At 70.3% G+C, this 57,456-nt stretch carries 44 protein-coding genes, 3 tRNA genes and 3 pseudogenes; 26 read left to right on the forward strand and 24 right to left on the reverse strand.

Features of this window, described 5'->3' with window-relative positions; all coding sequences use genetic code 11:
* Positions 1 to 100: 100 nt before the first annotated feature.
* The gene (locus G3I19_RS01830; protein ID WP_164258710.1) at positions 101 to 688 is read right to left on the reverse strand and encodes a dihydrofolate reductase family protein; all 588 of its coding nucleotides are present in this window, start codon (positions 686 to 688) and stop codon (positions 101 to 103) included.
* 295 nt (positions 689 to 983) lie between these two features.
* Between G3I19_RS01830 and G3I19_RS01835 the strand changes: the two genes are divergently transcribed.
* The 4 genes and pseudogenes from G3I19_RS01835 to G3I19_RS01850 all read left to right on the forward strand — a co-directional run bounded on the left by G3I19_RS01835 (position 984) and on the right by G3I19_RS01850 (position 7,293).
* Entirely contained in the window at positions 984 to 2,303 is a 1,320-nt protein-coding gene (locus tag G3I19_RS01835; protein WP_164258712.1) for a deoxyguanosinetriphosphate triphosphohydrolase, read from the forward strand.
* A 199-nt stretch (positions 2,304 to 2,502) separates the two neighbouring features.
* Positions 2,503 to 3,765 (forward strand): FAD-dependent oxidoreductase, encoded by a 1,263-nt coding sequence (locus G3I19_RS01840; RefSeq protein WP_164258714.1) that lies wholly within the window; start codon positions 2,503 to 2,505, stop codon positions 3,763 to 3,765.
* 156 nt (positions 3,766 to 3,921) lie between these two features.
* On the forward strand, positions 3,922 to 5,826 hold the full coding sequence (gene dnaG, locus G3I19_RS01845; RefSeq protein WP_164258716.1) for a DNA primase: 1,905 nt from the start codon (positions 3,922 to 3,924) through the stop codon (positions 5,824 to 5,826).
* A 361-nt stretch (positions 5,827 to 6,187) separates the two neighbouring features.
* Positions 6,188 to 7,293 (forward strand): annotated as a pseudogene (locus G3I19_RS01850) (RNA polymerase sigma factor).
* A gap of 69 nt (positions 7,294 to 7,362) precedes the next feature.
* Here the strand turns inward: G3I19_RS01850 and G3I19_RS01855 are convergent.
* Positions 7,363 to 8,427: pseudogene (locus tag G3I19_RS01855) on the reverse strand (IS481 family transposase).
* A 146-nt stretch (positions 8,428 to 8,573) separates the two neighbouring features.
* Positions 8,574 to 9,506 carry a zinc-binding dehydrogenase gene (locus G3I19_RS01860; RefSeq protein WP_164258720.1) on the reverse strand — a complete coding sequence of 311 codons (933 nt, stop codon included), beginning with the start codon at positions 9,504 to 9,506 and terminating at the stop codon, positions 8,574 to 8,576.
* Between the two features lie 164 nt (positions 9,507 to 9,670).
* Between G3I19_RS01860 and G3I19_RS01865 the strand changes: the two genes are divergently transcribed.
* Positions 9,671 to 10,042: a MerR family transcriptional regulator gene (locus G3I19_RS01865; RefSeq protein ID WP_164258722.1), complete on the forward strand. Its 372-nt coding sequence runs from the start codon at positions 9,671 to 9,673 to the stop codon at positions 10,040 to 10,042.
* A gap of 261 nt (positions 10,043 to 10,303) precedes the next feature.
* Here the strand turns inward: G3I19_RS01865 and G3I19_RS01870 are convergent, their stop codons facing one another.
* The 4 genes from G3I19_RS01870 to G3I19_RS01885 all read right to left on the reverse strand — a co-directional run bounded on the left by G3I19_RS01870 (position 10,304) and on the right by G3I19_RS01885 (position 16,298).
* Positions 10,304 to 12,319 carry an ABC transporter ATP-binding protein gene (locus tag G3I19_RS01870; protein WP_164258724.1) on the reverse strand — a complete coding sequence of 672 codons (2,016 nt, stop codon included), beginning with the start codon at positions 12,317 to 12,319 and terminating at the stop codon, positions 10,304 to 10,306.
* The gene (locus G3I19_RS01875) at positions 12,319 to 14,052 is read right to left on the reverse strand and encodes an ABC transporter ATP-binding protein (protein WP_164258726.1); all 1,734 of its coding nucleotides are present in this window, start codon (positions 14,050 to 14,052) and stop codon (positions 12,319 to 12,321) included. Before G3I19_RS01875 ends, G3I19_RS01870 begins: the two co-directional genes overlap by 1 nt.
* Positions 14,053 to 14,464: 412 nt before the next feature.
* Positions 14,465 to 15,958, reverse strand: a complete 1,494-nt coding sequence (locus G3I19_RS01880; protein ID WP_164258728.1) for an FGGY family carbohydrate kinase — start codon at positions 15,956 to 15,958, stop codon at positions 14,465 to 14,467.
* Between the two features lie 40 nt (positions 15,959 to 15,998).
* Entirely contained in the window at positions 15,999 to 16,298 is a 300-nt protein-coding gene (locus G3I19_RS01885; RefSeq protein ID WP_164258730.1) for a YtxH domain-containing protein, read from the reverse strand.
* Positions 16,299 to 16,465: 167 nt separating this feature from the next.
* On the opposite strand from G3I19_RS01885, the gene G3I19_RS01890 reads away from it, so the two are divergent.
* From G3I19_RS01890 to G3I19_RS01900, 3 genes are all read left to right on the forward strand, one after another.
* A tRNA-Asn gene (locus tag G3I19_RS01890) sits at positions 16,466 to 16,538 on the forward strand.
* Positions 16,539 to 16,543: 5 nt separating this feature from the next.
* Positions 16,544 to 16,616, forward strand: a tRNA-Asn gene (locus G3I19_RS01895).
* Between the two features lie 180 nt (positions 16,617 to 16,796).
* Positions 16,797 to 16,870 (forward strand) — tRNA-Ile (locus G3I19_RS01900).
* A 1,661-nt stretch (positions 16,871 to 18,531) separates the two neighbouring features.
* Here the strand turns inward: G3I19_RS01900 and G3I19_RS01905 are convergent.
* Positions 18,532 to 19,593 carry a hypothetical protein gene (locus G3I19_RS01905; protein WP_164258732.1) on the reverse strand — a complete coding sequence of 354 codons (1,062 nt, stop codon included), beginning with the start codon at positions 19,591 to 19,593 and terminating at the stop codon, positions 18,532 to 18,534.
* Positions 19,594 to 21,691: 2,098 nt separating this feature from the next.
* Positions 21,692 to 21,955, reverse strand: a complete 264-nt coding sequence (locus G3I19_RS01910; RefSeq protein ID WP_164258734.1) for a hypothetical protein — start codon at positions 21,953 to 21,955, stop codon at positions 21,692 to 21,694.
* A gap of 281 nt (positions 21,956 to 22,236) precedes the next feature.
* Here G3I19_RS01910 and G3I19_RS01920 point away from each other — a divergent pair, with 281 nt between their 5' ends.
* Positions 22,237 to 22,551 (forward strand): hypothetical protein, encoded by a 315-nt coding sequence (locus G3I19_RS01920; RefSeq protein WP_164258736.1) that lies wholly within the window; start codon positions 22,237 to 22,239, stop codon positions 22,549 to 22,551.
* On the opposite strand, the gene G3I19_RS01925 is transcribed toward G3I19_RS01920, so the two are convergent.
* Positions 22,538 to 23,560, reverse strand: a complete 1,023-nt coding sequence (locus G3I19_RS01925; RefSeq protein WP_164258738.1) for an NADP-dependent oxidoreductase — start codon at positions 23,558 to 23,560, stop codon at positions 22,538 to 22,540. The genes G3I19_RS01920 and G3I19_RS01925 overlap by 14 nt on opposite strands.
* 196 nt (positions 23,561 to 23,756) lie before the next feature.
* Between G3I19_RS01925 and G3I19_RS01930 the strand changes: the two genes are divergently transcribed.
* The 3 genes and pseudogenes from G3I19_RS01930 (at position 23,757) to G3I19_RS01940 (ending at position 27,180) form a co-directional block, all read left to right on the forward strand.
* Positions 23,757 to 24,758, forward strand: coding sequence for a helix-turn-helix domain-containing protein (locus G3I19_RS01930; protein ID WP_164258796.1), 1,002 nt, complete (start codon positions 23,757 to 23,759; stop codon positions 24,756 to 24,758).
* 501 nt (positions 24,759 to 25,259) lie between these two features.
* A pseudogene (locus G3I19_RS01935) lies at positions 25,260 to 25,568 on the forward strand (LysR substrate-binding domain-containing protein); the annotation flags it as partial.
* Between the two features lie 250 nt (positions 25,569 to 25,818).
* Positions 25,819 to 27,180 carry a lipase family protein gene (locus G3I19_RS01940; protein ID WP_164258740.1) on the forward strand — a complete coding sequence of 454 codons (1,362 nt, stop codon included), beginning with the start codon at positions 25,819 to 25,821 and terminating at the stop codon, positions 27,178 to 27,180.
* A gap of 123 nt (positions 27,181 to 27,303) precedes the next feature.
* Here G3I19_RS01940 and G3I19_RS01945 read toward each other — a convergent pair whose 3' ends face one another.
* On the reverse strand, positions 27,304 to 28,146 hold the full coding sequence (locus tag G3I19_RS01945; RefSeq protein WP_164258742.1) for a helix-turn-helix transcriptional regulator: 843 nt from the start codon (positions 28,144 to 28,146) through the stop codon (positions 27,304 to 27,306).
* Between the two features lie 163 nt (positions 28,147 to 28,309).
* Here G3I19_RS01945 and G3I19_RS01950 point away from each other — a divergent pair, with 163 nt between their 5' ends.
* Entirely contained in the window at positions 28,310 to 29,170 is an 861-nt protein-coding gene (locus G3I19_RS01950) for an oxidoreductase (protein ID WP_164258744.1), read from the forward strand.
* A 46-nt stretch (positions 29,171 to 29,216) separates the two neighbouring features.
* Here G3I19_RS01950 and efeB read toward each other — a convergent pair whose 3' ends face one another.
* From efeB to G3I19_RS01985, 7 genes are all read right to left on the reverse strand, one after another.
* A complete protein-coding gene (gene efeB, locus G3I19_RS01955) occupies positions 29,217 to 30,449 on the reverse strand; it encodes an iron uptake transporter deferrochelatase/peroxidase subunit (RefSeq protein WP_164258746.1) in 1,233 nt (410 codons plus the stop codon).
* A 247-nt stretch (positions 30,450 to 30,696) separates the two neighbouring features.
* Positions 30,697 to 32,826: an iron uptake transporter permease EfeU gene (gene efeU, locus G3I19_RS01960; protein ID WP_164258748.1), complete on the reverse strand. Its 2,130-nt coding sequence runs from the start codon at positions 32,824 to 32,826 to the stop codon at positions 30,697 to 30,699.
* A gap of 137 nt (positions 32,827 to 32,963) precedes the next feature.
* Complete coding sequence (locus G3I19_RS01965; RefSeq protein WP_164258750.1) at positions 32,964 to 33,506, reverse strand: GNAT family N-acetyltransferase; 543 nt, start codon at positions 33,504 to 33,506, stop codon at positions 32,964 to 32,966.
* A gap of 42 nt (positions 33,507 to 33,548) precedes the next feature.
* Entirely contained in the window at positions 33,549 to 33,983 is a 435-nt protein-coding gene (locus G3I19_RS01970; protein WP_164258752.1) for a VOC family protein, read from the reverse strand.
* A 77-nt stretch (positions 33,984 to 34,060) separates the two neighbouring features.
* Positions 34,061 to 34,738, reverse strand: a complete 678-nt coding sequence (locus G3I19_RS01975) for a DUF1028 domain-containing protein (protein WP_164258754.1) — start codon at positions 34,736 to 34,738, stop codon at positions 34,061 to 34,063.
* 71 nt (positions 34,739 to 34,809) lie between these two features.
* The gene (locus G3I19_RS01980; protein ID WP_164258756.1) at positions 34,810 to 36,267 is read right to left on the reverse strand and encodes a 4-hydroxyphenylacetate 3-hydroxylase family protein; all 1,458 of its coding nucleotides are present in this window, start codon (positions 36,265 to 36,267) and stop codon (positions 34,810 to 34,812) included.
* On the reverse strand, positions 36,264 to 36,872 hold the full coding sequence (locus G3I19_RS01985; RefSeq protein WP_203599024.1) for a flavin reductase family protein: 609 nt from the start codon (positions 36,870 to 36,872) through the stop codon (positions 36,264 to 36,266). The genes G3I19_RS01980 and G3I19_RS01985 overlap by 4 nt, the downstream gene beginning before the upstream one ends.
* Positions 36,873 to 37,053: 181 nt before the next feature.
* Here G3I19_RS01985 and G3I19_RS01990 point away from each other — a divergent pair, with 181 nt between their 5' ends.
* From G3I19_RS01990 to G3I19_RS02035, 10 genes are all read left to right on the forward strand, one after another.
* Complete coding sequence (locus G3I19_RS01990) at positions 37,054 to 37,980, forward strand: LysR family transcriptional regulator (protein ID WP_164258757.1); 927 nt, start codon at positions 37,054 to 37,056, stop codon at positions 37,978 to 37,980.
* Between the two features lie 93 nt (positions 37,981 to 38,073).
* Entirely contained in the window at positions 38,074 to 39,219 is a 1,146-nt protein-coding gene (locus G3I19_RS01995) for a M20/M25/M40 family metallo-hydrolase (RefSeq protein ID WP_164258760.1), read from the forward strand.
* Between the two features lie 123 nt (positions 39,220 to 39,342).
* Positions 39,343 to 40,770, forward strand: coding sequence for an amino acid permease (locus G3I19_RS02000; RefSeq protein ID WP_203599025.1), 1,428 nt, complete (start codon positions 39,343 to 39,345; stop codon positions 40,768 to 40,770).
* A 39-nt stretch (positions 40,771 to 40,809) separates the two neighbouring features.
* Positions 40,810 to 41,958 carry a M20 family metallopeptidase gene (locus tag G3I19_RS02005; protein WP_164258762.1) on the forward strand — a complete coding sequence of 383 codons (1,149 nt, stop codon included), beginning with the start codon at positions 40,810 to 40,812 and terminating at the stop codon, positions 41,956 to 41,958.
* On the forward strand, positions 41,955 to 42,842 hold the full coding sequence (locus G3I19_RS02010; protein ID WP_164258764.1) for an FAD synthetase family protein: 888 nt from the start codon (positions 41,955 to 41,957) through the stop codon (positions 42,840 to 42,842). The genes G3I19_RS02005 and G3I19_RS02010 overlap by 4 nt, the downstream gene beginning before the upstream one ends.
* Positions 42,843 to 42,946: 104 nt before the next feature.
* The gene (locus tag G3I19_RS02015) at positions 42,947 to 43,921 is read left to right on the forward strand and encodes a nucleoside hydrolase (RefSeq protein WP_164258766.1); all 975 of its coding nucleotides are present in this window, start codon (positions 42,947 to 42,949) and stop codon (positions 43,919 to 43,921) included.
* A gap of 32 nt (positions 43,922 to 43,953) precedes the next feature.
* On the forward strand, positions 43,954 to 44,616 hold the full coding sequence (locus tag G3I19_RS02020) for an ECF transporter S component (RefSeq protein ID WP_203599026.1): 663 nt from the start codon (positions 43,954 to 43,956) through the stop codon (positions 44,614 to 44,616).
* A 28-nt stretch (positions 44,617 to 44,644) separates the two neighbouring features.
* Entirely contained in the window at positions 44,645 to 45,412 is a 768-nt protein-coding gene (locus G3I19_RS02025; protein WP_164258768.1) for an energy-coupling factor transporter transmembrane component T, read from the forward strand.
* Positions 45,409 to 47,280 (forward strand): ABC transporter ATP-binding protein, encoded by a 1,872-nt coding sequence (locus G3I19_RS02030; protein ID WP_164258770.1) that lies wholly within the window; start codon positions 45,409 to 45,411, stop codon positions 47,278 to 47,280. The genes G3I19_RS02025 and G3I19_RS02030 overlap by 4 nt, the downstream gene beginning before the upstream one ends.
* Positions 47,281 to 47,599: 319 nt before the next feature.
* Complete coding sequence (locus G3I19_RS02035) at positions 47,600 to 48,370, forward strand: 3-beta hydroxysteroid dehydrogenase (protein ID WP_164258773.1); 771 nt, start codon at positions 47,600 to 47,602, stop codon at positions 48,368 to 48,370.
* Between the two features lie 414 nt (positions 48,371 to 48,784).
* Here the strand turns inward: G3I19_RS02035 and G3I19_RS02040 are convergent, their stop codons facing one another.
* Positions 48,785 to 49,639 carry a LysR substrate-binding domain-containing protein gene (locus G3I19_RS02040; protein ID WP_343234954.1) on the reverse strand — a complete coding sequence of 285 codons (855 nt, stop codon included), beginning with the start codon at positions 49,637 to 49,639 and terminating at the stop codon, positions 48,785 to 48,787.
* Positions 49,640 to 49,976: 337 nt separating this feature from the next.
* Here G3I19_RS02040 and G3I19_RS02045 point away from each other — a divergent pair, with 337 nt between their 5' ends.
* A complete protein-coding gene (locus G3I19_RS02045; protein WP_164258774.1) occupies positions 49,977 to 50,336 on the forward strand; it encodes a DoxX family protein in 360 nt (119 codons plus the stop codon).
* A gap of 103 nt (positions 50,337 to 50,439) precedes the next feature.
* A complete protein-coding gene (locus G3I19_RS02050; RefSeq protein WP_164258777.1) occupies positions 50,440 to 51,390 on the forward strand; it encodes an NADP-dependent oxidoreductase in 951 nt (316 codons plus the stop codon).
* Positions 51,391 to 51,469: 79 nt separating this feature from the next.
* Here the strand turns inward: G3I19_RS02050 and G3I19_RS02055 are convergent, their stop codons facing one another.
* The 4 genes from G3I19_RS02055 to G3I19_RS02070 form a co-directional block, all read right to left on the reverse strand.
* Positions 51,470 to 52,618: a permease gene (locus tag G3I19_RS02055; protein ID WP_164258778.1), complete on the reverse strand. Its 1,149-nt coding sequence runs from the start codon at positions 52,616 to 52,618 to the stop codon at positions 51,470 to 51,472.
* Positions 52,619 to 52,815: 197 nt separating this feature from the next.
* Positions 52,816 to 54,105, reverse strand: a complete 1,290-nt coding sequence (locus G3I19_RS02060; protein WP_164258780.1) for an FAD-dependent monooxygenase — start codon at positions 54,103 to 54,105, stop codon at positions 52,816 to 52,818.
* A 390-nt stretch (positions 54,106 to 54,495) separates the two neighbouring features.
* Positions 54,496 to 55,341 carry a class I SAM-dependent methyltransferase gene (locus tag G3I19_RS02065; protein ID WP_164258782.1) on the reverse strand — a complete coding sequence of 282 codons (846 nt, stop codon included), beginning with the start codon at positions 55,339 to 55,341 and terminating at the stop codon, positions 54,496 to 54,498.
* Positions 55,342 to 55,387: 46 nt separating this feature from the next.
* Entirely contained in the window at positions 55,388 to 55,831 is a 444-nt protein-coding gene (locus G3I19_RS02070) for a hypothetical protein (RefSeq protein ID WP_164258783.1), read from the reverse strand.
* Positions 55,832 to 56,092: 261 nt separating this feature from the next.
* Here G3I19_RS02070 and G3I19_RS02075 point away from each other — a divergent pair, with 261 nt between their 5' ends.
* Entirely contained in the window at positions 56,093 to 56,488 is a 396-nt protein-coding gene (locus G3I19_RS02075; RefSeq protein WP_164258785.1) for a TOBE domain-containing protein, read from the forward strand.
* Positions 56,489 to 56,675: 187 nt separating this feature from the next.
* On the opposite strand, the gene G3I19_RS02080 is transcribed toward G3I19_RS02075, so the two are convergent.
* The coding region (locus tag G3I19_RS02080; RefSeq protein WP_164258787.1) for a helix-turn-helix domain-containing protein at positions 56,676 to 57,456 on the reverse strand (781 nt) is incomplete at its 5' end.

Here is a 57,456-nt window from a genome sequence, read left to right on the forward strand (position 1 = left end):
GGTCTGTGCATGGAGGGGCCTCCCGACGCCGAGTGCGGCCGAGTCTGGCCGGATGTGTCTGTCGGAAGGTCGGACGCACAAAAGGAGACGTCCGGTTCGCTCACCGCAGCGTGTACGTCAGATGCGTCACGCCGTCCCCCTCGGTCACCGTGGGCCCCTCCAGCGCGCGCGGCACGCTCTGCAGGTTGTCGAGGAAGCGCACACCAGCGCCGAGCAGCAGCGGCACCAGGTCGATCTGCAGCTCGTCCAGCAGCCCGGCGTTGATGCACTGCTGGGTCAGCTCCGCGCTGCCGATGGTGACCGTCTTCCCGCCCGCGGTCGCCCTGGCCTGCGCGATGGCGCTCTCCAGGCCGTCGGTGACGAAGGTCAGCGGGGTGTCCGCGCGGGGCCAGCCGTCCGGGATGCTGTGGCTGACGACGATCACCGGCTTGCCCATGGGATGGCCGCCGATCCAGCCACCCGAGTCCTCGAACGTACGCCGTCCATAGACCAGCACCCCGATCTCCTCCATGGCGCGGTTCAGCCGCTGCGCGCTGGCCTCCGACACCTGGAAGGTCATGTCGGGGTCGGCGGTCCTGACCGTGACGTCCCCGCCGCCGTACCAGCGGAACAGCTGGTCGATCCCGTCGGAGGGATGGGAGACGAACCCGTCCAGAGACATGGACATGTTGGCGGTCACCTTGGCCATCGGTTCTCTCCGCTCTGCTCGGCCGTCCTGGCTCCACATCGTTCCCACGCGTCCTGAGTCCTGCGCCCTGCGTTCTGCATTCTGCGTCCCGTGTCCCGTGTCTCTCGTCCTGCGCCCTGGGCCCCGCGCATCTCTCGTCCCCCGTCCCTCGTTCCACGGTCCTCCGATACCGGCCGTCCGGCGACCCGGAGCCTCCGCACGTACCTCCGCACGTACCCCCTGACCGGCCGCCTCCTGAACCGCCGCCTGGCGGGCCCGGCCGCGTCCGGGGCCCGTGACTCAGTACTGTCGGAGCATGGAAGGCACCACGTACACCCCGACCGACTGCGAGCGCTGGGACACCGAGCCGGACAAGAGGCCGGGCCGTACTGCCTTCCAGCGCGATCGCGCACGCGTGCTGCACTCCGGTGCGCTGCGCCGGCTCGCGGGCAAGACCCAGGTGGTCACCCCCGGCTCGTTCCCGCAAGCGGGCGGCGGCGTCCGGGCGGGGGAGACCGCGTTCCAGATCTGGGACTCGAGCCCGCGCACCCGGCTCACACACTCCCTGGAATGCGCCCAGGTCGGAAGGGAACTCGGCGCCGCGCTCGGCTGCGACCCCGATCTCGTCGAGACCGCCTGCCTCGCCCACGACCTGGGCCACCCGCCGTTCGGACACAACGGCGAACTGGCCCTCAACGACTTCGCCGCGGACTGCGGCGGCTTCGAGGGCAACGCCCAGTCGCTGCGCCTGCTCACCCGTATCGAACCCAAACGGTTCGTCCGGTCGCCGGAGACCGGCGAGCAGGTCAGCGTCGGACTGAACCTCACCCGCGCCGCCCTCGACGCGGCCACCAAGTACCCGTGGCCGCGCGGTGCCCACCCCACCGAGCCGGGCTCGGTGAAATTCGGGGTGTACGAGGACGACCTGCCCGTCTTCGACTGGGCCAGGAGCGGCGCCCCGGCCCACCGCAAGTGCTTCGAGGCCCAGGTCATGGACTGGTCCGACGACGTCGCGTACTCCGTGCACGACGTCGAGGACGGGCTGCACGCCGGACACATCGACCCCCGCTGTCTGACCTCGGGGCCCGAGCGGGACGCCATCATGGCGGTGGCAATCGGACGTTACGTACCGGCCGACACCGATCCCGCCGAGCTCACCGGCGCACTCGACGGCCTCCTCGCCCAGGAGTGGTGGCCGCACGGCTACGACGGGAGCGCCGTCGCGCAGGCCCGGCTGAAGGACGCCACCAGCCAGCTCATCGGCCGTTTCTGTCTGGCGGCCGAGAGCGCCACCCGCGCCTCGTACGGCGCGGGACCGCTCACCAGATACGCGGCGGAACTCGTCGTGCCACGCCGGGCGCGGCTGGAGTGCGCCGTCCTCAAGGCCGTCGCCGACCGCTATGTGATGCAGCGCGAGGAGCAGGAGCGGCTCCGCATCGACCAGCGTGTCGTGCTCGCCGAACTGGCCGGTGCGCTCACGGCCCGTGCACCCGAAGGGCTCGACCCGCAGTTCCGGGCCCTGTTCGAAGCGGCATCCGGCGAACGCGGACGCAAACGTGTGATCGTCGACCAGATCGCCTCACTCACGGACACCGCCGCGCGTTCGCTGCACGCGCGGCTGACCATCCGTCACTGAGGATGACCGCACGCAGTACGCCCGCACCGCCCCCGCGGTACGCCCTGCCGCCCGCCGCACGGGCACCGGTCCCGCGGGGCATGCCATCATGACCGGCCATTCCTGACCGTGCGTGAGCCTCAACACCTCACACCTCTTCCCCCATCACACTCCGTGCGGGACGCTCGCAAGTGGCGCCAGCACTACAAGGAGGCATCAAGTGGTCGACGCACATCTGACGTTCGTCATCATCGGCGGCGGGCTCGCGGGGGCGAAGGCCGCCGAAACCCTCCGGACCGAAGGGTTCGCGGGCCGCGTGATTCTCATCGGCGACGAACGCGACCACCCCTACGAACGCCCGCCCCTGTCCAAGGGCTTCCTGTCCGGCAAGGAAGAGCGCGACAGCGTCTACGTCCACGAGACGGCCTGGTACGCGCAGGCGGACATCGAGCTCCACCTGGGCCAGACCGTCGTCTCCATCGACCGCGAGGTCAAGGTCGTACGCCTCGGCGACGACACCGCCATCCACTACGACAAGCTGCTCCTCGCGACCGGCGCCGAGCCGCACCGCCTGGACATCCCCGGCACCGACCTCGCGGGCGTACACCACCTGCGCCGTCTCGCCCACGCGGACCGGCTGCGGAACGTCCTGGCCTCACTCGGCCGGGACAACGGCCATCTGGTGATCGCCGGAGCCGGCTGGATCGGGCTCGAGGTCGCCGCCGCGGCGCGCGGTTACGGGGCCGAGGTCACCGTCGTCGAAGCCCAGCAGACCCCGCTGCACTCGGTCATCGGTCCCGAACTCGGCCAGATCTTCACCGATCTGCACGCCGAGCACGGCGTCCGCTTCCACTTCGGCGCCCGCCTCACCGAGATCACCGGCCAGGACGGCATGGTCCTGGCCGTCCAGACCGACGACGGCGAGGAGCACCCGGCGCACGACGTCCTCGCGGCGATCGGCGCCGCGCCCCGCGTCTCGCTCGCCGAGGCCGCGGGTCTCGAACTGGTCGACCGGGCGGCCGGCGGCGGTATCGCCGTCGACTCATCGCTGCGCACCTCCGACCCCGACATCTACGCGGCGGGCGACGTCGCGGCCGCCCGGCACCCGCTGCTGGGCAGCCGGCTGCGCGTCGAGCACTGGGCGAACGCGCTCAACGGCGGCCCGGCGGCGGCCCGCGCGATGCTCGGCCAGGGCGTGGCGTACGACCGGATCCCGTACTTCTTCTCCGACCAGTACGACCTGGGCCTGGAGTACTCGGGCTGGGCGCCGCCCGGCTCGTACGACCAGGTGCTCATCAGGGGCGACGCGGGGAAGCGGCAGTTCATCGCCTTCTGGATGAAGGACGGCCGGCTGCTGGCCGGGATGAACGTCAATGTGTGGGACGTCACCGAGCAGCTCCAGCGGCTGATCCGCTCCGGCGCGACGCTGGACCCCGAGGCGCTCTCGGACCCGTCGGTCGACCTGGCCACGCTGGGCACCTGAGGTCCCGCCGTCGCGATCGGGCCGGGCGGGTCCGCCCCCGGGACAGCCCGGGACAGCCCGGGACAGCCCCGGGCCGGACCGCCCGGGGGCCTGCCCGGCGAGTGTCCCGTCGGCTGTCCCGTACGGAGTGTCCGAGCAGGACCGTAGACTTCACCCGTGGCAGGCAGGATCAACGATGACGACGTGAAGGCGGTCCGGGACGCGGTCCCGATCGACGCCGTCGTGTCCGAGTACCTCCAGCTGCGGAACGCGGGCGGCGGGAATCTGAAGGGGCTCTGCCCCTTCCACGACGAGAAGTCCCCCTCCTTCCAGGTGAGCCCGGGCAAGGGCCTCTTCCACTGCTTCGGCTGCCAGGAGGGCGGGGACACCCTCGCCTTCATCATGAAGATCGACCATCTCTCCTTCACCGAGGCGGTCGAGCGGCTCGCGGGCACCGCGGGCATCACCCTCCGGTACGAGGAGGGCGGCTACACCCCCAACAGCCAGCGCGGCGAGCGCATCCGGCTGGTCGAGGCGCACAAGGCGGCCGCCCAGTTCTACATCGAGCAGCTCGACAGCGCCGAGGCCGAGATCGGCCGGAAGTTCCTCGCCGAGCGAGGTTTCGACCAGGCCGCCGCCACCCACTTCAGCGTCGGCTACAGCCCGGCGGGCTGGGACCATCTGACCCGCTACCTGCGCGGCAAGGGCTTCACCGACAAGGAGCTCATCACCTCCGGGCTCTCCCAGGAGGCCCGCGGCGGCAAGCCCATCGACCGCTTCCGCGGCCGGCTGATGTGGCCGATCCGGGACATCAGCGGCGAGGTCGTCGGCTTCGGCGCGCGCAAGCTCCGCGACGACGACAACGGGCCGAAGTACCTCAACACCCCCGAGACGTCGATCTACAAGAAGTCCCAGGTGCTCTACGGCATCGACCTGGCCAAGAAGGAGATCGCCAAGTCCAGCAGAGCCGTCGTCGTCGAGGGGTACACCGACGTCATGGCCTGCCACCTGGCCGGGGTGACCACCGCCGTCGCCACCTGCGGCACAGCCTTCGGCACCGACCACATCAAGATCCTCCGCCGGCTGCTGATGGACAACGGCAGCGCCCGCGTGATCTTCACCTTCGACGGCGACGCGGCCGGCCAGAAGGCCGCGCTGCGGGCCTTCGAGGACGACCAGAAATTCGCGGCCGAGACCTATATCGCCATCGCCCCCGACGGGATGGACCCCTGCGACCTGCGGCTCGCCCAGGGCGACGAATCGGTGCGCGGCCTGGTCGAACCGCGCACCCCGCTCTTCGAGTTCGCGCTCCGCCAGATCATCTCGCGCTACGACCTGGAGACCCCGGCGGGCCGGGCGACGGCACTCGACGAAGCGGCGCCCGTGGTGGCCCGGATCAAGAACAGCGCCTCGCAGCACGAAGTGGCCGTCCAGCTGGCCGGCATGGTCGGCATCCTCGACACCCAGTTCGTGGTCAAGCGCATCAGCCAGCTCGCCCAGTGGGCCCGCGGCCGGGGCAACGCACCGGCGCCCTCGCGCGGCGGCCGCCCCCCGCAGCAGCAGGCCGAGGCCCCACGCCCCCCGTCGAGCGGCCCGGCGCTCCACCTCCGCAGCCCCGCCCACCGCACCGAACGCGAACTGCTGAAGCTGGCTCTGCAACGCCCCGAGCTGGTCTCCCCGGCCTTCGACGCCTACGGGGCCGACGAGTTCACCGCCCCGCCGTACGCCGCCGTACGCGAGGCGATCATGGAGGCGGGCGGCGCCGACGAGGGCATCACCGACTCCTTCGAGTACCTCACCCGGGTCCGCGCCGCCGCGCCGAACGACACGGTCAGAGCCGTGGTCACCGAGCTGGCCGTGGAGCCGATCATGCGCCGTACGGTCGACGAGCTGTACGCGGGCGAGCAACTGGTCCACGTCAGGCTGCGCGCCGTCGACCGGCGGATCGCGGACGTCCAGGGCACGCTGGCGCGGGCCTCCACACAGGGCGACGCGGAGCAGTACGCGGCAGTGCAGAGCGAGTTGTGGACCCTCCAGCAGTACGGCCAGTCCCTGCGCAACCACGGCGCGGCCGCGCTCTGAGCCGCCCAGGGCGCCGCACTGGTCAGAGGCCGTCGGCGCTGGGCTCAGCCGATCACCGGTGGCGGGCGGAGCCGGCAGCCGGCGCGGCTCCGAGCAGAGGCTGTCGGTGCTCCCGGTCGCCCGCCGGTGGCGTTCCCGTAACCGCCGGGTCACGGACCGGACTCAGAAAGTCACCGCACACCCCTCGTGGGCGGGCTGTGTCGTGCCCCACACTGGACTGCGGTGCACTGGACCGCGGTGCCTCGGAACTGCGGTGTCGCGGACCGACCGGCAACACCGGGGGCGGCGTCGCGGGTCCGGTGCGCGTATCTGTGGCGTTGCCGTCACCGACCGGCCGTGGGCCCCCGATCCGGCAGTCACTCTGGAGGCCGTCCCGTGCAGACCCGGACCCTGACCGAAACCGATGTGGCCCCGGCCGTCCCCCAGCAGGGCCTGCCCCCCGGCCACCCCGAGACCGTCCCCGGCCCGGGACCGGCCGTACCCAGGGCCGTCGTCGAGTACCCGGACGAGGAGCCCCCACCCGCCGCGCGCACCCGAGCGGGGGCGGACACCGCAGGACCGTCGTCCGACCTCTTCCGCCAGTACTTACGGGAGATCGGCCGTATCCCGCTGCTCACGGCGGCCGACGAGGTGGAGCTCGCACGCCGCGTCGAGGCCGGCCTCTTCGCCGAGGAACGGCTGGGGAGTTCACCCGACCCGGACTCCGGCCTCGCCGTGGACCTGGACCGTCTGGTGGTGCTCGGCCGGATGGCCAAACGCCGGCTGATCGAGTCCAACCTGCGTCTGGTGGTGTCCGTCGCCAAGCGGTACGTGGGCCGCGGGCTGACCATGCTCGACCTGGTCCAGGAGGGAAACCTCGGCCTGATCCGGGCGGTCGAGAAGTTCGACTACACCCGGGGCTACAAGTTCTCCACGTACGCGACCTGGTGGATCCGCCAGGCGATGTCCCGGGCCCTGGCCGACCAGGCCCGGACGATACGGGTGCCGGTCCATGTGGTCGAGCTGATCAACCGGGTGGTACGGGTCCAGCGCCGGATGCTCCAGGAACACGGCTGCGAACCGACCCCGGAAGAGGTCGCCGCCCAGCTCGAACTCACCCCGGAACGCGTGGGGGAGGTGCTGCGGCTGGCCCAGGAACCGGTGTCCCTGCACGCCCCGGTGGGCGAGGAGGACGAGGTGGCGCTGGGCGACCTGATCGAGGACGGCGACGCGGCGTCCCCGGTGGAGTCGGCCGCGTTCCTGCTGCTGCGCCAGCACCTGGAGGCGGTGCTCTCCACACTGGGCGAACGCGAACGCAAGGTCGTCCAGCTCCGCTACGGCCTGGCGGACGGCAGACCCCGCACACTGGAGGAGATAGGACGGATATTCGGGGTGACACGGGAACGGATCCGCCAGATCGAATCCAAAACCCTGAACAAACTCCGCGACCACGCCTGCGCGGACCAACTGCGCGGCTACTTGGACTGATGCGGCTGCATACCCAGCCTCTCCTGGGGGGCACCTCCCAGCGTCAGCTGTCGTGTCTCACCAGGTTGGTTACCCGAGGTCCCCGAAGGTGAGCTGTTGGGGGATGTCCGCGATCGGTTCTGGCGCCTGGTCGAAGACGAGGCGGTAGTCGCTCCCGGCAGTGCGGCTGATGTGTGGCCGGCCGCCGAGCGCGGCGTGTGGTCTCTCGTGGTTGTAGTAGTTCACGAACTCGGCGAGCGTGCGGCGGCGTTCGTCCTCGGAGCCGTAGCTGCGGACATATGCCCACTCGCGGGCGAGCGTCCCTTGGTACCGCTCCACCTTCCCGTTGGTGCGCGGGGTGTACGGCCTGGTGCGCTTGTGCTTCGTGCCTGTTGCGGCGAGCGCGTCAGCCCAGGTCGTGGAGCGGTAGCAGGCGCCGTTGTCGGTGAGACAGCGCCGGATTGGGGTGATGTCGTGGGCGGCGAAGAGGCGACGGCGCGGTGCCAGAACGCGACTGCGGTGACGGCCTTCTCGTCCTCCAGGGCCTCGGCGTACGCCAGGCGGGGGTAGTCGTCGAGCGCCGAATGCAGATAGGCCGACCTTGCCCGTGCCCGGACCGGTGCGCTTGGAGGCGCGGGCCGCGTCGGTGCCCAGGCCGTGCATGCGCCGGCCGCCGCCCTCGGGGATGCGTCCGAGCTTCTTGACGTCAACGTGGATCAGGTCGCAGACGTGCTCGTGCTCACAGCGGATCACCTCACGCAGCTGCTCACTGCTCGGCGGATCCAGGTCCCGCAGCCGGTTGATTCCTCGCCGCACGAGGACGCGGTGCACGGTGGCCGGGGAGATGGTAATGGCGTGCGGGCGTTCGAGGTCGGCAGCGAGGCGGACGGGGCCGTACTTGGTCTGCCGTCGCAGCGCCTCCACCAAGTCCGCGACTTCCTCGGCGGTGCGGGGTGGGCTGGCCTCCGGCCGGGAGAAGTGGTCGAGCAAATCCGTTGTCGCCATGCGCTGTCCAGCGGGCATGCCACTTGCCCGGGCAGCGCCGTGAAACCCCGGCCTCGGCCGCGACAGCGCGATCGGGCGTCCGGTATCCACTCGCTCGCAGAGCCGGCGGCGGCCTTCCGGCGTCAGCGATGCGTTGGGATGGCCCGCCATGTCAGGACGCGGAGTTCATGCACATCCGGACGACCTCAGTCTCCAAGCGGCCGGGCCGCCTGGACGGCTTCCCTCGGGGATGCCTTGCCAGGCGGCTGTCTGCGGCTGTCCTGTCGGTGTGCGTTGAGAAGTCGGCGTCGCCGTTGCTACGAGACCAGCACGATCTTCCGCCCGGCAAGGTCCCCGCGCTCCAGGCGTTCGTGGGCCTCGCGTGCCTGATCGAGCGGGAGCGTCTCGATGCGGATCCGGTCGAGGAGCGCCGTGGTGAGCAGGGAGGTCAGGCGACTCGGGTCGGCCTGTACTACGACCTTCTCGACGGCGATGCCGCGCTCCGGCTCGTTCTTGTCGGCGACGTGAATGGAGACGAAGGTGCCGCCGTCCTTCACCGCGCGGATCAGTCCGGGGCCCGCAACTGCGGCGTTGAAGACCGCGTCCATGCCACCCGGTACCGCCTCGCGGGCCGCTACGGCCATCTCCTCCGGCGTGCCACGAGAGATCACTCCGGCATAGCCGTGAGTGGCAAGCGCATCGTCTGCCATCGAGCCGGTGACGTAGACGTGCGCCCCCGCAGCTGCGGCCGCGGTGGCGGCACTCATGCCCACCGGGCCGCCGGCGCCGACGATCAGGATGTTCGCTCCCTCCAGGGGCCCCATTCGATCGGTGGCCTGCGCGCCGGTCAGGGCGTTCATCGCGAAGACGGCGGCACGCGCCGGATCGAGGTCCGGCGGCAGCGCGGCCACCCACTGCGGCTTGATGCTGATCACCTCCGCATAGGTTCCACGGCCCACCTCCGATCCGAGCCACGGGACGAAACCCGCCACAGCGGAGCCGGCGGGGAGCGTCGGGGTCGGATCGAGGAGAATGCCGACGAAGTCCCAGCCCAGTACAGCGGGGAAGGCAAGGCCGAGTTCCTTCAGCCGCTGCGGGGTGTCGCCCCGTCGGAGCTCCACATCGCTGACGTTGGCGGTGCGGGCCCGGACCTGTACACGGACGCGGTCTTCGGCCGGCAGCGGTTCCGGCCGCTCCCGCACTTCCAGGACCTCGGGCGGGCCGAAACGGTCGAACTCGACGCTCAGCATGATGACTCCTCCTGTGCTGTCAGGGCCTTCGGGACGGCGAAGCCGCCATGGCCACCGCCACGCGGCAAAGGCGACATTTGCCGCGCCTCCCTCCTGGGCGTTAACGTAGACCTTGACATCCGTGTCAAGGTCAAGCGGGCACCGCGCCTAAAGGGAGCGTCTTCGTGAAGATCGGTGAGCTGGCGCAGATCTCCGGCTCCTCGCCCAGGCAGATCCGCCACTACGAAGCAGCCGGCCTACTGTGTTCGATTCGCCTACCCAACGGATACCGCGAGTTCCAGGACAGCGACGCCCGCCGGGTGCGCAACATCAGGACCCTGCTCGACTACGGCCTGACCCTCGACGAGATCACCTCTACCGTGCGAGCGGTCTGCGATGCGGAGACATACGAGGCACTGAACGAGAGCGAATACACCCAGGCCGTCGGAGCCCTAGACGGCCGTATCGCCCTGCTCCAAGAACTTCACGACCGCACCGCACGGCAACTGGAGGCGCTGCGAGCCCTGCGCGACGGATTCGACGAAGCCGGAGAGTGAGAGCAAGGGGCGCTGCTGCGTAACCAACCTCATGCGACAGCACAGTTACTGGGGGAGTTCGAGGAGCGGGGTCCGGGGCGGAGCCCCGGTTACGGGAAGTGGGGGTCCCCCCGGCCGAAGGCTGGGGGAGGGGAGGGGAACAGGCCCGCCGCAGGCGCCACCCACCCGCACCCGCACCTCACCCGCCCCCCCCCAAGCCACCCCCCCCCCGGGGACCGAGCCCCCCCCGGGGACCGAGCCCCCCCCGGGACCGGCCCCGGCCTAGTCCACCTCCACCACAGCCTGCGCGAACTGCGCCGCATAGAGCCGCGCATAAGCCCCGTCCGCAGCGAGCAACTCCTCGTGCGACCCCTGCTCCACGATCGCCCCGCTCTCCATCACCAGGATCACATCCGCGTCCCGGATCGTGGAGAGCCGGTGTGCGATGACGAAGCTGGTGCGGCCGTGCGCCAGCCGGGCCATCGCCTTCTGGATCAGCACCTCGGTACGGGTGTCGACGGAGCTGGTCGCCTCGTCGAGCACCAGGATCACCGGATCGGAGAGGAAGGCCCGCGCGATCGTGATCAGCTGCTTCTCGCCCGCGCTCACCCCCGTACCCTCGTCGTCGATGACCGTGTCGTAGCCCTCGGGAAGCGTGCGGATGAACCGGTCGGCGTGGGCCGCCCTGGCCGCCTCCTCGACCTCCTCGCGGCTGACGGCGCGCGAGGAGCCGTACGCGATGTTCTCCGCGATCGTGCCTCCGAAGAGCCAGGTGTCCTGGAGCACCATGCCGATCCCGGAGCGCAGCTCCTCACGCGTCATCCTGGCGATGTCGGTCCCGTCGAGCGTGATCCGCCCGCCGGTCACCTCGTAGAACCGCATGAGCAGATTGACCAGCGTCGTCTTGCCCGCGCCGGTCGGTCCGACGATCGCGACGGTGTGCCCCGGTTCGACCGCGAGCGACAGATCGTCGATGAGCGGCTTGTCGGCCTCGTACCGGAAGGACACCTTCTCCAGCGAGATGCTGCCGCGCGCGGCCACCGGACGGTCGGCGAGAACGGCTTCGGAGCCCGCACCGGATCCCACACCCGCACCGACACCCGCACCGGATCCCACGCCCGCACCCGCACCGGACCCCGCCCCGGCGACCTCACCGTCCGGAGTCTGCTCCTCCGCGTCGAGCAGCTGGAAGATCCGCTCGGCGGACGCCACACCCGACTGCACCAGGTTCGCCATCGATGCGACCTGGGTCAGCGGCTGTGAGAACTGCCGCGAGTACTGGATGAACGCCTGCACATCACCGATCGACAGCGTCCCCGAAGCGACCCGCAGCCCGCCGATGACCGCCACCAGCACATAGTTGAGGTTGGAGACGAACATCATCAGCGGCTGCATGATGCCGCTGTTGAACTGGGCCTTGAACCCGGCCTCGTACAGCGCGTCGTTCTGCTCGCGGAACGCCTCGGCCGACTCCTCCTGCCGCCCGAAGATCTTGACCAGGGCGTGCCCGGTGTACATCTCCTCGATATGGGCGTTGAGCTTGCCCGTGACCTTCCACTGCTGTACGAACTGCGGCTGCGACCGTTTGCCGACGCGCGTGGCCACCAGCACCGAGAGCGGTACGGTCACCAGCGCGACCAGTGCGAGGATCCAGGAGATCCAGAACATCATCGCCAGCACACCGATGATGGTGAGCAGCGAGTTCATCAGCTGACCCATGGTCTGCTGCATCGTCTGGCCGATGTTGTCGACGTCGTTGGTCGTCCGGCTGAGCACCTCGCCGCGCTTCGCCTTGTCGAAGTACGACAGCGGCAGCCGCGAGAGCTTCGCCTGGATCTCCTCACGCATCCGGTACATGGCCTGGTTGATGATCCGGGCCGCGAGCCGGGTGGTGACGAGCATCAGCAGCCCCGCGCAGGCGAAGGCCGCCAGCGCGAGCAGCAGGATCTCGCCGACCTGCGAGAAGTCGATGCCCTTGCCCGGGGTGAAGTCCACACCGGAGAGCATGTCGGCCATCGCGCCCTGGCCCTTGGCGTGCAGGCCCTTCAGCGCCTGCGCCTTGGTCGTGCCTGCGGGCAGCTGTCTCCCGATGATCCCGGCGAAGATCAGGTCGGTCGCCCGGCCCAGGATCTTCGGTCCGACAACCGAGAGCGCGACGCTGCCGATGACGGCCACCAGCATCGTGAACAGCGCGGCACGGTCCTGCGCCAGCTGCCGCAGCAGCCGCTTGCCCGATCCCTTGAAGTCCATGGACTTCTGGGTCGGTCCTGCCATCATGCGTCCACCAGGACCGGCCATCAGGCTGCCTCCGCCTCGGTCAGCTGGGAGAGCACGATCTCCCGGTATGTCTCATTTCCGTCCATCAGCTCGTGGTGCCGGCCGGTGCCGACGACCCGGCCCTCGTCCATCACGACGATCCGGTCGGCATCGCGGATGGTCGAGACGCGCTGCGCGACGATCACCACGGTCGCCCGGGAGGTCTCGCGCCGCAGCGCGGTCCGCAGCGCCGCGTCGGTGGCGTAGTCCAGCGCCGAGAACGAGTCGTCGAAGAGGTAGATCTCCGGCTGCTGCACCAGCGTCCTGGCGATCGCCAGCCGCTGCCTCTGCCCGCCGGAGACATTGGTGCCGCCCTGGGCGATCGGCGCGTTGAGCCCGCCTTCGAGCTTCTCCACGAACCCCTTGGCCTGCGCCACCTCCAGCGCGTGCCACAGCTCATCGTCGGTCGCGTCCGGGTTCCCGTACCGCAGATTCGTCGCGACGGTCCCGGAGAACAGATACGGCTTCTGCGGCACCAGGGACACGGTCTTCGCCAGCAGTACGGGGTCGAGGTCCCGCACATCGCTGCCGTCCACCAGCACCTCGCCGTCCGTGGCGTCGAACAGCCGGGGTACGAGCCCGAGCAGCGTCGACTTCCCGCTGCCGGTCGACCCGATCACCGCGGTGGTCTCACCGGGCAGCGCCTCCAGGGCGACCTCGCGCAGTACGGACGCCTCGGCGCCCGGGTACCTGAAACCGGCCCCGCGGATTTCCAGATGGCCGTGCCTGGCCAGTTCGGTGACGGGCTGCAACGGCGGCACCACGCTGGAGTCGGTGCCCAGCACCTCCTGGATGCGCTCGGCGCAGACCTCGGCGCGCGGCACCATCATGAACATGAAGGTGGCCATCATCACGGACATCACGATCTGCATCAGATAGGAGAGGAACGCGGTGAGCGCCCCGATCTGCATCGCGCCGCTGTCGATCCGGTGGGCGCCGAACCAGACCACCGCGATCGACGACACGTTCACCACGGTCATCACCGTCGGGAACATCAGGGCCATCAGCCGCGCGGTCCCCAGGGACACGTCGGTCAGCTCGGTGTTGGCGCCCTTGAAGCGCTCCTTCTCGTACGCGTCCTTCACGAAGGCGCGGATGACGCGGTTGCCGGTGATCTGCTCGCGCAGCACCCGGTTCACCGTGTCGAGCCGGACCTGCATCTTCCGGAAGAGCGGCCGCATCCGCCGGACGATCAGGGAGACCAGCACGAGCATGACCGGGACGACGGCGATCAGTACGAGCGAGAGCGGCACGTCCTGGCCGAGCGCCAGCACGATGGCGCCCACGCACATGATCGGCGCCGAGGCCATCAGGGTGAACGACATCAGGACCAGCATCTGGATCTGCTGGACGTCATTCGTCGTCCGCGTGATGAGCGAGGGAGCGCCGAAGTGCCCGACCTCGCGGGCGGAGAAGGACTGCACCCGGTCGAACACACCGGCCCGGATGTCCCGGCCGAGCGCGGAGGCGGTCCTGGCGCCGAAGTAGACGGCGCCCATGTTGCAGATCACCTGAACGACGCTGATGGCGATCATGAGCCCGCCGAAGCTCAGGATGTAACCCGAGTCGCCCTTCACGACACCGTTGTCGATGATGTCCGCGTTGAGCGTCGGCAGATAGAGGGTGGCGCAGGTCTGGAACAGCTGAAGCAGTGCCAGCAGAGCCATGGGTTTCTTGTACGGGCGCAAATAGGTCCGCAGGAGTGATATGAGCACGTGCAGTCTCTCGGTTCGGCGGTCCGGCGGGGCTTCCGGCAGGGCAGGGCAGGACGAGGCGGGGACGGTGTCCGGCCGTCCCAGTTTCCGGTACCGCGCAACCTGATACGAACGGTTTTCCTCAAACCGAGGTCAAGAAGGCAGCAGCCAGGACGGCACACGCCCAGCCCACCCCGGAACGGCGCACTCCGGGACTACGTACTCAGGGAAGGGGCGCACCCAGGGACGGCGCACGAATGGTGTCACCCAGTCCGGCGCACCGGGGAACGCCGCACACCGCGAAGCGAAACGGCGCACTGTACGGAACGATGCCCCACGACCGACGCCCCAGGACCGACGCCCCACGACCCCCGCCCCAGGACCGACGCCCCACGACCCCCGCCCCCGTCCCACAAGACGGGCGCCCCATGGCTCAGGACGGCGGCGTGCCGAAGGCTCCCGGGTGGATCTGGTCACGGGTGGCCGCGTACTGCTGGCGTACGGCCTGCCCCACCGCGAGGTCGTCGCCCGGTTCGAGTATCCGCGCGGCCGCACCCTGCCAGGCGGGCGGGGTCTGCGGATCCAGCGTGCCCTCGGACACCCCGAGCGCCCAGGCCGCCTGCCGGGCCGCACCGACCGCCGCGTAGTCGGCGGGCTGCGGGACGACCACCTGCGCCCCGAAGATGCCGGGGGCGGCCGCCTGGACGGCGGGCAGTTCGGCGGCGGCGCCCAGCAGGAACACCCGGCGCACCTCCACTCCGCGGTCCCGCAGTACGTCCATCGCGTCCGCCAGCGAGCAGAGCATGCCCTCGAAGGCCGCCCGCGCCACATGCTCGCGCTTCATCGACTCGCGCCGCAGCCCGGACAGCGAGCCCGCGGTGTGCGGCAGCTGCGGAGTGCGCTCGCCCTCCAGATACGGCAGGAGCACAACGCCGGACGCACCGGGCGTGGAGGTCAGCGCGAGCGCCGACAGGGACTCCAGATCCTCGGCGCCCAGCAGTTCGGCGGTGCCGCGCAGCGCCCGTACGGCATTGAGCGTGTGCACCACCGGCAGATGCATCCCGGTGGCGTCGGCGAACGAGGTGATCATCCCGGACGGGTCGGACAGCGCCTCGTGGTGCACGGCCATCACCGAACCCGAAGCGCCGAGCGACACGACCACATCGCCGACGGAGACCCCGAGCCCGAAGGCCGCGGCCATCGTCTCGCCGGTGCCGGCCGAGATCAGCAGCCCCTCGGGTGTGGTCCCCGCGGAGTCGGACGGGCCGAGCACCTCGGGCAGCGCCGCCGCGTGCCCGAGAGCCAGCTCGACCAGGTCGGGGCGGTAGGCGCCGGTCGCGGCCGACCAGTAGCCGGTGCCCGAAGCGGCGCCGCGGTCGGTGATCCGCCGGGCGGGCCGCCCGAGCAGCTGCCACACGAGCCAGTCGTGCGGCTGGAGCAGCGCGGCGATCTTCGCGGCGGCCTCGGGTTCCTGCCGTACCAGCCAGCGCAGCTTCGACACCGGCTGCGCGGCCTGCGGTACGGAGCCCACGGCCTCGGCCCACGCGGACCGGCCGCCGAGCGAGTCGATCAGATCCGCTGCGGCGACCTGTGCCCGCCTGTCATTGCCGATCAGCGCGGGCCGTACGAGATTGCCCTGCCGGTCCAGCGGCACCAGGCCGTGCTGCTGGGCGGACACGCCAATGGCCTGCACGCCCTCCAGCAGCCCGCCGGACGCCGCCTCGCCGAGTGAGAGCAGCCAGCTCTGCGGATCGACTTCGTACTTGTTGGCCTCACCGGCCTGACGGGCGTCCTCACCCGGCTCACCCGCCGCGCTCGTCGGCGGATGGGGCGCATACCCCTGGCGCAGCACGGCACCTGTGTCCGTGTCGCACACGACGATGCGCGTGAAGGCGGCTGAGCTGTCAAGACCGGCGACTATCCCCATACGGCCCGATTGTGCCGTACGGGTGCCGCCGGTGGTGACGTCAGGTGTTGGTGGTGCCCCAGTCGTCCTCGACCGCACCGTTCCGGTCCCGCAGCGAGCGGACCCGGTGGGCCATCGCGTCGGGCATCCTGTCGCCCATCTTCTCGCTCACGGTGTGGAGCGCCTTGCCCGCGACATCCCGCCCGTTCTGCGCGGCGGCCTCGGCCGCGTTGCGCACGGCCGGATTCTCCGCGACCTGACGGGCGGACTTCTTCAACTGCTCGTAACGCTCCCGACCGGCACGTGTGCCGATCACATAACCGAGAGCGAGTCCCACGACGAACGTCAGCTTGTACCGCATGGCTGCCTTCCCTTGTGCCGGTGCTTCCCGCCTACCCGGCCGGCGCGTGATCACCCGGGGCGGAACCGATTGGCGGAGCACCCCCCTGCTTGCGCTAATGTATGTGTCGCAGCGAGCACACGCCCCCCGGGAAGGCTTCGGTGGGTACGTTCGGTGCACAGCAGCAATCCCCTGTAGCTCAATTGGCAGAGCAGCCGGCTGTTAACCGGCAGGTTACTGGTTCGAGTCCAGTCGGGGGAGCGCGGTCCCCTGTAGCTCAATTGGCAGAGCATTCGGCTGTTAACCGGAGGGTTACTGGTTCGAGTCCAGTCGGGGGAGCACATGACGGAAGAGGGCCCTCAGGGGCCCTTTTTCGTGCTGTTTTCCGCCGGGGTGGAACCGTCCTGACCTTGGCGCAGTCCTCATGGTCGAGCGATGCCGACCATCCGAGGCAGGAGATCGTATGAGCGGCTATGCTGCGGCAGACGGCGCGTACACGTGTACGCGCCACGCCGTAATGGGGCGGTAGCTCAGCCGGTTAGAGCAGCGGACTCATAATCCGTCGGCCGTGGGTTCGAGTCCCACCCGCCCCACTTGAAGCCCAGGTAGAAGAACCGTTTCTACCTGCGGAAACGTGTGAAGGGGGCCCGCCACACCAGTGTGGCGGGCCCCCTTCACACGTCCGGAGCAAGATCCAGTGGACACGTAGTGGACGCGGGGACGATCCAGTGGACCGGAGCGCCCTTACGACGCCTTGCGACGCCCGTTCGGAGCCCTGCGGGTGGTGCGGGATGTTGCCGGAGGCAGGCCGGTCGGCAGCGCTCAGCCGTCCGCGCTCGGCGACTTGGATCGGGCGATCGTGAAGCGCGTGAGTGAGAAGTCGGCTCGCTGTTCCTCCGCGTAGCGGTCGTTGAAGTTCTCCACCCGGACCAGCTCCAGTTCGTTCGCCGCGCAGTGGTCCCGTATTCACTTCACCGCTGCGTTGGCGGCGTCGTCCTGGCCCCGGCCGGACAGGGTGATCATGCCGGGGAGATCGGTGCCCGACTGCTGCCGTGAGCGTATGCGCGGAAGGGGCCGTGCTCGATGACTCTCTCGTACAGCGCCGACGTTCGAGAGAGCGACACGGCTGCGGGGAGCGAGCCCAGGTGGAAGCAGATAGCCGAGAGCAGTGAAGCTGCTTGGCCTGCCGCGAGGTATCCACGTGTGCGTTGGCGGGGTGCCTGCGTTTTCTCAAGCAAGGACTGCGCAATCTCCAGCAGTTCCTTCGACCGGCGGTATACCTCCAAGGGAGGGGGCGGTTGTACGCGCGGGCCAGGTTCAAGGCGTCGTCGTCCAGTTGGTCGAGCGTCATGTCCGGCAGGTTGAGGGAAGCGGCATCACCGGCGTGTGCGGCGGCATCCCGAGCAGCCTGCTCGTACGCGCGTCCATGGCGGGTGGTCCTTCCAGCCGAACCCGAACAAGGTCAGGGCATCGCAGCCGACGACGATTCCCCTCAGCCCACTATTGCCCAACTTGGCACAGACGTAGCGATCTTGAGTGAAGTGGGGTCCAGGTGACATGTCGGTGATACCTGCATCATTCGCTGGCAGTCGAGGTGGTACCTGTCGCGACATGGTGATCGCTATCCAGTAGCGGAAGCCTTGATCTCCCCTTTGACGGCCTGCATTCGAGGTCTCGCCGGGACGGCGCAAGTCGGCGCATTGGGGACTCAATGTAGGGATCTTGGAGGAGCGTCGTGGCCGTCATGGCAGAGGCAGGCACGCAGGACTACCAGCAAGAGCTCGTCGCAGATCCGCAGTACTCGGGCGCATTCGCCGGATCACCACCGCGCTCGTGCAGTACTGGGCTGGCCCGAATTAAGCGTATGCGTTGATGAGGGATAGCCGAGCCCAGCTGCTGAGGCGGGATGGATCGATGAAGGTATCCGCTTTGCGTGGCTGCTCGACCCGGCAACTAGCCTGCTGGCCGTGCGCCTTCGTGCTCAAGAAGGCGTCTGCATATCCTGTGAGGCGGCCTGGAGAACGGCCCGAGTGACCCACCATCCCGACGATATGGTCTACCGGTGCCAAGAACATCTCGCTGAGGACACACCCGACGCATTTCAGTAGAGATCCTCGCCAACGGAGCACGGTCATGACGAGATCCGCCTGTTCAAAGCTGCCACCGTCACCCACGGCCTCGATTTCCCCACACCATCCCCTGGAAGCCTGGACCGCTCAAGTCGGGCAGAGTCATGGAACGACGTCGCCCTGGGTCAAAGGGTGGTGTCGATACGAGAGTTGCATGCCTGGGCCAGCAGTTGGAGTTCCGTGCGAGCCTGCGAGACGAACTGATTCCCCTGCGGTGTGTCGACGATCGCCATATTCACCATGCCTTGGAGGCGTTTCCTGTTCGAGACGGGGAGTAGGGCGGTCCCGTGTAGCGGTAGTCCGGTCTCAATACGATTCTGCAGCACCTGTTCCAGTTTCTGCCATTCCTCTCGCGCCTTTTCCATGTGGATGGTCGCTTCGGCGGATGCGGCCGATGCCAGGGAGTCCAGCGCCCGGATGAGTGATCGCGCTTGGCCGTTGATCTGGGTGCAGAGCTTCCTTGCGCGAGAGTGGACCTTCAAGCAGGCGGCGCCGGCGGCAAGGTATGTGCCCATCGTGAAGTTGAAGTTGGCGTTCTGCTGACTCGGATCTGACCGGGCCATGGCCAGGAACTGACTGAGGGCCACAGTGCCTGCGACGATGGCGATGATGCGGAAGGCAACCCTGCCGATGATACGGGTAGGCAGCTGGGCCAGGCGGATTGGCTCTTGGTGGCCGCCTTCTCCGGCGAAGAAGTAGTTCGCGATCGCCACAAGGATGAGCAGCATTATCCCCGCTGTGCGGTCCACCATCAGCATGCAGATGGCGAGGGCAGCCAGCATGAGGTACCCGGCCGCCCGGGTGACTCTGCGAAGTGTGAATAGGAGGTTTCTCGCATTCGGTTCGAGATGAGCGGTTACTCCGTTTCCCAAGATCACGAAGGTGGCCAAGGAGAGTAGCGAGATCATCAGGAGGCTCGACTTCCATAGTGGAGGCATCGCGAGCCTGATGGTCATCCCGCTAAGGAAGTAGGTGATCCCGGCTGTCCCCGCAGCCCAGAGTCGGCGTTTGGCAGGGATTCTCCCCACCCGGGTCTGGAGCTGTTCGAACATCCTCATGGGATGAGAAACGAGCAAATAAAGAGGTTCGGTTCCATCGTGCTCGTAGGCCTGCGCGATACGTGATCGACGTCTGGTCGTGATTTCTACGACAAGCCGGTGATGGCCGGTGCCGATCGCCCCGACCATCGGGCGTTCCCTGAGCTGGCGGTGACGCGGCTGCCGCATGTTGAGCTGAGAAGGCCTGCGGCGTACAAGGGGCTGGCGGTGTGCGGCAACAACCAGGCCGGAAGGCTCGCACGGCGGAAGGGGGTAAGTCGGACCTGGAGCGGTGGGAGTTGGGTGACGCTGTGAATCCGGCAGGCATGGCGCTCGACTACTCACGGGACCGGAGCACAGGATCACTGTGGAGGGTGCGGAGTACGCCGGTGAGGAGGCTCCGAAACCGGGGTCGTCGAAGGCGGTTCAGGAGTGGCTTGTAAGGCAGCTGACAAGGAGTTGCCGACCCTTCGCGTCCAGCAGGCGGAGCAGCCGGCGTTTTCGTTGTTGGCGTGGAATCCGGAGAAGCCGTGGCTGAAGCCGCATACCGTCCGGGCTGGTGGAGGTCGAATGGGATGCGGGATGGCTGGTGGAGGACTCCTGGCCGACAAGGCGTACTCATCCCGCGGCATTCGTTCGTACCTGCGCCAGCGCGGGAGCCGGGCAGTGATCTCTCTCCCCCGGGCCCCCGCCCCGCCTTCCTGCCAACTCGCCCTGAGCCCACCGGTGGTGCCCGGGTAGCGATCAAGCATGCGCGCTTCCTGCGATCACGACGGCCCCTGGTCACACCGCCCCCCCCGCGGTCACAACGGCCCGAGGCGACGCCGGCCGAGAGCGCTGAAGGGGTGTCGGGGACGTATAGGTGACTGGCCGACTGCCGTCCGGCCTTCCGCGAGCCGTCTCCCAGCAGCGTTCTGGCCGACGGGAGTTCTGTCATGTCCTGTGGTCTGAAGGTGTGCGCCTAGGCGGGGCGGGCATCAGGAGGGGATCGACAGGACGGGAGCCGCTCGCACTCCGTCGGACCCGGCCACCGCCGCCCGCCCTTACCCGTTCCCCGGCCGGGGCAGTCGGCCTGTCTACGTCCCGTTCCCGGCCGAGGCGGCCCGCCTGCCTGCGCCCCCGCCAGGGGATCACCGGGATCACCGGGCGCATCTCAGATCGTGGACTGGGTCGAAAGCGCTGTCGCCGGAATTCGGCTGAAACCGCTTCGCGAATCGGTCGCAACCGGGCAAGCTCATTGGCCGCGCTGGGACATGGCCGGATGAGGCCTCCGGTACCCCTTCGCCTGGCCGAAAACGACTGCAAGCATTCACATGCGCCGAGCCGGGCAGCGGTTTGAACAGCGAACAGCCGGGCTCGCAACTTCCATTCTTTTCGTGATTCGTACAGGGGATAAACGGAATGAGCAGCTTTCGCACGGCTCTGAAACCTGTTGTCGCGCTTCTTCTGGTGACGGCACCTGCGGCTTCAGTCGGGTTCTCTGTTCAGGCGCATGAAGACGCTGCGTCGAGCACGCACGCGGTTGTCCGCCAGGTCGCGGGTGGGCAGCCGGACGACCTCATCTGGGGGTGACCTCAAGCGTCCCAACCGACCGAAGACGGCGGAATTCGCTGACGGTATAGGGTTAAAGGTTGAATTCTGTGAAGACGTTTCTGCTGGACGGCATGGAGAAACGGGAAGCCGACCGCGACGGAACTCACGAGGCTTCGTCGGCCGAGGCTTTCTGGGGCCGCATGACACTCACAGCGCCCGGGGGCGCCGCCCCCGAGCGGCAGGCCGCACCTCCAGGCATAGATGCGGCGCTGCGGCTGCTCGACGCCGCTTGGTGCGGCGCTCGCGAAGGTGCTCCCGCGGCGCCGTCCGCCGGTGCCCTCCACCCGTACGAATGCCTGGTGGCCGTCGGGGAGGAGGAAAGTCGGCAGCTCCGAGATTTCGGTGATCACAAAGGAATGCGCTCTCGAACTGATCCTGACGGACGCCGATTTGGACCGGCTGGACGGTGAGGCGATCCGCGTGGGGAGCGTCGAGCATCTGCAGGTTCACCGCCTGATACGTACTACTCCCCGGCCGGAACTCCTCGACAGCACCGCGATGTGCCGGTTCACGTCCGGGTCCACCGGGCGGCCCACCTGCATCGAGTTTTCGGCGACCGCGATGGAGAACGCGGCTCGTAACTGGACAGAGGGAACAGGTCTGGTTGCCGACGACGGGATCGCCTGCTTCGCCGCGCTGTCCAATGGCCTGGCCTTCAACACCTCACTGCTTGCCGCTTTTCTCGTTCGCGTCCGTCGGTTTCGGTCTGGCCTTCGCGGCCGTCACGGTGTGGCTGCGGCCCGACCCCCTCCTCCTGGCGCGCGCCCAGGTCAACGATTCCGGTTCCGGCGAACGGGAGAAGTCCCCGCCACTGCGCGACATGCTGCGCGCTGGGCGACAACGGCCCGGCCAAGCCGGCGATCCTCTCCATCGTGTCGGCCCACATCGTGATGATCGCCTTGATGACGATGACCGGCATCCACGTGCATCACTCCGGCACGGGCCTCGACATCATCGGCATGGTCCTGAGCCTCCACTTCGTCGGCATGTTCGGCTTCTCCATTGCCTTCGGCTGGGCCGTCGACCGGTTCGGTACGCGCAGACTGCTGCTCGGCGGCATGGGAACCATGCTGCTTTCCCTGTGGATATCCGGAACCGCCGGCGGCCGCGGCACCGTACAACTCGCTTTGGTTCTGGCCCTGTTGGGGCTCGGCTGGTCGGCGGTCCTGGTCGCCGCCTCGGTGCTGCTGTCGGAGAGCGTTGCCGTCGACGAACGCCCCCGCCGCCCAGGGCCTCTCGGGCATGGCCATGAACTTCGCCGCCGCCGGGGGCGCCGCGCTCTCCGGCGTCATCCTGGACCACCTGGGATTCGGGGCGCTGGCGGCGATAGCGGCAGCGATGCTGCCGCTGCCGGCACTGCCCGCGGTGCGCGGGCAGTGCCTCCCGTTCCTCGGCGGACCGCGCCTCCTGGCCAACCGTGCTCCTTCGGCCTGTGTGCTGCGGCCCCGGGCAGTCCCGGGCGGCCCCGGGCGCCCCACCTGGCGAGCCCGGCCATTTCGCCTCAGCGCACGGTGATGACCAGCTTGCCCGTGGTGCGGCCCGTCTCTCCCTGGGCGTGGGCCCTGGCGCCTTCGGCGAGGGGGAAGGTGCCGGAGACATGGGCGCGGAGCTTGCCGCGGTCGACCAGTTCGGCGATGGCACGCATCCCGGCCTGGTCGTGCTCGACCAGCAGGGAGACGGCGCGGACCTGCGCCTTCTCCGCCGCGGCCTGTGTGTCATCGGCGCCCGCCAGCAGGGAGACGAGGACGCCGCCGGGGCGGAGGACGCTCACGGAGCGGGTGGCGGTCTCCCCGCCGAGGGCGTCGAGGACGACGTCGTAGCGCTCCTCGGTGTCGGTGAAGTCCTCGGCATTGTGGTCGACGCAGACGTCCGCGCCGAGCTCGCGGAGGAAGCCGTGCTTGGGTGCGCTCGCCGTCCCGGTGACGTGTGCGCCGCGCTCCTTGGCGATCTGTACGGCGAGATGACCGACACCGCCGGCCGCGGCGTGGATCAGCACCCGCTGCCCGGCCCGGAGGTCTGCGGTATCGACGAGGGCCTGCCACGCCGTGAGCGCCGCCAGGGGCAGAGCGGCTGCCTCGACGTGGTCGATCCCGGCGGGCTTGGCGGCGAAGGCGCGGGTGGGGCCGGTCACGTACTCGGCGTGGGAGCCGGCCCCGTACGGGTAGGGCAGCATGCCGAACACCTCGTCACCCGGCTGGAAAAGGGTGACACCGAAGCCGGTCTCCACCACGGTGCCGGAGACGTCCCAGCCGAGAGTCAGCGGCGGGGGCGGCAGGAAGATACTCAGGGCGCGGTGCTTGAAGTCCGTGGGGTTGAGTCCGGCCGCGTGCACGGCGACGAGGATCTCCCCGAGGCCGGGCCTGGGGCGCGGAAGCTCCGTGAGCCGCAGGACATCGGGGCCGCCGAGGGCCGTCTGGTGCAGGGCGAGCATCACGGGGGCGCCGTCTCGGGCGCTGTCCTGGGCGCCGTCCGGGGCTGCGGGGTTCGGGGAGGCGGGGTTCTCAGGGGTGTCCGTCGAAGTCATGACTCGATCCTGGCCGTACGGGGAGGCTCGGGGCGATGGCAAGAAGGTCATCTTCCGATACATTCTGGCCATGTCCGTCTACCCCGCCGCCCGCGGCGTTCCCGGTGCCTCCGGCACTCCGGCTGCTCGCACCGCGTCCGCCGCGCCCTCCCGGGCCCGCGTCCTCGCCGACCGCGCGGCCGGACCTGACCGCTGGATGCGCCCGGACCCGCGGCCCGGCGCCCACAAGGTCGTCGTCCTCGCCCTCGACGGCGTCTACCCCTTCGAACTCGGCATCCCGCACCGGGTCCTGGGATCCGCCGACGGCCGCTACGAGGTGCTGTCCGCGAGTGTGGACGGGCGGCCCGTGCGTACCGACTCGGACCTGACCGTCACCCCCGGGCACGGCCCGGAGGTGCTGGCCGATGCGGACACCGTGGTCATCCCTCCGTACGCGGTCTCCCGGGCCGCGGCCCCGGACCCACAGGCCCTCGCCGCCCTTGCCCGTGTCCGCCCCGGCACCCGTCTGGTGTCCATCTGCACCGGTGCCTTCCTGCTGGCCGCCGCCGGGCTCCTGGACGGGCGCCGGGCCACCACCCACTGGGCGCTCACCGACCACTTCCAGGAGCTGTTCCCTCGGGTCGAGTTCGACGCCGGTGTGCTCTTCGTCGACCACGGTGACGTGCTGACCTCCGCGGGGGCGGCGAGCGGCGTCGACGTCTGCCTCCATCTGGTGCGTCAGGACCACGGCAGCGAGGTGGCCAACCGTGTCGCCCGCTGCTGCGTCGTGCCGCCGTACCGGGACGGCGGGCAGGCACAGTACATCGAGCGGCCTCTGCCGCCGGCCGACGGGACCGGCACCGGGCCGACCCGCGACTGGGCCCTGCAGCGGCTGGAACTGCCCCTGCCGCTGGACGAGCTGGCCGCGCACGCGGCGATGAGCACCCGTACGTTCGCCCGGCGCTTCCGGGAGGAGACCGGTCTGAGCCCCGGCCGCTGGCTGACCCAGCAGCGGCTGCGCCAGGCGCGGCACCTGCTGGAGTCCAGCGACCTGCCGGTGGAACGGGTCGCCCACGAGGTCGGCTTCGCCACCGCCACCTCGCTGCGGCGGCACCTCGCGGCGCAGGCGGGCGTCGCCCCGTCGGCGTACCGGCGTACGTTCCGGGCATCGGGCCCGGCCGTGGGCGGCGCCGACGGGGGATCAGCACCTGGGGACTGAAGGGACCGGGTTCGCTCGACGGTCTGCCGCTGCCCCGGCTGCTGCTGCCATCGCCGCTGCCGCTGCCGCTGCCGCCTCCGCCCGACCGGTTCGTTCAGAGTTCGCCGGGAACGGCGAACCGGTAGAACACGCCGGGGTACCGCGACCAGGACCGCGTCCGCGTCCGATGCGTCCCCGCCGTTACGGCCGAGTTCTCCGACCTCGTGGCCGGCGGAGGACTGGCGGAGGACTGGCCCGCCACAGGCCGGGCAGTCCTCCGCCGATCATCCCTCGTCCGATCGTGACGATCTTCATGTGGTGCCCGCTCCCAAGTGAACGCTGACATATGCCTGTTGAGGAACGGGGGATGACGTTTTATGCGCGTGACTCGCGCGACGCGCCTGGTGCGCGGCCGACGGCCACGGAGTTCCGGACAGCGTCCAGACCGGCGGCGTGTGAGACAACGGGCGCGTATCCGAGCTCGGCCACGGCCTTGTCCGCCTCAGTGTCTGGCTCGACCAGTCCTTCGCCCGCGCCGGAGTCCACCCGGAGACGGTGATGAGGACATCGGTGACCGCGGCGGTACCACAGCTCGCGGCTGCCGGTCCGGGAATCGCCGTGTGCCCGGTGAGCGCGGTCAGCCACGGCTTTCCGGGAGCGGTGCGGTCGTTCTCGCCGCGCTGGGTCAGGCAGTTGGCAGCGGTGACGTCCGCGGAACCGGATCCGCTCGTCGCACGGTTCATCGGCGACCTGCGCCGTCACGGGGTGCGGGTGCCGCGCGGTGTGCGGACGCAGCTCGCACCGGACGGCCCTCAGGCCGGGATGCCTTGACTGGGCTGTGAGGATGGCCGGACCGCGCGGAGCGATCCCCTCGGCCCGGGCCCGCCTCCGCGCCGCCTCGCCTCCGCGCCGCCTCGCCTCCTCGTGACGTACGGCCCCGCGACCGTCCGCGCCCGCGAGGCCGGCGGACCGTGCCGCGACTCTGTTCAAGCTTCTTACCTGCTGGTAATTTGCGCGCTGTTACCGCTAGGTAACACGCGTCTGTCATCCCTGTGATCCATGAAACGAATCCGAGGGAACCATGCACCGCATCGCCATCGGGAAGCTGGCAACCGCAGTCGTCGCCGCTCTGACCGTCACCGCCGTTCCAGCCGCCACGGCTGTGGCCGCCCCTTCCGCCACGCCCGCCACGTCCGCCTCGTCGGCGGCCGCGGCGGGAGATTCGTTCTACACCTACGACGGCAGCGAGCCCCTGTCGTCGTACGCACCGGGCGCCGTGCTCAAGACGCGGACCCTGCAGTACCACATCGTCGGCATCCCGACGCCGGTCACAGCGGTCCAGCTGCTGTTCCGCACCGTCGATGCCCAGGGGCGCCCGTCCGCCGGGGTGACCTCGGTCGTACGCAGCCCCAACGGCGATGGCAGCAAGGCCGTGTCGTACCAGTCGTTCTACGACTCCCTCAACCCCGCGGACTCACCGTCCCGCGCGATCGCGGGCGATGTCTCCCTCGGTGGCCTGATCGCGAACGGTGAGTCCCTCCTCATGGTGCCGCTGCTGCTGGCGGGCTACAACGTCGTCATACCCGACAGCGAGGGCCAGACCGCCGACTTCGCGGCCGGACCGGAGTACGGAACGAACACGCTGGACTCGATCCGGGCCGCGAGCCGGTCCCCGGAGACCGGTCTGAACGCCCGCACCCGGGTCGGTCTGGCCGGTTACTCGGGCGGAGCCATCGCCACCCACTGGGCGGCCGCGCTCGCGCCGAGCTACGCGCCGGACGTCGACAAGCGTCTTGTGGGCTTCGCCGAAGGCGGGCTGCTCGTCGACCCGGCGCACAACCTCAAGTACATCAGCGGCAGTTCACTCTGGGCCGGTGTCGCGCCCATGGCCGTCATCGGCGCCGCACGCTCCTACGACATCGACTTCGCGCCCTATCTGAACGACTACGGCACGCAGGTGTTCAAGAAGCTGGAGCACGTGTCGATCATCAACGCCCTGGGCCAGTACCCGGGACTGACGTGGCAGAAGATGGTGAAGCCGCAGTACGCGGACCCGAATTCGGTGCCCCCCTTCGTCGAGGCGGTGAACAAGCTCAACCTCGGCTCTGCCCCCACCCCCGACGCCCCCGGCCTCATCGCGCAGGGCAGCGGGGGCGTCCTGGAGGGCACCACAAGCAACCTCCCGGGCATCGGCAGGGGCGACGGGGTCATGGTCGCGGGAGACGTACGCGCGCTGGCCCGGCAGTACTGCGACAAGGGCAACACTTCGATCAAGTACCAGCAGTACGACCTGCTCAGCCACGTCGGCGCCGCCGTACCGTGGGCGCCGGCCGCGCTGGGCTGGCTCAACGACAGGTTCGCCGGCAAGACGGCTCCGTCGGACTGCGGCCGGATCCCCGCGGGCAACTCGCTCGCGCCCGAGGTGCCGACCACGGGGAACTGACACCCGGTGCGCCCCGCGGACCGGGTCCCGGGGCGCACGGACCATCGGGTCCCGGGGCGCACAGATCGTCGAGTGCCCGGGGCGCGCAGTCCATCGAGTGCCCGGAGCGGGGACGTACCGGCACTACCGTTCCCGGGCTGACTGCCGGCGGCGGGTGGCGTGCAGGCTTCCGAGCAGGGCGAGCGCCCGGGCATCGGCGCTGCCCGGCTCCGCGTGGTAGATCACCAGCAGCTGTCCCGGCGCTCCGCGGACGTCGAAGGACTGGTAGGTGAGCGAGAGGGGCCCGACATCGGGATGGGCGAGTTCCTTGGCGTCCTGGGTCTTTCCGTAGACGGTGTGTGAGGCCCAGAGCGCCGCGAAGTCCTCGCTCGCCCCGGTCAGGAAGTCGATCAGCTCGTACAGACGCGGGTAGTGGGGGCCCGGTCCCGTGGCGTGGCGGAGACCGGCGACGACCGCCTCGGCCGAACTGTCCCACCGGGTGAAGAATCCCCGTGCCGCCGGGTCCAGGAACGTCATACGGGCGAGGTTGTCCACCGCATCGAACGGGGAGAACAGCGCTTCGGCCAGGGCGTTGGCCGCCAGAAAGTCCTTCGCCGGGTTCAGGACGAACGCCGGGGCGTTCGTGTAGCCGTCGAGGAGCTGCTTCAGGGGTGTACCGACCGTTTCCCTCGGCAGGTCCTGGCTGTCGTCCCGTACCGCGCCGGCCAGCCGGTACAGATGCTCCCGTGCGGCGTCGTCCATGCGCAGGGCGGAGCTGATCGCGTCGAGGATCTGCGGGGACGGGCCGCGCTCGCGGCCCTGTTCAAGCCGGGCGTAGTAGTCGCTGTTCATCCCGGCCAGGACGGCGACCTCCTCCCGCCGCAGCCCCGCCACCCGGCGCGCGCCGTAGGAGGCGAGGCCGACGTCGTCCGGCTGCAGGCGTGCACGGTGGGCGCGCAGGAAATCTCCGAGCTCGTTGCTGGTCACCCAGCCAAGGCTAAGCCGCTTCCTGGTGGTGTGCCTGGGTGCGCCGTACCCCGGCAGAGCCTGTCCTGGCTCCCGCTTCCGGCGCGGCACAGGCTGGCCCGAGGACACCCGCGACGGGGTGCTCCCTTCACGGGCATCTCGTCCTGCACAAGGAGGACCAGGCATGACACACACAGCCAAGACCCTGCTGATCACCGGCGTCAGCGGCGGCCTCGGGCGGGCCTTCGCCGGCGCCGCCCTGGAGGCCGGCCACACCGTCGTGGGGACCGTCCGCAACGGCGCCGACGCGGCTGCCTTCACCGCCCTCCATCCTGAACGCGCCCACGCCCGCGTCCTCGACGTGACCGATGACGCAGCCGTGTTCGCCGTGACCGGCGAGGTGGAGGAAGCCGTCGGCCCCATCGACGTGCTGATCGCGAACGCCGGCTACGGCCTGGAAGGGACCTTCGAGGAGACCTCCCTGGCCGACCTGCGCGCCCAGTTCGACGTCAATGTCTTCGGCGCCGCTGCCACCATCCAGGCCGTCCTGCCCTTCATGCGCCAACGACGCCGCGGGCACATCCTTGCCGTCACCTCCATGGGCGGCCTGGTCGGCTTCCCCGGCGTCTCCGCCTACTGCGGCAGCAAATACGCACTCGAAGGCATCCTCGAAGCCATCGGCAAGGAGGTCGCCGCCTTCGGCATCCATGTCACCGCCGTCGAGCCGGGCTCCTTCCGTACCGACTGGGCCGGACGCTCGATGATCCGCGCACCGCGCACCATCCCCGATTACGACGACGTCTTCGAACCCATCCGCGCAGCCCGCCGGATGGCCGACGGGCGGCAGCCCGGCAACCCGGCCCGCGCGGCCGCCGCACTCCTGCGCGTGCTCGGCACACCCGGCCCGCCCGCCCATCTGGTCCTCGGCTCCGACGCCCTGCGCCTGGTACGCGCCGGACGCGAAGCTGTCGACCGCGACCTCGGCACCTGGGAAGAGGTCACTCTCTCCACCGACTTCCCGCAGCCCCGCGGGACAGCCTCGTGATACGCGAAGCACGGGAGACCCCCGAGCCCAGCGGATGAGAGCCCGGTCAGCTGAGGATCCGGCGCCCGAACCAGTCCCTGGAGTCGGTGACTCCGGGGAGGGCGAAGAAGTAGCCGCCGCCGAACGGCTGGACGTAGTCCACGAGGGGTTCGTCGATCAGGCGCTGCTGGACCTTCTCGAACTGGCGGTGCAGGTCCTGCTGGTAGCAGGCGAAGATGTGCCCGCACTGCAGGTTGCCGTTCTCGTCCATGCCGAGGTCGTAGTTGTACGAGCGGCGCAGGAGGCGCTGGTTGCCGGTGGCGTGGGTACGCGGGTTGGCCAGGCGGATGTGCGAGTCCAGCGGGATGACCTTGCCCTCGGGGTCCTTCGCGTAGTCGGGGGTGTCGGTCTCCGCGTTGCCGTCCAGCGGAGCGCCGCTGTCCCGGCGGCGGCCGAACATCATCTCCTGCTCGTTGATGGACACCCGGTCCCAGAACTCCACGAGCATGCGGATCAGCCGGACCACCTGGTAGGTGCCGCCGTGTGTCCAGGCCGGCTCGGCCGGGTCGTCCACCCACACCAGGTCCTGAGCCGTCCTGTGGGTGGGGTTCGCGGTGCCGTCCTTGAACCCGAGCAGATTGCGCGGGGTGCCCGAGGGGCGCGGGGGCGAACCGTACCCCTCCATCTTCCAGCGCAGCTGCATGCCCCCGCGGGTGTGCTTGGCCAGGTCGCGGATGGCGTGGTGGAGGGTGTCGGGGTGGTTCGCGCACAGCTGTACGAGCAGGTCGCCGTGGCTCCAGCGGGCCTCGGGCGCGTCGTTGGGGAAGGTCCGCATCGGTGTCAGGTGCAGCGGCTTCAGATGCGACAGCCCGTACCGGTCGTCGAAGAGGCTTGACCCTACGGCCAGGGTGAGGGTGAGGCCGTCGGCGGGGATGTCGGGGCCCAGCACGTCGCTGTCCGACGGCGGCTGGCTGACGCCCAGGTCGGGCGGGGTGCCGCCGGAGGCGAGGAAGCGGCCCCGTTCGGTCAGGGTGTGCATGAGGTCGGCCAGATCGGCCCGCTTGGCCGCCGTCACGTCGAACGCGGCGAAGGCGGAGAACCGCTGCTGGTGCGGCGGGCCTGGGGTGAGAATGCCCGACTGGTGGGTCCCGTGGAAGGGGTAGGACGACGCCTCGTGGGTGGTGTCGCCGCCGCTGCTCGCGTCGGCTCGGGCCCCCGCGGCGAGGAGCCCGCCGGTCAGGGCGGTGCCGGCGGCGCCCGCGGCACCGCCCTGTATGAACGCGCGTCGGCTGACGCCCATGGCAGATCTCCTTGGTAATCGGGTCGGTCGGATCGGGGCGGCCAGGTCTGGTCTGGTCTGGTCTGGCCAGATCGGGTTGGTCAGGTCTGGTCAGATCGGGTTGGTCAGGTCTGGTCTGGGTGGTCAGGCGGGGTCTGGTCTGGTCGGGTCGGTCGGATCGGGCGGCCGGGTCTGGTTGGTCGGGCCGGGCGGGGCGGGGCGCGGCGTGAGCCCGGTGCGGACGACGTGTCCGTACCGGGCGTCGCCGTCAGCGGGAGAGTGGCACCTCAAGCAGGTCGGGTACCGAGGCCAGGGTCTCCAGGACGCTGCCGATACGGGCGTCCACCTGCTGGCGCTGGGTCAGCGGGACGTCCTTGAAGGGCTCCCAGCCGCCGTGTTTCCGGGTCGCCCGCAGTGCCGTGTCCAGGGAGTCGAGCTGGCTGGCCGCCGTGGGCAGCAGCTTGGGCGAGCGTGCGCGGATGAGGGGCGCCAGTTCGTCGAGTACCACCCGGGTCCCCGCCACATCGGCCTCGGTCTCCGCGTACATGGCGCCGGAACCCTGGTCGGCCGCGCCGGTCAGCCGGTCCCGCAGGGCGTCCTCCAGGATCTCGTGGGAACGCAGCGGAAGGTCGGTGGGGTCGACCGTCACCTGCGGCAGCTTGTGGCGCAGGGTCGCGACGTCGGTCCGCAGCCGGTCGGCCACGGGCAGCAGGTCGCCGGTGCCCGCTCCGTGCCACAGGCCGTACTCCAGGCGGTGCAGACCGGTGAAGTCCTTGTCGTGTACGCCGCCGGGCAGGCCCTGCGGCAGTCCGTCGATGGCGTCCCCGAGGTCCCCGAAGCTGCCGTAGGCGGCGCCGACCTTGTCCCAGGTGAGCTGGGCGGACAGCCAGTCCTTGCGGGCGGTGTCCAGGTGGTGATGGGCGATGTCGCCCCGGAGGGCGGTGACCGTACGGCCGAGGGTGGCGAGTTGGGGCGCCACGTAGGCCCGGTACTGGGCCGTCGCCGGCTTGAGGTCGGCCACGGACACGCGCTTGACGGCGACCGGGGCCTTGGCCCCCGAGCCGGACCCCGAAGCGGCGCTGATGGTGACGGTCTTGGAGCTCGTGGTGCCGCGGCCGGATATCAGGCACTTGAAGGTGTACTCACCCGCGCCGAGCGTGGCGGCCATCGTCCCGGTGGTCGCCGGGCCCAGCGTCTCTATCTCGGCGACTATGGCGCCCGATGCGTTGTCCAGGTTGATCTCGCCGGCCCGCCCCGACTTGTTGACCACCTGGAAGGTCTGCGCGCCCGCGTGCCCGGACGTCCACCCGGTCGCGCACCCGGACGCGGTGACGTCGACCTGCGTGCCGGCCGTCGTACTGCCGCCGGAGGGCAGGAACACGACCACCGCCGTGGCCACGAGAGCCGGTACGACCACGATGACAGCGCCGACCGTCCAGGGACTGCGTCCGGCCAGGATGCCCGGCCGGGTGTCCCGCGCCGCGGAACCGGCAGCGCTGCTTCCGGCTGCCTCTGCCCCTGCCCCTGCCCCTGCCTCTGCCGCAGGCTGAGGTGCCGAGGCAGGCGCAGGCGCAGGCGTACGGGCGGCGCGGACGAACAGGATGACGGTCACGCCCAGGTACACCGCCCACGCCACGACTTGGAGCACGGTCATCCGTGTGGTCAGCTCGGTCACACCGGTGATGAGCGTCGCCCACCAGGAGCTGGTCGGAACGGTCCCGCTGACGTCGAACGCGAGCCAGGTGTGTCCGGGCAGCAGGCCGGCGTTCTGGAGTTCGCCGAGTCCGTACGCCAGTACTCCCGCGGTGATCACCAGGAGGGCCAGAGCCGTACGCGAGAAGAAGACGCCCAGGTTGATGCGGATCGCCCGGCGGAACAGCAGCCAGCACGCCAGGGAGGCGAGGGCCAGCCCCAGCCCGGCGCCGATCAGCGGGGACACCGTCTCGCCGGAGGCTTTGGCCGCCGTCCACAGGAACAGGGTGGTTTCGAGCCCTTCGCGGCCCACCGCGAGGAACGCCGTGGCGGCGAGGGCGCCGGCGCCCAGCTGGGTGGCGGCCGCCACCTTGGAGCGCAGTTCCCCGGACAGACTCGCCGCGGTCTTCCGCATCCAGAAGACCATGCCGGTGACGAGGACCACCGTGAAGACGCTGAGCAAGCCGCCCAGCATCTCCTGGCCGCTGCTGGAGAGGACGTCGACGGAGAAGGTCAGGATCGTGGCGAAGCTCGCGGAGACGGCGACCGCTCCGACCACGCCCAGCCACACCGGGGCGGAGGACACCCGGCGTCCCTCGCCCCCGGTACGGCGCAGCGCGGCCAGCAGGATGCTGATCACCAGCCCTGCTTCCAGTCCCTCCCGCAATCCGATCAGGAGATTGGGGAACGCATCAGCCCAAGTCATAGACAGTAAGGTAAGCCATGCCTAAAAAGGAAAGGACCGGGCCCTGTCTGTTTCCGGGTCCGCATATGAATTCTTTGCCCGGACGTGGTAATCCCCGGTACTTCCCGGTCGGAGCCTCCCGTGCGGGCCGCGTGCGCTCAGCCGGACGGGGCGACCGGCGGCCGCCTGCCGAGCCACTGCTCAGCGCCGTACGCTTCGAACCGCTCCGCCTCGGTGAACCCCAGCTTCGCCGCCAGGCGCATCGAGCGGGCGTTGGCGGTCTGGGTGAAGAGCACCACCGGCTCGCCGGGAAGCTCGCCCGCGAGCCAGTCGAGTGCCGCTGTGCACGCCTCGGTGGCGTAGCCGAATCCCCACGCCTGCGGCAGGAACTGGTAGCCGAGTTCGGCCTTCCCGGCAGCGGCTGCCGGAGTGTGGTCTCCCGCTGCTCTCCTGAGAATGACCTGGCCGATCGCGGCTCCGTCGAGATCGGCAGTGAAGATGCCGGGGCGCCGCTCGGGCCCCGCGGGCATCTCGCGTTCGAGCTCGTCACGCGGCCTGGGGCCACCGAGGTAGGTGCCCACCTCCGGTGAGGCCAGCAGTTCGATGAACGCCGCACGGTCCCGGGCCTCGGGCGCACGGAGCACGAGCCTGTCCGTCCGTATCGGGGCAGGCGGCCAGGCGACGGGTCCGAGGTCGGTCACACGGCCAGCCAATCAGCAGGCCCAGCGGCGATCAAGACCCCGTCAGTCGAGACAGAACTCGTTGCCCTCGACGTCCTGCATCAACAGGCACGACTCGTCGAAGCCATCGGCACGCAGCAGTCGCACCCGTACCGCGCCGAGCGGGACCAGCCGTGCGCACTCGGCCTCCAGCGCGGCGACGCGCTCGTCGCCCACGAGCCCGGTGCCGACGCGTACGTCGAGGTGCACCCGGTTCTTGACGACCTTGCCTTCGGGGACGCGCTGGAAGAACAGCCGCGGGCCCACCCCAGAGGGATCACCGCAGGCGAACGCGGCGCCCTGACGCTCGGGCGGCAGCGAGCGGTCGAAGTCGTCCCACGTGGCGAACCCCTCCGGGGGCGGCGGTACGACGTACCCCAGCACCTCGCACCAGAAACGGGCGACGCGCTCGGGTTCCGCGCAGTCGAAGGTGACTTGGACCTGCCTGATAGACGCCATCGGCCCACCCTAGGGCCTGTCGTCCGTGGCCGCACCGACATACGTGCCCGCCGCCCGTCACGCGTCGCCTCCGCCCGTCACGCGTCGCCCGGCACCCCGTAGCTCGGTGCGTCGGCGGGGCGCAGTGCCCGGGAGAGGTAGTCGCGCTTCATCGTCGCCCACCGCCTCCACAGCTGTTCCAGTTCGCCCATCGGGTCGTCGTCCGCCCAGTCGACGCGCAGATCGGTGACCGGCCAGCTCACCTCGTACACCACGACGATCCCCGCCGAGTGCTCCGGTCCCTCCTCGCCCCCGGCATCCCGGCCCGCGAGCAGTCCGGCCAGCAGCCGGTCCTCGAACTCGGCGCCGTCGGAACGCTCGTAGGCGGCCAGCATGGCGTCCACCACCCCCGGATCGGACAGCAGATTCCCGGCCGCGACCACACCGTCGCCTTCCACGGTCCTGTGGGTGCCCAGGGTGCCGTCGCCGGAGTACGCCGCCGTCCGGCCCCGGGCGTCCACCACCGTCAACTGGCGGTAGCCGCTGTACTCGTCCGACGCGACGGCCGCCGCGATCGCGTGCCGCGGCTCGACCCCTTCCTCCAGCAGGTGCAGCAGACGCGGCCCGAGGGCCGGGTTGGTGACGTTCTGCGATGCGGCGGCCCCCACGCCGCTGCGGACGTGCGCACATCGCGCGGCGACCGCGGGGCTCGACGAGGTGACGACGGCACCGAACGCGCCGGTGGCCCCGTCCCGCGCGACCAGGGAAAACGTCATGGGCAATCCTCACTGTGTGGTGTGGCGTGGTGTGGCGTGCAGTGCGCTGCGCTGCACGGGCGTGAACGCGGTCAGAGCGAAGCGTCGACCTTGTCGGACAGCTCGGCAGCCGCCTTGACCAGATCCAGCGGCCCGCTGAAGTCGAAGTTCCGGTACACCGCGCCGAGTTGGGCGAACGGCGGGGACTGGGCGAACAGCTGGAACGTCAGCCGGTGCCCCGCGTAGTCGCTGTTGAGCAGGTCACGGGCGAAGGCGAGCAGCCGGCGCCGGTCGTCGGCCACCCAGTTCTCGTTCACCGTGTAGTACTTCTCCAGCCAGGGGGCGATCTCGGGGTGCTGGAACGTCGCCGCGTCCGGGGTGATGCAGATCTGGCCCCCGCACAGCTCGCGGGCCGTGTGCATCATGGCCGGGAGCTGGGACAGTGCGACCACCCGGCCGGTGTAGAGCAGCGACTGGTTCGGCATCAGCAGGCCGCCCGGGCTCGGCTCGGCCATCGCGATCGCCGCCGTCAGATGGGCGTTGACCGTCTCCCGGTAGCACGCCAGCTGGGCCAGCTTCTCCTGCACGGCGGGCTGCTTCTCCAGCCCGGTCTGCTTCACGTTCCACAGGGCGGCGCCGATCATCAGGTCCGCCAGGTGCAGGGTGCGCTGGACGAAAGGGAAGGCGCTGTACCGGTGCAGGGTGGCGCGGATGAAGGCGGCCGCCCGGGTGTGCTGGTAGAACAGCACGTCCTCCCAGGGGATCTCGACGTCGTCGAAGATCACCAGGGACTCGACCTCGTCCACCCGGTTCGCCAGCGGGTAGTCACTCGCCGGGGCGCGGCCCGCGAAGCCGTTGCGGCAGACGAACTTCAGGCCCGGCGAGCCCATGTCCAGTACGAACCCGACCGCGTAGTCGGACAGCGCGTCGTTGCCCCAGTTGGCGATCGTCGGCTTGGTGAACGCCTGGTTGGCGTACGCGGCGGCCGTCTCGTACTTGGCGCCGCGGACCACGATCCCGTTGTCGGTCTCCCGCACCACGTGCAGCAGCATGTCCGGGTCCTGGTCCTTCGGCGCCTTGGACCGGTCACCCTTGGGGTCGGTGTTGGCCGAGACATGGAACGGGTCAGCGGTGACGGCCGTCTCGATGTGCCGCCGGATGTTCTCGGAGAAGCGCGGGTCGACCTCGTTGAGTACGTCCTGGCCGTCGTAGAGGGACCACATCTCGCCTATGGTCTCGTCGCCGACACGGGTGACGACGCCGCCCGCTGCCCGCTGCACCAGGTCGACCGCGGCCCGCTTGTCGTGCCAGTCCTGCTGGGTACGGGGCAGCTTGTTCGCCACCGCGTTCAGTTCGCCGGTCCCGGCGGACCGGTATGTCATCCGGGCCTGGGACGCCTCCTCGTGCGCCAGATCGTGGATCCGGGCCCGGACGTCGACGATCGGCTTGAACATCGGGTGCCGGGTGACGTCGTCGACCTGCTCCCCGTCCACCCAGACCTTCCGGCCGTCCCTGATGGACTCGCGGTACTCGTCTCCTGTACGGATCATCGTGGCGTCCTCTGCTCGTCTCGGTGGCCCGGGCCTGACCCGGGAAAGGCGGGGAAAGCCGACGGCGCGAACGCCTCGGGCTGTGCGTAACGCCGGTCGCTGTAGACGAGTGGCGTGCCGCCGGCCACGGTGGCGTCGCGGATCACGCCGACGTAGATGTGATGGGTGCCGATGGTGAGCACGGTGTGCAGCCCGCAGTCGAAGGACGCGACGGCGTCCGCGACCCGCGGCGCCCCCGAGGCCGTACGGGCCCACTCGCCGCAGGTGAAGTCCCACCGCTCCTTTCCCGGCCACGGGCGGCCCGCGAACGTGTCCGCGACGTGGTCGTGCTGCTTGCCCAGCACACTCACGGCGAACGACCCGTGTGCCTGGATCGCCTCGTTCAGCGGGCTCCGGTGGTTCACACACACCAGGAGACTCGGCGGCTCGTCGGACACCGCGCACATCGCGCTCACCGTCTGCGCGAACCGGCCCAGCCGGCCGTCGGTGGCGACCACGGTGACACCGGTGGCCACGGTTGCCATGGCCGCCCGGAACTGCGTTTTCGGAACCGACGTGACCGTCGCGCTGCCCAGGTCCGACTCGGGATACTCGGGACGTGACACGGCTTCGCCTCCTTCGGAGAGGGGTCGGAGAGGGGTCGGAGAGATCTCGGTGAGTTGCGTGCCGGCTGCCGAGAAGTATGTGAGCGGGTCCTGCCATCGGACCAACAGAACTTTCTGTGGACAGCCTTCGATTTCGCTTATACGTTTCCGGTGGTTCAGCGCGAGAGAGGACCACCTGGTCATGCACGAGATCAGTTTTCGACAGCTCGAGTACTTCGTCGCCGCCGCCGAGACAGGCACCGTCACGGCCGCAGCCGCGAAGGTGCACCTGACCCAGTCGGCGGTCTCCACTTCACTGGCCGAGCTGGAGGAGAACCTCGGCGTGCAGCTGTTCCTCCGGCACGCCCGCGGCCTGAAACTGACCGCCCCGGGCAGGCAGGCGCTGGCGGACGCACGCCGGCTGCTGTCCGGAGTGGACGAACTGCGCGACTCCGCCCGCGAGACACAGACCTCGCTCTCCGGCAGCCTGGTCGTGGGCTGCTACAGCACGCTCGCCGCGGTGCTGCTCCCACGGGTCATCGCCGCCTTCGTCGCGAAGTACCCGGATGTGGACCTGAGTTTCATCGAGGGGTCCGACCAGTACCTCGCGGGCCAGCTGCGCAGCGTCGGCTGCGACATCGCCCTGATGTACGAGGCGCCCGAGCTGACCCTGGCGAAGGACCTGCGGATGACGGCGCTGTACGCGGCCGAGCCCTACGTCCTGCTGCCGGCGCACCACCGGCTGGCGGCCCAGGACGAGGTCAGCATGACGGACCTGGCCGCCGAACCCATGGTCCTGTTCGACCTGCCGCCGGGCGCCACGTACTTCCTGTCGCTGTTCAAGGACGAGGACGTGACGCCGAACGTGCGCTACCGGGCGACGAACTTCGAGATGGCCCGCTCACTCGTCGCCCACGGTCTCGGCTACTCGGTGCTGACCCAGCACCCGGGAATCTCGATCAGCTACGACGGCATCGAAATAGCCACCAGGCCGCTGACCCCGCGCCGGCCCGGGCTCAACGTCGGCATCGTGCGCCTCACCGATCTGGCGCCCAGCCGCCGTGCCACGGCGTTCGCCGAGCAGTGCGCCGAGACACTCGGCGGAAGCATTGATTTCTTCGATGGTTGATTTCGAATAATTCTGTTTGTTCAAACTCTGCTCCTCCTGGCTGAATGACCTGCGTTCCAGCTCAACTCCTCAGCCGGACGGAGACACAAGCCCATGTCGAATCGTGACCTCGACCTTCTGCTGCAGACGCTGGCCATCGATTCCACCTGGGGCCGGGAGCAGGAACTCGCCGAGTTCATCGCCGACCGGCTCCGGCAGTGGGGTGCGGACGAGGTGAGTCTGGTGGAGTCGATGCCGGGCCGGCCCAGCGTCGGTGCCCGGATCAGGGGCACCGGGGGCGGCAAGTCGCTCATCCTCAACGGCCACCTGGACACCTACGAGGTGTCCGGGGACTGGGACACCGACCCGTTCGCCCCCTATGTCGCGGACGGCAGGATCCACGGTTCCGGGATCGCGGACATGAAGGCCGCCACCACGGCTTCGCTCGCGGTCCTGCGCCGCGTCCTGGAATCGGGCACCCGCCCGCGCGGCGACCTCGTCTTCCAGGGAGTGTCCTGCCACTTCGAAGGCGGGGTCGGCACGCGTTCCCTGATCGACGCCGGCTTCACCGCAGACGCGGCCATCTGCGGCGAGCCGACCGACAACACCATCGGCGCGGTGCACCGCGGCGCGGCCTATCTGGAGATCACGACCTACGGCAAGCAGGCCCACACCGCGGGCAAGCACCTGGGACTCAACGCGATCGAGACGATGGAGCCGATCCTGCCGGCCCTGCGCGAACTGGAACGCTCCCTGCCCTACGAGCCCCACCCGGAGCTTCCCGGCGGCCCGATCCTCAACATCGGCACCATCAGGGGCGGCACGAAGCACAACCAGGTCCCCGACCGGTGCACGGTCTCACTCGACCTGCGGCTGCTGCCCTCACAGGACCCGTACGCGGTCCGGCAGCAGGTCATCGCCGCGATCGACAAGCTGAGCGCCGACGACCCCCGGATCAGGGCGACGGTCGAGTTCAGCCCGCACTGGCTCAGCGGGCCCCGCCTGCCGTACGAGATCGACACCGGGGCGCCCATCGCCCGCACCGTGGCCGACGCGGTCCGCACCACCGGCGGGACCCCGGAGTTCCGCGGCATCCAGTTCTGGACCGACATGGTCCCGCTCGGGCAGGCCGGTATCGACGCGGTCAACATCGGGCCCGGCACGCCCCCTTACAACTGGGCGAACGAGTGGGTCGAGACGAGCAAGTACCTCGAAACCGTCGAGATCTACGCGGCGGCGGCCCAGGCGTGGTGCTCCTGACCCCAGCGTCCGGCCCGGCGTCCGGTCCAGCTGCCGGCACAGCTGCCTGACCGGCTTCCGGCACGGCCTCCGACGCGTGGCTCCCCTCTCCCTCGTCGTACTCGAAGAAGAACGAGGTCCACCATGGCAACGACCAGTGACCGGCCCGCTCGGCCCGTTGTGCCCGATGAGGTACCCGCCCCCGGCGGCGGGCTCAAGAGATCCCTGAAAACGCGGCATCTGACGATGATCGCGCTCGGCGGCATCATCGGCGCCGGACTCTTCGTCGGCTCCGGCGCGGTGATCAACCAGACCGGCCCCGCGGCCATCCTGAGTTACGCGGTCAGCGGGGTGCTGATGATCTTCGTCATGCGGGCCATCGGCGAGATGGCCGTACTGCGGCCGTCCGCCGGCTCCGTGGCCAACTTCGCCCGGCACGGCCTCGGCAACTGGGCCGGGTTCACCATCGGCTGGCTCTACTGGTACTTCTGGGTCGTCGTGGCGGCCATCGAGGCGGTCGCGGGCGCCGGGATCCTGAGCGGCTATCTGCCGTCGGTGCCCACCTGGCTCCTGTGTCTGGGCCTGATGCTGGTGATGACCGCCATCAATCTGCTGTCGGTGAAGGCGTACGGCGAGTCGGAGTTCTGGCTCGCCTCCATCAAAATCGTCGCGATCATCTTCTTCGCCTGCGTCGCGGTGGTCTTCCTGTTCGGCGGCACCGGCAGGCCGAGCCCGGGCCTGAGCCATCTCGTCGGCTCGGGCGGCTTCTTCCCCATGGGCATCATGGCCGCCGTGATCGGCAGCGTGACCGTGCTGTTCTCCATGGGCGGCGCGGAGATCGCCACCATCGCGGCCGCCGAGTCAGAGAAACCGGCCGAGTACGCCGCCAAGGCGACGAAGCAGGTGATGTACCGGGTCTTCACCTTCTACGTGCTGTCGGTGCTGCTGATCGTGTGCATCGTGCCGTGGGACTTCTCCTTCTCCGGCAAGATCATCAAGAGCCCGTTCGCGGTCGCCCTGGACGCCGTGGGCGTCCCGTACACCTCGCTCATGATGCAGGTGGTCGTACTGACAGCGGTGCTCAGCTCGATCAACTCCTGCCTCTACATCACCTCGCGGATGCTGCTCACGCTGGCCGAGCAGGGTGAGGCGCCGAAGTTCCTCGCCAAGGTCAACCACCGCGGTGTACCGGTCCGCGCCACGCTCGCCGGCACGTCGATGGGCTATCTCGCCGTCATCGCCAACTACTTCTTCCCCGAGCAGGTCTTCCTGTTCCTCATCAACTCCTCCGGTGCGATCCAGCTCATCTACTACATCGTCCTGGTGGCGGCGCAGATCCAGCAGCGCAAGCGGATCGAGCGCGACGGCAGCGAGCCGGTGAAGCTCAAGATGTGGCTCTTCCCCTATCTCTCCTACGTGACCATCGCGTGGATGGCCGGAGTCCTCGCCGTCATGATCATCATGCCCGGGACGCGGTCCGAGGTGGGGCTGAGCTTCCTCAGCCTGGCCGTCGTCCTGGCCGCCTACCGGCACCAGGGCCGGGCCCGTCGCCGGGCGGCACGAGCGGCTTGAACCCCTGACCCGGCGGGGGCGAAGCGAGGAGGAACACCGATGACCATTTCCCTCAAGGCGGCCGCGCGGAGCGTGGTGGAGCGGCACGCCGACGCGTTGATCCGGCTGTCCGAGCGGCTGCACGCCGACCCGGAGACGGCCTGGGAAGAACACCGGGCCGCCGCCCAGGTGCCCGAGCTGCTCGACCGGGCGGGCTTCCGGGTGACGCCGGAGCATCTGGGCCTGGACACCGCGTTCTTCGCGCGGTTCGGCAGCGGCCCGACCCGGATCGCGGTCTGCGCCGAGTACGACGCGCTGCCGGGCCTCGGCCATGCCTGCGGGCACAACCTGATCGCGGCGAGCTCGGTCGGCGCCGCCCTCGGTCTCGCTGCTGTCGCCGATGAGGCCGGTCTCACCGTGGAGGTCTACGGCACACCGGCCGAGGAGGGCGGCGGTGGCAAGATCGAGATGCTGGAACGCGGCGCTTTCGCCGGGGTGGACCTCGCGATGATGGTGCACCCCGCGCCCGTCGACGTGGCCGAGGCGAGGCCGTTCGCGGTCAGCCACTCCAGGATCGCCTACACGGGGAAGTCGGCCCATGCCGCGGCCTATCCGGAGGCGGGGGTCAACGCGGCGGACGCCTTCACCGTGGCACAGGTCGCCATCGGACTGCTCAGACAGCAACTGCCCGCTTCGGCCCGTGTGCACGGGGTGGTCACGCATGCCGGAGACGCCCCGAACGCGATCCCGGAGACGGCCACCGGGCGCTGGTATGTGCGGGCGGAGACGCTCGCCGAACTCGCCGAGCTGGAGCCGCGCGTCATGCGGGCCTTCGAGGCCGGAGCCCTCGCCACCGGCTGTGATCTGCGCGTCGAGCCGGAGAGCAAGCCGTACGCGGAGTTCCGCGCGGACGAGGGTTCCCTCGCGCACTACCGTGCGAACGCGCGGGCCCTGGGACGTGAGTTCGCCCCACCGGGCCAGGCCGCCCGGATGAACCGCGCCTCCACCGACATGGGCAACGTCTCCCAGGTGGTGCCCGCCATCCACCCCTACATCGGAATCGGTTCCCTGCCCGCCACGAACCATCAGCACGAGTTCGCCGCGTTCTGCGTGGGCCAACAGGCGCAACGGGCGCTCCTGGACGGGGCCGTGGCCCTGGCCTGGACCGGAGTGGACCGGTCCACGCAGACCGGGGGAGCGGCGGCATGACGGCGACCGCGACGACGACCACGACGGGGATGGTGACGGCGACCGCGACCACGGCCGCCTCTGCGCGTGCCCCGGTGCTGTGGACCGACCCGGGGGACATACCGCCGGGCTCAGGCCCCACCGTGGTCACCATCGGCCAGTTCGACGGAGTGCACCGCGGCCACCGGCGACTGCTGACCGCCACCCGCCGCCGGGCCGACGCCCTGGGGGTGCCGGCCTGCGCGATCACCTTCGCGAGGCACCCCCTCAGCCTGCTCGCACCGCACCGTTCACCGGCGGAGCTGAGCGGGCTCGACGCGAAGATCCGGCTGCTGCACGACTGCGGCATGGACATCGTCCTTGCGCTGCCCGCCACCCGGGACGTTCTCGGCACACCGGCGGAACGCTTCGCCGATGACCTGCTGTGCCAACGCCTGGGCGTGTGCGCGGTGTTGGTCGGCCCCGACTTCCGTTACGGAGCTGGTGCGGCCGGGACCCCGGATAGCCTGGCGGCGAGGCTCGCACCGCACGGCGGCGAGGTCACTGTCCTGCCCACCGTCCTGCGGGGTGGTGAACGGGTCTCCTCCACACGGATCCGGGCCGAGATCGGCCGGGGCCGCCTGGACCGTGCCGCCTGGCTGCTCGGCCGTCCGTACGCGGTGCCGGTGACCGTCGGCCCGGACAGGACCGTGGTCCCGGACGGCGGCTCCGCCTGGCCGTGCCCCGGCAGATACCCCGTGGTGCCCGACCTGCCGGGTGCGGACCGGTCCGGGTCCGCCCGTACGCCCGGGTGGACCCGCCCGGCGCTGGAGCTGACGGTCTCCGGCCCCCGGGCGAGCCTGCCCGGCAGCACCGCCCTGCCCGGAGCCCGCCTCATGCTGTCGTTCACCGGCGAGCCCGGATAACTCCCCTGCGGCCACAGGGAGATGTTCTGCGTCCAGCCATCCAGCCATCCGTCCATTCGCCCAACCGTCCGTCCATTCGCCAACTCCGCTACCAGGGAGCCACCGTGACACCCGCACCGATCGTCCTCGACAGTGATCCCGGCCTCGACGACGCCGTGGCCCTGCAGTATCTGCTCGGCACCGGACTGTGGGATCTGAAGGCGTACCTCGCCGTCGGCGGCAACGTGCCGGTGGAGCAGACCTTCCGTAACGCCCGCGGCCTGGCCCGCGCCTTCGGAATCGACGGCGACGTCCCCGTCCACCGCGGCGCGGGCCGCCCCATCAGCCGGGTCGAGTTCTCCGCCGATTTCCACGGCCCGACCGGCCTGGGCACCGAGGTGCTGCCCGACTCCACCGCACCCGAGCCCGCCGAGAGCGCCGCCTCCGCGCTGGTGCGGCTGTCGAAGGAGTACGAGGGTGAGCTGACCGTCGTCGCCATCGGCCCGCTGACCAATGTGGCCGCCGCGCTGCTGCTGGACCCCCGGGTCGCGCACCGGGTGCGCAAGCTGGTGTTCATGGGTGGCGCCGCGCGGGTGCCGGGCAACACGAACCCCGTGGCCGAGTTCAACGTCTGGGCCGACCCGGACGCCGCGGACATCGTCGTCTCCAGCGGCATCCCGTACACCATGGTCGGTCTGGATGCCACGAACCGCTGGCGCTTCGGCCGCTCCGACCTGAACAGGCTCGACGCCGCCGGCCCGGGCCAGGAACTGACGGCGCGTCTGATGCGGGCGTATCTGCAGTCGTACGAGGACCACACCGGCGAGGCCAGCGGCGCGCTGCACGACCCGCTCGCTGTCGGTGTCGCGGCCGACGAGTCCTTCGTCACCGCCGAGACCGGCACCGTGATCGTGGAATGCGCGAGCCAACTGACCCGTGGGCAGACGGTGTTCCTGCCCGCGGATTCGAACCGGAGCTACGACTGCCCGCCGGCCGTCGCGGCGCGTACGGAGCACACCGGACGGGTCGCGCTGGGGGCTGGGCCCCGTGACTTCAGCGCCCACTTCACCGAGACCGTGCTGCTCCGCCCGAGCCTCTGACCACCCCGCCGCCCACCTCGGAGGTACCGCTCATGCTCACCGTGCACCCCCCGGCCGACGACGGTGCCGAGTACGTCCCGCCACCCGGCTTCGGTCTGCGGTCCAACCGCTTTCCCGGGATGAAGGCCCAGCTGACCACGCGCGCGTGGGCGCTGATCCCCGTCGGAGTCGGTATCAACGTCGTCGGCGGTGTCCTGGTCACCACCCTGCGTCTGCCGCTCTACCTCGACTCGATCGGTACCGCGCTCACCGGGATCATCGCGGGGCCCTGGGTGGGTGCCGTGACCGGTGTGCTGACCAATCTGGTGCTCGGGGTGACCGCCAACCCGACGCTGCTCCCGTACGCGGTCACCAGCGCTTTCATCGGTCTGGGGGCGGGCTTCATGGCCCGTTGGGGCATGTTCAGGTCGCTGCCCCGCGTGATCGTGTCCGGCCTGGTGATGATGCTCATCGCCACGCTGGTGACGGCGCCGATCAGCATCTTCGTGTTCGGCGGGGTGGCCGGGACCGGTGTCGACGCGGTCCGGGGTGCCTTCTCGGCCCTCGGCTCCAGTCTGGTCGCCAGTGTCTTCCAGTCGAGTTTCCTGGTCGAACCCTTCGACAAGACCGCCTCCGCGCTGCTGGCCTTCTACGCCGCGAAGTCCATCCCCCTGCGCTTCCGCCCACCGTTCGGCCGTCTCTCCCTGCCGCGCTGAGCCCCGACTCCTCCTGACAGGACACCCCGTGATTGGCTACGTCCCCGGCGACGGCTTCCTGCACCGTCGCAACGCGGTCACCAAACTCAGCTGGGCCGCCTCGCTCTCCGCGACCGTCTTCCTGCTCCCCGGGGCCCGGATGGTCTGGGCCGTCGTCGCCCTCGTCGCGCTGACCACCGCGGCCGCCGGTCTCGCCCGGCGGCTGATCCGGCCCGTGCTGACGGTCCTGCTGCCGTTCGGCATCAGCCTCGCCCTTCTCCAGGGCCTGTTCAACCCGGACAACACCACGACCCTGCTCTCCCTGGGGCCCGTCAGCTTCGGCCTCCAGGGAATCCTGTACGGCACCCTGATCCTGGGCCGGCTGGCGACCGTGCTGCTGACCTTCTTCCTCCTGCTGCTCACCACCACCCCCAAGCAGCTCACGGCCGGGCTCGCCGCCCGTGGCGTCTCGCCCCGGTTCGGGTACGCGATCCTCGCCGCGATCGAGTTCGTACCCGACATGCAGCGCAGGTCGCAAGCCGTGCTCGCCGCCCAGCAGGCCCGCGGGCTCGATGTCAGGGGCGGTATCGGGCAGCGGATCAGGGCGTTCTCCTCGCTGCTGGGCCCGCTGATCACCGGGGCGCTGATCGCATCGGACACCCGCGCCATGGCGCTGGAGGCCCGCGGATTCTCCCGGACCGGCACACGCACCCACCTCGCTCTGGAGCGCTACGGCGCCGCCGACCGGACGGCGGTGTGGATCTCAGGACTGCTCTTCCTCGCCGCACTCACCCTGAAGGTGGTCCGACCGGTATGACCGACACCCCCCTCGTCCACACCGCGCCCCTCGACGCTCTCGCCCCTCTCGTCCGCATCGACAGCGCCGTCTTCGCCTACCCGTCGGAGCCGGACGAGATCGTGCTGCGCGATGTCTCACTCACCCTCGAAGAGGGCAGCTTCACGGGTCTGATCGGGCCCAGCGGTGCGGGGAAGACGACCCTGTGCCGGCTGCTGGCCGGGTTCGTACCGCACCATTTCGACGGCCCGTTCGCCGGTACCGCCACCATCGACGGCCACGACCTGGCAACCGCCACCATCGGCGACCTCGCCGCCTCGGTCGGCTACGTCTTCGAATCCCCGCACGACCAGCTGACCGGCGCCAACACGACCGTCTTCGACGAAGCCGCCTACGCCCTGGAGAACCTGGGCATCCCGGCCGACGAGATCCGCCGCCGCGTCCACGAGTGTCTGGAGACCGTCGGTATCGGACACCTCGCCGACCGGCATCCACAGGCCCTGTCCGGCGGGCAGTGCCAGCGTCTCGCGCTCGCGTCCGTGCTCGCCATGCGCCCGAAACTCCTGGTCCTGGACGAACCGACGTCGCAGCTCGACCCGCTGGGCGCCGAAGAGGTGATCCAGGTGATCTCCCGTATGCACGACCGCGGCTTCACCGTCGTGCTGTGCTCGCAGGACATCGCCTCCTACGCCCCGTACGCGGACCGGCTGATCCTCATGGAGGAAGGCCGGATCACCGCCGAGGGCGACCCCCGGTCCGTGCTGCGCCACGCCGCCGAGCGGGAGGCGCCGGTCACCGTGCCCGAGCCGGTCCGTATCGGCCTTGAGCTACGCCGTCGCGGTGTGATCGCGGACGCCGTCCCCGTACCCCTGAGCGTGACGGAGGCCGCAGCCGAGCTGGCGCCGCTGATCGGTGAGTCCGCGCGGCTCTCGCTCGAACCGGATGGGCCGGATGGGCCGGATGGACCCGGTCGGCCGGATGGGCCGGAAGGATCGGATGGGCCGGAAGGATCGGATGGGCCGGGTGGATGGGGTGGGCCGGAAGGATCGGGTGGGCCGGGTGGAGCGGCCGCCGGGGCGGACCCGGACCCGACGACCGTACGGGCCGAGCGCGTCACCCATGTGTACCCGGGCGGAGTGCGGGCCCTGGACGGGCTGGAGGTCACGCTGGACAGCGGCTGCATCTGCCTGCTGGGACAGAACGGCGCCGGCAAGTCCACCCTGGCCAAGCACCTCAACGGCCTGCTGAAGCCCACCGGGGGCCGGGTGCTGATCGGTGACCGGGACACCCGTGAACACCGGGTCGCCCACCTCGCCCACCAGGTGGCCCTCGCCTTCCAGAACCCCGACGACCAGCTCTTCAGACGCACCGTCGAGGACGAAGTCGCCTTCGGCGCCAAGAATCTGGGCCACTCGGCCGACCGGGTACGGCAGTTGGTTGACGACGCGCTGACCCGCCTCGACCTGCGGCAGCTGCGCCACCGCAACCCCTCCGAGCTCAGCCTCGCCGCCCGTAAGCGGGTCGCGGTCGCCTCGGTCGTCGCCATGGACACCCCGGTGCTCGTGCTCGACGAACCGACCGGGGCGCAGGACGCACCCGGCAACGCGCTGCTCGGCCGGCTCGTGGACGAGCTCACAGCCGCGGGCAAGCTGGTGATCGCCGTCACCCACGATGTGGAGTTCGCCCGCCGTCATGCCACTCGCATCGTCGTACTCGCCCGGGGCGGTGTCCTCCTCGACGGCACGCCCACCGAAGTCTTCGCCCAACCCGAGGCACTCGCCACCACCTTCGTGCTGCCTCCGGCCGGGGTCCGGGTGGGCACCGCGGCGGGGATCTCCCGGCCGCCGCTTGCCGTCGAGCGGCTGCTGGAGCTGCTGTCCACGTCCTGACCGGCGGCCTGCGACGGGGAAGGCTGTCCGTTCCTGCCCGTCCCTGCTCGTCCCCGCCGTCCCTGCTCGTCCCCGCCCCGCCGCCTGTCCGCCGGCCGCCTGTCCCCGCCCGTCCGCCGCCTGTCCGTCTGCTGCCTGTCCTTCGCCCGTCTGTCGGCCGTCCCGCGTCGGGGTTTCCCCATGCGTCCCACTGGCATGTCCGGCATCGTGGAGGGGACAGACAGGGAAGGCCGGGGCCAGTCCTCGGCCTCCACGCAGTCTCCAGCTCCACGCAGTCTCCAGAGGGAACTCCGGACGGAAGAAGGGCAGCGCAGCACTGATGCGTATCGCGATTGCCGGTGGCACCGGCTGGACCGGCAGGCGGGTGGCCGCGGCGCTCCGTGCCCGGGGCGACGAGCCGGTGGTGCTGGCCCGCTCGGCCGGTGTCGACCTCATCACCGGCGAGGGTCTCGACCGGAAGCTCGACGGCGTCGAGGCCGTGATCGACGTCAGCAACATCACGACGACGAGGGCCAAGGCCGCCGTGTCCTTCTTCGAGACCGCCACCGCCCAGCTGCTCGCTGCCGGGCGGAGGGCCGGCGTGGCCCACCATGTCGCGCTCTCGATCGTCGGCGTCGACCGGGTCGGCCTCGGGTACTACCGGGGCAAGCGCCGTCAGGAGGAGCTGGTGCTGGAAGGCCCTGTCCCGGGCACGGTCCTGCGGGCCACCCAGTTCCATGAGTTCGCCGCGCAGATGCTCGACCGCAGGGGGCCCGTGGTGATCGCCCCGAAGATGCTCAGCCAGCCTGTCGCGCTGACGGAGGTCGCCGGACAGCTGGCCGCCCTCGCGCACGGGCGGCCCATGGGTATGGCACCCGAACTCGCCGGTCCTGAGGAGCACTTGTGGATGCAGGACATGGTGCGCCGGCTGGCCCGGGTACGCCATGAGCGGCGGCCGGTGATCCGGCTGGCGATGCCGGGCAAGGTCGGCAAGGGCCTGGCCGGCGGGGACCTCCTGCCGACCGGCCCCGGGCCACGCGGCACCGTCACCTTCGACGCCTGGCTCGCGACCCAGCGGCCGGACGCGGCCGAGTCCGCGGATCAGGCGTAGGACCAGGACCGCACACCGTGGGCGGCCCCGCGTGGCGTACGGCCGTCCACGGCAGAGGGGCCGGGGCCCGGCTTTCGCGGGCGGTCGCACCGCTCGCCGCCCCAACGGCCCTTGTCCCACTGGCCGCCGCCCCACTGGGTCCCACTGGCCGTCGCCCCACTGGTGGTCGCTGCCCCACCGGTCGCTGCCTCAACGGTCCTTGTCCCACTGGCCGTCGCCCCACTGGTGGTCGCTGCCCCACCGGTCGCTGCCTCAACGGTCCTTGTCCCACTGGCCGTCGCCCCACTGGTGGTCGCTGCCCCACCGGTCGCTGCCTCAACGGCCCTTGCCCCACCGGCCGTCGCCCCACCGGCCGTCGCCCCACCGGTCGCCGCCCCGCTGGTCGCTGCCCCACCGGCCGGTGGCCGGTGCCGTTCAGTGGCGGCGGTACGCGGTGGCGGCGATCTCGGTGAAGGAGCGGATCAACGGGTTGGTGTCCCCGTCGTTCCACGCCACCACGACCCGGCTCGGCACCATGCCGGCCAGCGGTACCACGGCCAGCTCCGCGGGCAGGTCGTGCCCGAGCGGGGCCAGGCCGACCGTGCCGTTCCACAGCACGGCCTGCAGACACTCCTGGACGGCGCGTACCACGGGGCCCTCGCGCGGCCTGCCGCCGTTCCAGTACGACTGCCAGACGGGATCGGTTCCCCGCGGGAACTGGAACCACCGGCGGTCGCTCAAGTCGGCCGGCCGCAGCCGGTCGTGGCGGGCCAGCGGATCATCGGCGCGCAGGACCACACCCACCGGGTCCGCCCGCAGCGTACGCACCGTCAGGGCGGTCTCGTCGAACGGCGCCCGTGTCAGTGCGACATCGACAAGTCCGGCGCGCAGCCCGCACGTCGGATCGGTCAGATCGGTGTCGCGGACACGGATGTCGATGCCGGGGTGGCGCCGACGGTAGGCGGCGGCCAGCCGGGCCACTCCCGGGTCGGTGCCGTCGCCCAGGATGCCGACGGTGAGGGTCGCCGCGCCGGCCGCCGTGCTCACCCGTACCCGGACGCGGTCGGCATGGCCGAGCAGGGCCCGCGCCTCGTCGAGCAGCACCGTGCCCACCGGCGTGAGCGTGACGCCGGCGGGGGAGCGGACGAACAGCGGGGCCCCGACATCGGACTCCAGCTGCTTGATCGCCCGGCTCAGCGGCGGCTGGCTCATATGCAGCCGGGTGGCGGCCCGGCCGAAGTGGAGTTCCTCGGCGACCGCCACGAAATAGCCCAAGGTCCGTAGCTCCACGCTGTAACGATACCTACGGGGTATCGGCGCCGCAGGATGAGTCTTGGACACCGGCGGGGCCCCGGCGGTCCACTCGTGAGCATGACCGAAGAAGAAGCGAAGAGCAGGGCGCGCTCGCCCCGGCGGCCGGCCGCTGACGCCCCGGGCCACCGGCGAAGCGATGAGCGACTACGCGACCGAGCCCGCAACCGGCTTCGCCTGAGCCCGGCGGGCCGGGTCCCCCCGGTCCGCCCATGCGCGGAAGCGCTGAAGGGAAGCGCTGAAGGGAAGCGCTGAACGGAAGCGCTGAGCGGAAGCGTTGAACGGAAACGATGCACAGAAACCACGAACGGAAACGATGAACATCGCCTACTGGACCGTCGCGGGCCTTCTCGCCCTCTTCTACCTCTACTCGGGCGCGATGAAGGTGACCCGCAGCCGTGATCAGCTCCGCCCGATGATGGCCTGGGTCGACCGCGTACCGCTGCCTGGCGTGAGGGCGCTGGGGGCGGTCGAGATACTCGGCGCGGCCGGACTGATCCTGCCGCTGCTGACCGGCATCGTCCCCTGGCTGGCACCGGCCGCTGCCGTCGGCTTCGTACTCCTGCAGATCGGTGCGGTCGCCGTCCACCTGACCGGCGAAGACCGCCGGATCGTACTCAACGCCGGGCTCATCGCCGGTGCGGCCGTGAGTGGTTGGCTGGCTGCCGTGATGTGAAGGAGCACAGCCACGCGCCGGCGGATGCGTGTACCGTGGCCGATAGTTTGATAACTGTCGTACAAAGACTGTCGTGGGATTGTCGTGCAAGGAGGCGAGGACTGTGCGAGCGATCGGCCTGACCGAGTTCGGCGGACCTGATGTGCTGCGGGCGATCGAGCTGCCCGATCCGGAGCCGGGGAGCGGTGAGGTGCGCATCCGTGTGCACGCCGCCGCGGTCAACCCCACGGATACGCTGCTCCGTTCCGGCGCCACGAGCGCGCGGTTCGACGGCCGCCCCGGGCCGTACGTGCCAGGGATGGACGCGGCGGGCGTGGTCGACGCGATCGGGCCGGACACCGACACCGCGCTCAGGCCCGGGGACCCGGTGATCGCGATCGTGCGCCCTTACGGGCCGCGCGGGGGCGCCTACGCCGAGTTGGTCGTGGTGCCCGCCGATTCGGTGGCCCCGATGCCGTCCGGTGTGGACTTCCCGGCCGCCTCGACCCTGCTGATGAACGCCCTCACCGCCCGCCTCGGGCTTGACCTGCTCGCCGTGCCGGCCGGTGGCACCGTCGCGGTGACCGGGGCGGCCGGGGCCTTCGGCGGGTACGCGGTGCAGCTGGCCAGGAGCGACGGGCTGCGGGTGCTGGCCGACGCCTCGCCGGCCGACACCCGACTGGTGTCCGGCCTGGGCGCCGATGAGGTGGTGCCACGCGGTGACGATGTCGCCGACCGGTTCCGCGCGCTCACAGCCGACGGGGTGGACGGTGTGCTCGACGGGGCGATGCTGCACGGACTGGTCGTCCCTGCGGTCCGGGACCGCGGCGGGATCGCGGTCGTCCGCGGCTGGGACGGCCCGGTCGGCCGCGGTGTCCGGGTGCACCCGGTCTGGGTCAACGAGGCAGCAACCGACCACGCCCGCCTGCTCCGGCTGCGGGACCAGGCCGAGGCCGGCGAACTGACCCTGCGCGTGGCGGGCGTACTGCCCGCGGACCAGGCGTCCCGGGCGCACCGGCGCATGGCCGAGGGCGGACTGCGGGGACGTCTCGTACTGGACTTCACCGCCGGCTAGGCACGAGGAGGTGGGGCGCGCCGGTCTGCCGGTGCTGCTCACCTCTGTGTGGTGGTGCTGGTGCTCGGGGGTGTTGGTGTCAGCCCTGCCCGCCCTGGGTGTCAGCGCCGCCCATCATGCGGAGCATGTCCCTGCCCCCTGTCCGGAAGAACCGCACCAGCAGTGTGCCGCCGAGGATCAGGAAGGCGATGTTCAGCCAGGTCGTGTAGTTCCAGCTGACGCCGCCCGCCGGGACCGTCGCGTCGGCCCGGTCGGGGATGAGCCCCAGGCCGCCGAAGGCGAATTCGACGATGTACCCGGCGACGACCATGGCCGCGTAGAAGGTGGCGAGCAGGAAGGCGGTCATCCGCGTGCCGTAGTACTTCCGGTAGATGGTGAGGATCGGCAGGATCAGCAGGTCGGCGAAGATGAACGCCAGGACACCGCCGAAGCTGATGCCGCCCTTCCACAGCACGACCGCGAGCGGCACGTTCCCGATGGAGCACACGAACGAGGCCATGGCGACCAGCGGGCCGATGACCGGGCCCCACAGTTTGGACGCCAGCGGGTGGCCGTCGAAGAAGAAGGTGCGCCAGAAGGAGTCCGGGACCCAGGCGGCGATCGCTCCGGCGACCAGCAGGCCGATCACCAGGTCGCGCAGGATCGCCATCCACTCCATGACGAAGACGTGCGAGGTCGCCGTGAAGGCTTCCCGGGAGAACAGCCGCCGCCCGAAGGAGCCCTCTCCCCGGACGGACATGTCCATCGCGGCGTGGCCCTCCATCGACCCGGCCAGACCGCGCCCGGCCTGCTCGCGCGCCTGGCGCAGCAGTCGGTCGCGCAGGAAGAGCCGGAAGAGCAGTGCCAGCGCGATGATCATGAGGGGGCCGCCGGTGAACTCGGCGGCGGTGAACTGCCAGCCCATCAACAGGGCCAGGATGACGCCGAGTTCGACGACCATGTTGGTCGAGGCGATCTCGAAGGCCATCGCCGCGGTGAAGTTCGCGCCTTTACGGAAGAGCGAGCGGGCGAGCGCCACCGCCGCGTAGGAGCACGAGGACGAGGCGACACCGAGTCCGGCCGCTACGGCGAGGGTGCGGGGGCGGTCGTCACCGAGGAGGGAGACGACGGTGGACTTGCGTACCACCGCCTGGACGACAGCGGACAGAGTGAACCCGAGAATCAGGGCCCAAGTGATCTCCCAGGTCATGGAACCGGCGATCGACAGTGCGTGCAGTACGGCTTGCATCCGTGCAGCCTCCCTGCCGCGGCGCGTTCCGGCCCGTGGACACGCGGGGCACACCGCCGCACCGGCAAACGGCGCCCGGGCAAGCCCTGCCCCGGCCGCCTGCGGCAGCCGGGCCTGCCATTAGGCGGCCCTGTCAGTAGCCACCTCTGTCAGTAGCCGCCTCTGTCAGTAGCCGCCTCCGTCAGTAGGCGGCCCTGTCAGTAGTCGGGCAGCTCGAAGAGTGTGGCGGCGCGGAAGGCGGCCGTCTTCTCGAAGGAGGGTTCATCGAAGGACGACACGTTCTGGGGATCGGAGCCCGAGCCCGGGGCAGGGGCCCCATCGGCCGGTTCACCCTCGGCCGTACCTGCTTCCCGGCCTGCCGCCTGGCCCGCTTCCCTGTCTGCTTCGCGCATGCCCAGGTCCAGCAGTGCCTGATTGGCCGTCACATACCCCCGCAGCCCCTCCTCGTAGGCGGCGAAGGCGGCCCGGTGGTCACCGCCGGCCCTGTGCAGCTCCCCGGCGAGTACGTAGGCCGCGGTCAGCGCCACACTCGTGCCCTGCCCGGTGGCCGGGGAGCAGCAGTATCCGGCGTCGCCGAGCAGGGCGACACGGCCGCGGGTCCAGCGGTCCATACGGATCTGCGCGATCACGTCGTAGTGGAAGGAGTCCGCCTCCCACATCGCCTTGAGGAAACGCGGTACCTCCCAGCGAAGCCCGGCGCAGTACTCGGCCACCAGCCGCTTCTGCTGCCCGGTGTCGCGCGGCAGCAGCCGTTCGAGCGGCTCGTCGGAGTCGAAACCGACGAAGACCCGCAGCTCCTTGTTGTCCCGCACGGTCATGGCCATGCAGCCCCAGGCGCTCTCGCTGCCGCCGGTCCGGTGGACGACCTCCCAGCGGTCGAGGCCGAGGTGGTTGGGGGCGCTCCACGAGGCGATGTAGGTGCCGACCGGGTGCAGGTAGTCGGTCTCGGGGCCGAAGACCAGGCGGCGGGTGGCCGAGTGCAGGCCGTCGGCGCCCACGACCAGGTCGTACGCACGCTCCTTACCGCTCGCGAAGCGGGCCTGTACGCCGTCCGCGTGCTGGACGAGGGTGGTGAGCGAGTCGCCGAACAGATACTCGACGCCGGGCCCGGCCGCCCGTACCAGCAGTCCGGCCAGCTCGTCGCGGAGTATCTCCACGTCCGGGCTGTCGATGGGGCCGCCGCTGGCCGTCCGCTCGGTGGTACGGCACAGTTCGCGGCCGTCCCCGTCGACCTGGGACATGCCGCGCAGGCCGGTCGCCCCGGCCCTGACGTCCTCCAGCAGGCCCATCCGCTCGATGACACGGAGGGCGCTGCCCCGTACGTCCACCGCTTGCCCGCCGCCGCGGAGGTCCGGTGCGCGTTCGACGACGGTGACGCGGAAGCCGTAGCGGTCCAGCCAGTAGGCGAGGGCCGACCCCGCGATACCCGCACCGGAGACCAGGACGGAGGTGGTACGTGAGCGGTGCGGGCGCGTGCTGTTCGGCATGGTGGACCTCCCGGATTCGGTGCCGTACGGCCATCCTCGGCGCGGTCACCGACAGGCCGCCGACACAGCACCGATGCGGCACCGACACAGAACTGACAGGGCGCCGACACTGTGCGAACGGAGCCGGCGCACCCCGTCCGTCAGGGGCGCTGGACCGCGAGGGTGTGATGGAACACGGCGCGGTAGAAGTCCCGTACCCAGGCGAGCCCGGCCGCGTCGTCGGCCTCGTCGGCCCAGACGGTGTGGAAGTCGGCCTTGAGGATCGCGTCGCGCTGGGCGGCCGCGGTCGCCGCCGGGCGGACGGTGTTGACCTGGCCCCCGTACCCGATCAGTTCCAGCGAACCGGCCTCGGTTCCGGTGGAGTTCGTCAGATGCCGTCGGACGGACCGGTCAGCTGAGGTCCTCGCGCAGCCGTGCCGTCGCGACGTGGATCCTGAAGACGCACGGGACCTGTCCGTCCGGTGCGGTCATCTCCCGCATCTCGGCGAAGAAGGCCGCACGCAAGCGCTCGACGGTGTCCTGGTCGAGGGGGCCGAGGTCGTAGAGGCCGGACACGGAGGCCCATACCTGCTCCGCGGGGCCGCTCAGATCGATGGGAACGCTCTCCCACTCCACCGCCGTGAAGCCCACCGCTCCAAGGATCTCGTCGAGCCCCTCACGTCTGCGGGTCCTGCGGTCACCCAGCGACGGAACGCGCCGCGATGCGGGCAACTCCCCGATGGTGGAACGGAGCAGCCCGATGAAGCGCTCGTAAGCCTCGCCACCGAGGGCGCCGTGTCCCAGTACACACGCGAGCATCCCGCCGGGAGACAGCACACGGGCCACCTCGGCCGCCACGCGGTCGATCTCGCCCATCAGCATGAGCGCCATGTGCGAGACGCAGGCGTCGAAGCTTCCGTCGGCGAAGGGCAGCTCCTGGGCGCGGCCTTCTGCGAGCCTCGCCCCTGACAGCGCCGGCCGGCGCCGTGCCAGCGCCAGGGAATCCGGGGACAGGTCCAACCCGGCCAGCTCTCTGCCGTCGGTGCGGGCCAGGAGCTCCAGCAGCAGACCGTCGCCACAGCCGAGGTCAAGCACCCGCCTGCTTCCGGCCACTTGGTCGCACAGGATCTCGTAACTGGACCGGCCGTCGGGAGCCCGGCCGCCGCCGAACGCCTCTGCGGTCACGGCTGGACGCCCGGCGTGGAAGGCCAGCAGGAATGCCTCCTGCGATGCGGTGGAGGATGCGGTAGCGGTCATCCGGTCAACCTACGGCGCGGCCCTCAGCGGCGCACGGCCCCGTCGGCTACCGCCCGGCGAACAGCTCGCGCAGGTGTTTGCCGTTGACCGTTGCGACGATGCCCAGCAGCACCAGCCCGCAGAGGCCCTGGTCGGTCTTCATCCACAGGGGGAACGTGCCGGGCAGCGCGATGATCAGTGCGATGACCGGCACCATGACCCCGGAGAGGATCCGGAGCCTGCGGTACGCGCCGCGGGAGCCGCGCGCGGCGCGTGCGGCGCAGAGACAGGTGACCGATGCGCTGAGGACGACGAAGCCGCCGCGGGTCCAGACGGCGTCGTTCACCGCGGAGGTGTTGTTGCGGAGCAGGGCGATGACCGCCAGGGTCGCGACGCTGATCGCGAGGTAGCCCGTGGCCAGCAGCTTCGTGGTGCGGAAGGCGGCGAGGCTGCGGGGGTGGTTCAGGCGCTCATGGGAGAGCGGGGCCGGGTGCGGGCTCCGGGCGTTCATGGCGGTCCTCTCTGCTGTTGTCCACTGCTGTGTCGTTCACTTGCCTGTCGTTCACCTGCGGTTGTCCGCGGCGCTGTTGTCGGGCATCGCGCTGTTCCATGGTCCGGCCCGGTCTGCCGCCCTCTCGTCGGCCGCGGGGACGAACCGGTACCCGGGCGCCGTCAGGGTCCTGGAGCCGCTGTCCCGTACGGGCCCGCCCTGACGGCCGGCCTACCGCGATCCGCCCGTTCGCTTCCGGCGGGCAGGCTCTAGGGTGCTGGAATGCCGTCGTACAGCATTGGCCAGGCAGCGGGACTGCTCGGTGTGAGCCCTGAGACCGTCCGCCGCTGGGCCGACGGGGGGCAGATCGCCATGGACCGGGACGGTTCCGGCAACCGCGTCATCGACGGAGTGAGCCTCGCGGCCTTCGCCAAGGGGCGGGCCGAGGGCCTGCATCCGGTGCCGGGGGAGGTCTACACCTCCGTACGGAACTCGTTCGCCGGGATCGTCACCCGGGTCACCGTCGACGATGTGGTCGCCCAGGTCGAAATCCAGTCGGGGCCGCACCGACTGGTCTCCCTGGTGAGCCGGGAGGCCGTCGATGAGCTGGGCATCGTGGTCGGCGTCACCGCGACGGCCCGGGTGAAGTCGACCAATGTCCATGTCGACCGGCAGTAGGCCTGCGGACAGGGGCCTGCGGACAAGGGCCCGCGGACAAGGGGCATGCGAACAAGGGGCATGCGGCAGGCCGCATGCGAACAAGGGGCATGCGGCAGGCGTCAGCGGTAAGCCCGCCGATCAGCCGTAAGCCGCCGACAGCCGCACTTCATGTGACGGCCTCAGCGGCGGGCCGCCCTCAGAGGCACTAGCGGCACTTCAGCGCGGCGTGCAGATCGAGCTTGTCGTCCAGGTTGGAGAGTCCGCGGCCGGTCAGGGCCTCCACGCGCTGGATGCGGTAGTGCACCGTATTGACGTGCAGATGCAGGGCCTCCGCGGTGCGGGTCCAGGAGCAGTTGTGGTCGAGGAAGGACTCCAGCGTCTCCAGGAGCACACGGTGCGAACTGCTGGAGCCATCGGCCAGGGGGCCCAGGGCGTTGGCGCTGAAGGCCGTGCGTACGTCGGTGGGGATACCGGCCAGCAGCGCGTCCAGTGAGGTGAGGTCGTCGACCGCGGTGACCCGGTCGGCCCCCGCCGACGTGGTGGCCGCGGTGGCCAGCGCGTAACGGGCCTGCCCCAGAGCCGAGTTGAGGCCGCCGGGCCCCGGGGTGCTGTCGCTGATGCCCGCGTGCAGCGGGGTGTCGGGGGAGCAGGCGTGCAGCAGCGACCACGCCTGGTCGACAGCGGGCCGTCCGGAGTCCTCGTCCCGGCCCGTGTGCAGTACGGCCACCGCTGTGCCGCCGGGCCGCAGCCCCACCGCGAACGGGCCGGCCGCTGCATGGCTCAGTGCCTCGGTCAGTGCGGCCCGCGCCGCGGCCCCCTCGTTCTGCTGTGCGCTGTGGGCACCCAGCGCGGCCACGATCACGCGGTAGTGGCCGCGCGCCGGGAGGCCGCAGGCGGTCAGCGCGGAGTCCAGGGCCGTCGCGTCGGAGACCGGGGAGTCGACCAGCGCCAGCAGTTCGTCCGCGGCCCGCAGCCGCGCCGCCCGG

This window comes from Streptomyces sp. SID10853 (assembly GCF_010548145.1).
Lineage (GTDB): Bacteria > Actinomycetota > Actinomycetes > Streptomycetales > Streptomycetaceae > Streptomyces.

Bases quoted from the DNA above. Each gene is read 5' to 3' on its own strand.
- G3I19_RS01830 (WP_164258710.1), bottom strand. From the start codon at position 688: ATGGCCAAGGTGACCGCCAACATGTCCATGTCTCTGGACGGGTTCGTC.
- G3I19_RS01835 (WP_164258712.1), top strand. From the start codon at position 984: ATGGAAGGCACCACGTACACCCCGACCGACTGCGAGCGCTGGGACACC.
- G3I19_RS01860 (WP_164258720.1), bottom strand. From the start codon at position 9,506: ATGCTGAGCGTCGAGTTCGACCGTTTCGGCCCGCCCGAGGTCCTGGAA.
- G3I19_RS01870 (WP_164258724.1), bottom strand. From the start codon at position 12,319: ATGGCCGGTCCTGGTGGACGCATGATGGCAGGACCGACCCAGAAGTCC.
- G3I19_RS01880 (WP_164258728.1), bottom strand. From the start codon at position 15,958: ATGGGGATAGTCGCCGGTCTTGACAGCTCAGCCGCCTTCACGCGCATC.
- G3I19_RS01885 (WP_164258730.1), bottom strand. From the start codon at position 16,298: ATGCGGTACAAGCTGACGTTCGTCGTGGGACTCGCTCTCGGTTATGTG.
- G3I19_RS01905 (WP_164258732.1), bottom strand. From the start codon at position 19,593: ATGGTCGGGGCGATCGGCACCGGCCATCACCGGCTTGTCGTAGAAATC.
- G3I19_RS01910 (WP_164258734.1), bottom strand. From the start codon at position 21,955: ATGCCGGTCATCGTCATCAAGGCGATCATCACGATGTGGGCCGACACG.
- G3I19_RS01925 (WP_164258738.1), bottom strand. From the start codon at position 23,560: ATGACTTCGACGGACACCCCTGAGAACCCCGCCTCCCCGAACCCCGCA.
- G3I19_RS01930 (WP_164258796.1), top strand. From the start codon at position 23,757: ATGCGCCCGGACCCGCGGCCCGGCGCCCACAAGGTCGTCGTCCTCGCC.
- G3I19_RS01940 (WP_164258740.1), top strand. From the start codon at position 25,819: ATGCACCGCATCGCCATCGGGAAGCTGGCAACCGCAGTCGTCGCCGCT.
- G3I19_RS01950 (WP_164258744.1), top strand. From the start codon at position 28,310: ATGACACACACAGCCAAGACCCTGCTGATCACCGGCGTCAGCGGCGGC.
- efeB (WP_164258746.1), bottom strand. From the start codon at position 30,449: ATGGGCGTCAGCCGACGCGCGTTCATACAGGGCGGTGCCGCGGGCGCC.
- efeU (WP_164258748.1), bottom strand. From the start codon at position 32,826: ATGACTTGGGCTGATGCGTTCCCCAATCTCCTGATCGGATTGCGGGAG.
- G3I19_RS01970 (WP_164258752.1), bottom strand. From the start codon at position 33,983: ATGGCGTCTATCAGGCAGGTCCAAGTCACCTTCGACTGCGCGGAACCC.
- G3I19_RS01975 (WP_164258754.1), bottom strand. From the start codon at position 34,738: ATGACGTTTTCCCTGGTCGCGCGGGACGGGGCCACCGGCGCGTTCGGT.
- G3I19_RS01980 (WP_164258756.1), bottom strand. From the start codon at position 36,267: ATGATCCGTACAGGAGACGAGTACCGCGAGTCCATCAGGGACGGCCGG.
- G3I19_RS01990 (WP_164258757.1), top strand. From the start codon at position 37,054: ATGCACGAGATCAGTTTTCGACAGCTCGAGTACTTCGTCGCCGCCGCC.
- G3I19_RS01995 (WP_164258760.1), top strand. From the start codon at position 38,074: ATGTCGAATCGTGACCTCGACCTTCTGCTGCAGACGCTGGCCATCGAT.
- G3I19_RS02000 (WP_203599025.1), top strand. From the start codon at position 39,343: ATGGCAACGACCAGTGACCGGCCCGCTCGGCCCGTTGTGCCCGATGAG.
- G3I19_RS02005 (WP_164258762.1), top strand. From the start codon at position 40,810: ATGACCATTTCCCTCAAGGCGGCCGCGCGGAGCGTGGTGGAGCGGCAC.
- G3I19_RS02010 (WP_164258764.1), top strand. From the start codon at position 41,955: ATGACGGCGACCGCGACGACGACCACGACGGGGATGGTGACGGCGACC.
- G3I19_RS02020 (WP_203599026.1), top strand. From the start codon at position 43,954: ATGCTCACCGTGCACCCCCCGGCCGACGACGGTGCCGAGTACGTCCCG.
- G3I19_RS02030 (WP_164258770.1), top strand. From the start codon at position 45,409: ATGACCGACACCCCCCTCGTCCACACCGCGCCCCTCGACGCTCTCGCC.
- G3I19_RS02035 (WP_164258773.1), top strand. From the start codon at position 47,600: ATGCGTATCGCGATTGCCGGTGGCACCGGCTGGACCGGCAGGCGGGTG.
- G3I19_RS02045 (WP_164258774.1), top strand. From the start codon at position 49,977: ATGAACATCGCCTACTGGACCGTCGCGGGCCTTCTCGCCCTCTTCTAC.
- G3I19_RS02055 (WP_164258778.1), bottom strand. From the start codon at position 52,618: ATGCAAGCCGTACTGCACGCACTGTCGATCGCCGGTTCCATGACCTGG.
- G3I19_RS02060 (WP_164258780.1), bottom strand. From the start codon at position 54,105: ATGCCGAACAGCACGCGCCCGCACCGCTCACGTACCACCTCCGTCCTG.
- G3I19_RS02065 (WP_164258782.1), bottom strand. From the start codon at position 55,341: ATGACCGCTACCGCATCCTCCACCGCATCGCAGGAGGCATTCCTGCTG.
- G3I19_RS02070 (WP_164258783.1), bottom strand. From the start codon at position 55,831: ATGAACGCCCGGAGCCCGCACCCGGCCCCGCTCTCCCATGAGCGCCTG.
- G3I19_RS02075 (WP_164258785.1), top strand. From the start codon at position 56,093: ATGCCGTCGTACAGCATTGGCCAGGCAGCGGGACTGCTCGGTGTGAGC.